Raw genomic sequence first — 56,658 nt, 5'->3', positions numbered from 1 at the left:
CGTCGTCGCGCCCGATCAGTTGCAGACGACGCAGACGCCTTACGATCCAGCGATCTCCGGCGAGATCTTCCGGCCGCTCTCGACTTTCCGCACGCCCGAGATGAACGTCCAGAAGGTGATCGCGCGCCGCGTCGCCATGGAGTTGCGCGACGGCATGGCCGTCAACATCGGCTTCGGCATCTCCGCCAACGTGCCGCGCATCCTTCTCGAGGAAGGCCAGCACGGCAAGGTCACCTGGGTGATCGAGCAAGGCGCGGTCGGCGGCGTGCCGCTGCTCGACTTCAAGTTCGGCTGCGCTTCCAACGCCGAGGCGATCATGCCCTCGCCGCACCAGTTTATCTATTTCCAGGCCGGCGGCTTCGACGCCTCGCTGCTCTCCTTCCTGCAGATCGACCGCCACGGCTCGGTCAATGTCTCAAAGCTTTCGGCAAGGCCGCATGTCACTGCGGGCGCCGGCGGCTTCGTCGACATCACGGCGCGGGCAAAGAAGATCGTCTTCTCGGGCTTCTTCAATGCTGGCGCCAAGCTGTCGCTGGCCGATGGCGCCATCCGCATCGATCAGGAAGGCAAGGTGAAAAAGGTCGTCGAAGAGGTCGAGCACATCTCCTTCTCAGGCAAGCGCGCCGTCGCGCAAGGCCAGGACATCACCTATGTCACCGAGCGCTGCGTGATGAAACTGACGCCGGCAGGTCTTATGGTGACGGAACTGGCGCCGGGCATCGACCTCGAACGCGATGTGCTGGCGCAGGCCGACATTCCGCTCGCCATCGCCAACGACCTGAAGGTCACGCCGTCGTCGCTCTATCTGGACCGGCCGATCGGCCTGTCGCTCAACAGCGGCGCTTCGCTTGGAGGCGCGCATGGCTGAGCGTCTCGTCACCTTCGAGCAGGACGGCTTGATCGGCATCGTCACGCTGCGGCGGCCGGAAAAGTTCAACGCGCTCGACATTCCGATGCTGCGCGCGCTCGAAGCAGCGCTTGACCAAGCTGAACTGGCCGAGGGCGTCCGCGTCGTGCTTGTCGCCGGCGAAGGCAAGGGCTTTTGCGCCGGCGGCGACGTCGAGGCCTGGGCCGCGATGAGCGCCGCCGATTTCCAGGTGCAATGGGTGCGCTACGGCCATCGGGTCTTCGACCGGCTGGCGCGGCTTCGGCAGCCCACCATCGCGGTGCTTTCGGGTCATGCGCTGGGCGGTGGGCTGGAACTTGCCGCCGCCTGCGACTTCCGCGTCGCCGAGACCCAGGTGAAGCTCGGCTTCCCCGAAACCTCGATCGGCGTCGTGCCCGGCTGGTCCGGCACGCAGCGCGCCGTGCGCCGCTTCGGCGCGCAGGCGGTGCGGCGCATGGCGATAGGGGGCGAAGTCCTGCTGGCGAGCGAGGCGCTCGCGCTCGGCATCGTCGACCGTGTGGTCGAGACCGGCAAGGCGCTCGACGAGGCCAGAGCCAAGGCCCAGAAGATCGCCGAACGCGGCCCGCTGGCGACCGAGGCCGCCAAGCTGATGATCGCCATCGCTGAAGGCGAGGAAGGCGCCGCCGCCACGGAAGCGCTTGCTAGCGGCTTCATTGCGCTGACCGGCGACCTCAAGGCCGGCGTCGGCGCCTTCAAGGCCAAGCGGAAGCCGGCCTTTTCGAGATCCTAGAGAAAGCACGATGAACGCACCCCTCAAGATAGCCATGCCTGCCGAGGCCTCCCAGGCGCCGAAGGCCTACAAGCTGCTGATCGACGGCATGCATGTCGATGCCCGCGACGGCCGCATGATCGAGCGCAGCAGCCCCGGCCACGGCTTTGCCGTGTCGCGCTATGCCCAGGCGGGTGCCGCGGAAGTGGAAGCCGCGATTGAGGCCGCACACAAGGCCTTCGAGACTGGTCCCTGGCAACGCATGAAGGCCTCCGAGCGGGCCGCGGTGCTGCTCAAGGCGGCCGACCTGATCGAAACCCGGCTGGAGGAGATCGCCCGGCTCGACGCGCTGGAATCCGGCAAGCCGATCGCCCAGGCGCGCGGCGAGATCGGCGGCGCCGTCGACATCTGGCGCTACGCGGCTTCGCTTGCCCGCACGCTGCATGGCGAGAGCTACGCCAATCTCGGCGACGCCATGCTGGGCGTCGTGTTGCGCGAGCCGATCGGCGTCGTCTCGATCATCACGCCGTGGAATTTCCCGTTCCTGATCGTCAGCCAAAAACTGCCCTTCGCGCTCGCCGCCGGCTGCACGGCCGTCGTGAAGCCGAGCGAGATGACCTCGGCCTCGACCTTCGTGCTTGGCGATATCCTGCTCGAGGCCGGTCTGCCGGCTGGCGTCGTCAACATCCTCGCCGGCTTGGGCGCCGATGTCGGCGCGCCGATGGTCAGCCATCCGCTGGTCGAGATGGTGTCCTTCACCGGCTCGACCCGCGTCGGCAAGATGACCATGGCCGCCGCCTCGAATTCGCTGAAGAAGGTTTCGATGGAGCTCGGCGGCAAGAACGGCCAGATCGTCTTCCCCGACGCCGATCTTGAAGCGGCGGCGGACGCCGCGGTGTTCGGCGGCTTTTTCAACGCCGGCGAATGCTGCAACGCCGGCAGCCGGCTGATCGTGCATGAGGCGGTCGCCGACGATTTCCTCGGCGCGGTCAAGGCGCTGGCCGAGAAGGTCAGGGTCGGCGATCCGCTTGACGACCGCACCAAGGTCGGCGCGATGATCTCGGCCGACCACATGGCAAAGGTAGCCGGCTATGTGGCGGCGGCTAAAACCGACGGCGGCAGCGTCTTCAGCGGCGGCGGACTGCTCGCCTCCAACGCCGGCCAGTATCTCGACCCGACCATCGTGCGCAACGTCACGGAGGACATGGCCATCGCCCGCGAGGAAGTGTTCGGGCCGGTGCTGTCCGTGCTCACTTTTGAAACGATTGAAAGGGCATTGCACATCGCCAACAACACGCCCTATGGTCTGTCTGCGGGTGTGTGGAGCGCCAGCATCGACACGTGCATGTCGGTGGCGCGCGGTGTGCGTTCGGGGACGGTTTGGGTGAACACGTTCATGGAAGGTTATCCCGAACTGCCCTTCGGCGGCTACAAGCAGTCCGGTCTCGGACGCGAACTCGGCAAACGCGCCGTCGAGGACTATACCGAGGAAAAGACGATCCAGTTTCATCGCGGCCAGCGCACCGGATGGTGGGTCGGCTGAGTTGGGAGACCCCGGCGGCCATCCGCCGGCTATGTGAATGCAACAAGGGAGGAAGTACATGTTGCGCAAACTGCTTATCGGAACGGCTCTTGCGACGAGCTTTGCGTTCTCGGCGCATGCCGCGGACGTCAAGGAAGTGCAGATGCTGCATTGGTGGACGTCGGGCGGCGAAGCGGCTGCCCTGAACGTGCTGAAGCAGGACCTGGCAAAGGAAGGCTATGCCTGGAAGGACGTGCCGGTGGCCGGCGGTGGCGGCGACGCCGCCATGACCGCGCTGAAGGCGATGGTCGCGGCCGGCAACTATCCGACCGCCTCGCAGATGCTCGGCTACACCGTGCTCGACTATGCCGCCGCCGGCGTCATGGGCGACCTGACCGAAACCGCCAAGAAGGAAGGCTGGGACAAGTCGGTTCCGGCTGCCCTGCAGAAATTCTCCGTCTATGACGGCAAGTGGGTCGCGGCTCCGGTCAACGTCCACTCCGTCAACTGGCTGTGGATCAACAAGGCGGTGATGGACAAGATCGGCGGCGCCGAGCCGAAGACCTTCGACGACTTCGTGGCATTGCTCGACAAGGCCAAGGCCGCGGGGGTCATCCCGCTCGCGCTGGGCGGCCAGAACTGGCAGGAAGCCACCATGTTCGACTCCGTCGTGCTGTCGACCGGCGGGCCCGAGTTCTACAAGAAGGCGATGAACGACCTCGACGAGGAGTCGCTCAAGTCCGACACGATGAAGAAGTCGTTCGACAACCTCGCCAAGCTCGTCACCTATGTCGATCCGAACTTCTCGGGCCGCGACTGGAACCTTGCCACCGCCATGGTCATCAAGGGCGATGCGCTGGTGCAGGTCATGGGTGACTGGGCCAAGGGCGAGTTCCACGCCGCCAACAAGACCCCGGGCACCGACTTCCTGTGCTATCGCTTCCCGGGCACCGATGGCTCGGTGATCTACAACTCCGACATGTTCGGCATGTTCAACGTTCCGGACGATCGCAAGGCCGCCCAGGTCGCTTTGGCCACCGCCACCCTGTCGAAGAGCTTCCAGTCAGCCTTCAACGTCGTCAAGGGTTCGGTTCCGGCCCGCACCGACGTGCCTGACACCGACTTCGACGCCTGCGGCAAGAAGGGCATCGCCGACCTGAAGGCTGCCAATGAAGGCGGCAAGCTGTTCGGCTCGCTGGCCCAAGGCTATGGCGCGCCTCCGGCTGTCGCCAATGCCTACAAGGACGTCGTGTCGAAGTTCGTCCACGGTCAGATCAAGACCTCGGACGAGGCCGTGACCGAGCTGGTCAAGGCGATCGACGACGCCAAGTAAGACGTTCGCAGTAACTCGAGGCTCCCCCGCTCCAAGCGGGGGAGGTCTCACCGAGGCGAGGTCCGGGATTTGCCCGGCCGGTGTGTTACGCCGGCCGATCCCCGACGAACCGGTACTGGATAAGCCGATGAGCACAGTCGCCGAAACCCAAATCAAGCTGACGCCGGAGCACGACGCCCGGCCGGGCAGCACGGTGCGCTCGCGCCTGCAGGACCTCCTGCCGAAGATCGTGCTGGCGCCGAGCTTCGCGGCGACGATCGTCTTCGTCTATGGCTTCATCCTGTGGACGATCTATCTGTCGTTCACCAACTCCAAGACCTTTCCATCCTATGCCATCACCGGCCCCCGCGCCTATCAGCGGCTGTGGCGCTGGACCTTCGAGAGCGACCCGCCGTCGAGCTGGTACACCTCGATCACCAACATGGGCATATTCGGTTTCCTCTACATCGCTATCTGCCTGGCGCTCGGCCTGTTCCTGGCCATCCTGCTCGACCAGAAGATCCGCGGCGAAGGCGTGCTGAGGCCGATCTACCTCTACCCGATGGCGCTTTCATTCATTGTCACCGGCGTCGCCTGGAAATGGTTCCTCGACCCCGGTCTCGGCCTCGAGCAGACGCTGCACCAATGGGGCTGGACGAGCTTCCATTTCGACTGGATCAAGAACAAGGATTTCGTCATCTACACCGTGGTCATCGCCGGCGTCTGGCAGGCTTCCGGATTCATCATGGCGATGTTCCTGGCCGGCCTTCGCGGCATTGACGGCGAGATCATGAAGGCGGCGCAGATCGACGGCGCCACCACCTTTCAGCTCTATCGCCGCATCGTTATCCCGCTGCTGCGGCCGGTGTTCCTGTCGGCCTTCATCGTGCTCGCGCATCTGGCCATCAAGTCCTACGACTTGGTGGTGGCGCTGACCAGCGGCGGCCCCGGCGGCTCGGCCTGGTTGCCGTCCAACTTCATGTATGAGTTCACCTTCAAGCGCAACGAGATGGCGGTCGGCTCCGCCAGCGCAGTGATCATGCTGATGACCATCACCGCGATCATCGTTCCATATCTCTATTCCGAACTCAGGGAGAAGTCGCGATGAGCGCCGTTACTTCACCCGCCCGCCAGGCCTCCGGCGGCATCCGCGCCAGGACGCTCAACCGCATCGTTATCTACGGACTGCTCGCGCTGTTCGCGCTGTTCTATCTGATGCCGCTCTTCGTCATGCTCGTCACCTCGTTCAAGACCATGGATGAGATCCAGAACGGCAACATGCTGGCGCTGCCGCATGCACCGACCTTCGCGCCATGGATAAAGGCGTGGAGCGAAGTTTGCTCGGGCCTGACCTGCGTCGGCATGAAGGGCTATTTCTGGAACTCGATCAAGATGGTGGTTCCGGCGGTTGTGATCTCGACGCTGCTTGGTGCGCTCAACGGCTATGTGCTGACCAAATGGCGCTTCCGCGGCCACACGCTGGTCTTCGCGATGATGCTGTTTGCCTGCTTCATCCCGTTCCAGTCGGTGCTCTTGCCGATGGCGACGATCCTCGGCAGCCTCGGCCGCTTCGGCGCCACCCTGCGGAACGCGACCGGCTTCTCCTTTGGTCTCGGCAACTCGACGGTCAATCTCGTCTTCGTCCACGTGGTCTATGGCCTCGGCTTCACCACGCTGTTCTTCCGCAACTATTACGAAGCTTTCCCGACCGAGTTGATCAAGGCGGCGCAGGTCGACGGCGCCTCCTTCTTCCAGATATTCCGGCGCATCATGCTGCCCAACTCACTGCCGATCATCGTTGTGACGGTGATCTACCAGTTCACCAACATCTGGAACGACTTCCTGTTCGCCTCCGCCTATGCCGGCTCCGGCGACGTGATGCCGATGACGGTGGCTCTGAACAATGTCGTCAACACCTCGACCGGTGTCGTCGAATACAACGTCAACATGGCCGCGGCGATGATCGCCGCGCTCCCCACCCTGATCGTCTATGTCGTCGCCGGCCGCTATTTCGTGCGCGGGCTGATGGCCGGCGCGGTCAAGGGCTGACCTCTTTTCGCTAAGGAACGACCATGGCTTTTCTGGAAATTGATGGGCTGAAGAAGCGCTTCGGGAATGTCGAGATCCTGAAGGGCATCGATGTCGAGCTCGAAAAGGGCGGCTTCCTCGTCCTGGTCGGTCCGTCCGGCTGCGGCAAGTCCACGCTGCTCAATACCATCGCTGGCCTGGAAACGATCACCGAGGGCGAGATTCGGGTCGACGGCCGCGCCATCAACGATCTGCATCCCTCGAAGCGCGACATCGCCATGGTCTTCCAGAGCTACGCGCTCTATCCGAACATGACTGTCGCCGGAAACATCGCCTTCGGCATGGAGATGCGCGGCGTGCCGGCGGCGGAGCGCCAGAAGGCGATCGACAAGGTGGCCAAGATCTTGCAGATCGGCCACCTGCTCAACCGCAAGCCCAGCCAGCTCTCTGGCGGCCAGCGCCAGCGCGTCGCCATGGGCCGCGCCCTGGTGCGCGACCCGAAGCTCTTCCTGTTCGACGAGCCGCTCTCCAACCTCGACGCCAAGCTGCGCGTCGACATGCGCATCGAGATCAAGCGCCTGCACGCGACGACCGGCACGACGATCGTCTATGTCACGCATGACCAGATCGAGGCGATGACGCTGGCAACCAAGATCGCCGTGATGCGCGACGGCGAGGTGCAGCAGTTCGGCACGCCGGCGGAAATCTACAACAACCCCACCAACGTCTTCGTCGCCGACTTCATGGGCTCGCCGGCGATGAACCTTATCCCGGCAAAGATCGGCGCCAATGGCAGCGGGCTCTCCGTCGTGCTCGATCGCGAGGCGCGCCAGCCGATCGCGCTGGCCCTTCCCGGCGCGCCGGCGGGCCTTGCGGCATTCAAGGACAAGCCGGTCATCTTCGGCGTCCGCCCGGAGGCGCTGACCGATCCGGAAGGCGCCGAGCGCAACGGCTCCGAGATCGCCACCGCCGATTGCCACATCGAGGTGATCGAGCCGGCCGGCTCCGACACCTTCGCCGTCACCAATCTCGGCGGCAAGGCCGTGGTGGCGCGGCTGCGCGCCGACGCCAGGATCCAGCCGGGTACCAGCACGCCGCTCGCCTTCAACCTGACCAAGGCGGTGTTCTTCGACCCGGCGACCGAGAAGCGCATTCTGTAGACTGGGCCATGGCAAATCCGGATATCGTCATCATCGGCTCCGGCATCGGCGGCGCCACGATCGCCTCCGGCTTGGCCGGCAGCGGCGCCTCCATCCTGATCCTGGAGCGCGGTGAGCCGCTGCCCGCGACGCCGCATGCGCGCTCGACGCGATCGATCTTCGTCGATGGGCACTACCGGCCGAAGGAGATGTGGCGCGAGGCCGGCGGCCCGGCCTTCAACCCCGGCAACTATTACTATGTCGGCGGCAATTCGAAATTCTTCGGCGCGGTGCTGATCCGCTATCGCAAGGAAGATTTTTCCGCCATGGAGCATTTCGGCGGCGTCTCGCCGGCCTGGCCGTTTTCCTATGACGAGTTCGAGCCCTGGTATTCGAAGGCCGAGCAGCTTTTTCGCGTGCGGGGCAGCCTCGGCGAGGACCCGACCGAACCGTTCCACTCGATCCCCTACGCCTTCAAGCCGGTGCCCGACGAGCCTGCGATCGCGCGCGCCCGCGCCGAATTGAAGGGCCTCGGTCTGCATCCGGCCTCCCTGCCGCTCGGCGTCGACATTGAAGCCTGGCTGAAGGACGGCAAGACGGGCTGGGATGCCTTCCCGAACACCGGCCAAGGCAAGGTCGATGCCCAGACCGGGCCGCTGACGGCTGCGCTCAGCGATGGCAACATCCGCCTTGAGACCAGTGCCCATGTCGACTGGCTCGAGGCCTCGCCGGACGGCAAGTCGATCCTTGCCATCCACTACACCCAGAGCGGTTCGCAGAAGACGCTGTCGCCGAAGCTGGTCATCCTCTCTGCCGGCGCGGTCAACTCCGCCGCCATCCTGCTGCGCTCGCCATCGCCGAGAAGCGGCAAGGAGGGGGGCAAGGGCCTCGCCAACAGTTCCGACCAGGTCGGCCGCAATTTCATGAACCACAATTCGAGCGCGATGCTGGCGATCGACCCGCGCCGACGCAACGATGCCGTCTACCAGAAGACGCTGATGCTCAACGACTACTATCTGTCGGACGGCAAGGGCGGCAAGCCGCTGGGCAATGTACAATTGCTCGGCAAGATCGACGGCAACATGCTGAAGGCCAATGTGAAGCTGGCGCCGAAATTCGCGCTCGACTTCATGGCCGGCCACGCCGTCGACTGGTACCTGATGTGCGAGGACCTGCCTGACCCTGAAAGCCGCATCATGGTCGAAGGCAAGGAGATCGTCATGCAGTGGCGGCGCTCCAACATGCAGTCGCTGGAAGGCCTGACCAGGGTGATGCGCGAAAACTTCCGTGCCTGCGGCTATCCGATCGTGCTGTCGCGCCCGTTCGACAAGCGTACGCCCTCGCACCAGTGCGGCACGGTGCGCATGGGCAACGATCCGGCGGCAGCGCCGCTCGATCCGTTCTGCCGCGCCTATGACCACAAGAACCTGTTCGTCGTCGACGGCGGCTTCCTGCCGACCTCGGCTGCAGTCAACCCGGCGCTGTCGATCGCGGCCCAGGCGCTGCGCGTCGCCGATCACATCCGCAAGACGGATCTCGCCGCATGACCCGCCCTGCGGCCATCGTCACCGGCGGCGCGCGCGGCATCGGGCTTGCCTGCGCCGAGGCGCTTGCCGATGCCGGCTTCGACATCCTCGTCGCCGACCTCGCCGACAAGCCTGCCGATGGGCTTGCCAAGAACATCGCCGCGCGCGGCGCGAAATTCGCCTACGTTCAATGCAACATTGCCGATCTCGCCGCCCATCCGAAACTGGTTCAGGCGGCCATGGATGTGTTCGGCCGCATCGACTGCCTGGTCAACAATGCCGGCGTCGGCGCCGTGCTGCGTGGCGATCTTCTGGAGCTGAAGCCGGAAAACTTCGATCGTGCGCTCGCCATCAATCTGCGCGGCACGGTGTTCCTCAGCCAGGCGGTCGCAAAAGCCATGCTTGCGGCGCCTGCCAAGCCAGGGAGATCGATCGTCACCGTCACCTCGGTCAGCGCGACGATGGCTTCACCTGAGCGCGCCGACTACTGCATCTCCAAGGCCGGACTGTCCATGTGGGTGAAGAACCTGGCGCTGCGGCTCGCCGCAGAAGGCATCGGCGTGTTCGAGGTGCGTCCGGGCATCATCCGCACCGACATGACCGCGGGCGTCTCCGCCAAATATGACGCGCTGATCGATGGCGGCCTTGTGCCGGCCAAACGCTGGGGCGAAGCCGGCGACATCGGCGCGGTGGTGGCCGCGCTTGCCTCCGGCAAGTTCGGCTTTGCGACCGGATCGGTCATCGATGTCGACGGCGCACTGTCCCTGCCGCGCCTGTGAGTGAGTGGAGCAATGGCTGACTACATCATTGTTGGCGCCGGCCCGGCCGGCTGCGTCCTGGCCAACCGGCTGAGCGAGGAACCGGGAAATTCGGTCCTGCTCTTGGAAGCCGGCGGCAAGGATTGGCATCCGCTGATCCACATGCCGGCGGGCTTCGCCAAGATGACCAAGGGCATCGCGTCCTGGGGCTGGTCGACCGTGCCGCAAAAGCACATGAGGGATCGCGTCTTCTGGTACACGCAGGCCAAGGTGGTCGGCGGCGGCTCCTCCATCAACGCCCAGATCTACACGCGCGGCAACGCCCGCGACTACGACGCCTGGGAGAAGGAAGAAGGGCTCACCGGCTGGGGCTATCGCGACGTGCTGCCCTATTTCAAGCGCGCCGAGAACAACCAGCGCTTCGCCAACGACTATCATGGCGACCAGGGTCCGCTCGGCGTCTCCAACCCGATCTCCCCGCTGCCGATCTGCGAGGCCTATTTCCGCGCCGGCCAGGAGATGGGCATTCCCTTCAATCCGGATTTCAACGGCGCCAGCCAGGAGGGCGTCGGCTATTACCAGCTCACCCAGAAGGACGCGCGCCGCTCGTCCGCTTCGGTCGCCTATCTGAAGCCGATCCGCGAACGGAAGAATTTGACAGTCAGGACCGACGTGCTGGTCACCCGCGTCGTCGTCGAGAAGGGTCGCGCCGTCGGCGTCGAGATCGTCGACAAGCCGGGCGGAGAGAAGACGGTGCTGCGTGCCGAGCGCGAGGTGATCGTGTCCTCCGGCGCCATCGGCTCGCCGAAGCTCTTGATGCAGTCGGGCATCGGCCCGGCCGATCATCTGAAATCGGTCGGCGTCACGCCGGTCCACGACCTTCCCGGCGTCGGCTCCAACATGCAGGACCATCTCGACCTGTTCGTCATTGCCGAATGCACCGGCGACCACACCTACGACAACTACGCCAAGCTGCACCGCACGATATGGGCGGGCCTGCAATACCTGCTCTTGAAGAAAGGCCCGGTCGCCTCCAGCCTGTTCGAGACCGGCGGCTTCTGGTACGCCGATCCGACCGCCGCTTCGCCCGACATCCAGTTCCATCTCGGTCTCGGTTCCGGCATCGAGGCCGGCGTCGAGAAGCTGAAGAACCCGGGCGTGACGCTCAACTCGGCCTTCCTTCGTCCGCGCTCGCGCGGCACGGTGCGGCTGAACAGCGCCGACCCCGCCGACCATCCGCTGATCGATCCGAACTACTGGTCCGATCCCTACGACCGCGACATGTCGATCAAGGGCCTGCGGCTGGCGCGCGAGATCATGCGGCAGAAGGCGCTTGCCCCCTACGTGCTGCGCGAGGTGCTGCCCGACCCTGCCCTGCAGAGCGACGCCAACCTCTTCGACTATGCCTGCCGCACGTCCAAGACCGACCATCATCCGGTCGGAACCTGCCGCATGGGCCATGACGACATGGCGGTGGTGACGCCGGATCTGAGGCTGCGCGGCATCGAAGGCCTGCGGGTCTGCGACGCCTCCGTGATGCCGCGCGTCCCCTCCTCCAACACCAATGCGCCGACGATCATGGTCGGCGAAAAGGGCGCCGACCTGATCCTCGGCCGCGAGCCGCTGCCGCCAGCCGTGTTCAAGGGCAACAAGGCGGCTTGAGGAACGAGCGATGATCAGGCACTGCGTCTTTGTCCGCTTCCGTGACGACGTCTCCGCCTCCGAGCGCGCTGCGATCCACGCCGATCTCGAAGCGCTGCGTTCCATTATCGACGGCATGGGCAAGGTGCATCTCAGCGCCAACGTCAGCCCCGAGCCGTTCGCGCGCGGCTTCGGCCATGGCTTCACCATCGACTTCCGCGATGCCGCCGCCCGCGATGCCTATCTGGTGCACGAAGCGCATCAGCGGGCCGGTGCCAGACTGGTCGCGGCGCTCGAAGGCGGCACCGGCGGGCTGATGGTGTTCGACCTGGAGATCAACCAAGCCTGAGCGCGACGACACCGGCGACGATGCCGAGCGCGGCGGCGCCTCGCCAGGTCGTCATCTTCTCGCCCAGCGCGACGACCGAGATCAGCATGGCGAACAGGATCGAGGTCTCGCGCAGCGACGCGACCGAGGCGATCGGCGCCTTGGTCATCGCCCACATGACGATCCAGTAGGCGGCGCCGCTGAGCACGCCGGTGAAAAGCCCGGCCTTCCAGTCGCGCGCCAGCATCGGCAGCGACTGCGGCCCGCGAAAGGCGACGCACAGCACCAGCGCCCACGCCGCATCGCAGATGAACAGCCAGGCCGCGTAACTCTGCGCGGTCGCCGCGAGCCGCGCGCCGCTGCCGTCGGAGAGCGTGTAGCTGGCGATGAAGATCGAGGTGCCGAGCGCAAAGCTGACCGCGCGCAGATTGAACCGTTCGAGATGCACGCCGCCGCGGAATGACATCACCAGCGTGCCGGCCGACAGAAGCACGATGCCGAAGATGGCGAACGGTGCCGGAACCTCTCCGAGCAGGACGATGCCGCCGAGGGCGGAAAGCAGCGGCGCGGTGCCGCGCGCCAGCGGATAGGTCTGGGCGAAATCGCCAGCCTTGTAGGCGCCGATCAGAAACATCCGGTAGCCCATATGGAAGATCACCGAGGCCAGAATGAACGGCCACACCTCCGCTTTCGGCACCTCGACGAAAGGCAGCGCCAGCAGCGCCGCAAAACCCATGCCGAGCGTCATCAGCGTGATCGACAGGAAGCGGTCGAGATGCACTTTGACCAGCGCGTTCCAGATCGCATGCATGGCGGCCGCCGAGAGCACCGCGAGGAAGACGAAAAGCGTCACTGGTTCACCTGCCGGCCAAGCCCGGCGCGATGCCCGGCGTTTCCAGATCGATATCGACCCTCAGCGGAAAATGGTCGGAAGCCACCTCGCCGATGTCGGCCGTTACCGAACGCACCCGTCCGGCCAGCACGCCGCCGACGAAGCAATGGTCGAGCCGTCGTTTCGCCGGCCTGCCGTCGACGATCTTTTCGTGCGTATGGAAGTCCGGCCCGGGCTCGCCGGCGACGGCGGCGGCATCGACGAATCCATGGATATAGACGGCGCCGCGATGGTAGGGCGCGTCGCCGACGATGCGCCGGTATTCGGCGCTTCCCGGCTCCATGTTGAAATCGCCGAGCCAGATCGCAGCCAGCGGGTTTTCCGGCTCTGCCTGGCCGTTGCTCCAGTTGCGCTCATGCTCGTCGTCGGTGCCGCTCCACGGACCGCCTTCCGAAGGCGCGCGGCGATGTTCGGCGATGAGATAGTCGATCTGCTCCAGCCGCTCCTCGACCGAGATATGCGCAAGATGCAGCGAGAACACCCGCACCGGTCCAGCCGGCGTGCGGATCATGCATTCCAGCGCTGCGTTGCGGGTGTTGAGCGGCTTGAGCGTGCGGCGCAGTGGCAGCGTATGCAGCCGCGACCAGACAATCGGCAGCTTCGACAGCAGCATGGTGCCGAATTGCCTGCGTCGGTTGACGATGCGGCCGTCGCGCAATTCGCTGGCGTCCATGTCGAAGGCCGGGCCGTAGACCCAGTGATAGTCGGGCAGCAGCCTGGACAGGATCTCCGGCTGGTCGTCCTCGTTGGTGCGCTGCCAGTGGCGCTCCACCTCCTGCAGGGCGATGATATCGGCGCCGCCGACGAGCCGCGCCGCGCGCGTCAGGTCATAACGGCCGTCGCTGCCATAGCCGTACTGGATGTTGTAGCTGATCAGCTTCATTGATTAACCGGCTGAATATATGGCCACGGCAGTAGCGCTTCGGCTGCGGCGTTGCAATGGACCGTGGCGGCGCGCGGAATAGTCCAGTTGCGCGACCGCCGGGCCCATCCTGCCTAAGTCGTAAGCGGCTGGAACCGGCCTGCCGGCGACGCGGCCAGTTCCGACCAGTCGATCTCTTCTTCCAGGCGGTGATAGGCCTCGTCGCCGATCGTCCCGTTGCGGCGCAATTCCTCCAGCGTGTCGCGCTGCCGCTTGATAGCATAGAGGCGCAGCCGGTCGTATTCGGTCGCTGCCTGCGCGTCCTCCGGGTTCTCGGCTATCAGGCGCTCGGCCTCGTATTGCTCGCGCACGACCGCCGCCGCAGCCGACGTCTTGCGGCTCAGGACGTCCAGCGCCGCCTGCATGATGGCGACGCGCGCCTGTGCCACCTCGATGTCCACCGTCGTGTCGCGTTCGAAGTTGAGCAGGCGCAGCAGCGGCTTCAGGCTCATGCCCTGCAGCACCAGTGTTCCAAGCACGACCGCGAAGGCTGCGAGCACGATCGGATCGCGGCCGGGAAAGTCGGCCGGCAAGGCAAAGGCCGCCACCAGCGTCACCAGCCCGCGCATGCCGCACCAGCCGATCAGCACGCCACCGCGGAACGACGGCGTTTCCCGCCTCCGGGCTTCGCTGCCGAAGCGCGCGAACCATCTGAGGATCGCGCCGCAGCTCAGCACCCAGACGAGACGCGAGACGATGACGACGGCGAGCACGGTTGCCGCGAAGACGAATGCCTCGGGGTGCCCCTGTCCCGCGAGCCGGCCGACGATCGTGCGCGCCTGCAGGCCCATCAGCACAAATGCCAGCACGTTGAGCACGAACACCGCCGTTTCCCAAACCGAATAGGAGCTGACGCGGTTTCTCGCCGGCATGGAGCGGGGTGCCGCGCGGGCGATCGTCATGGCATAGACGACGATGGTGATGATGGCGGAAAGCCCGATCCTGTCCGCCAGGATCCAGACGCCGAACGTGCTCGCGAACTGCACAACCGTGCCGCTTGCCGGATCCTCGATGCGGGCAAACGCGAAATGGAATACTCGGCCGAGAACATGGCCGGCGACAAGACTGCCAACCGTTGACAACAGGACCGTCGGCGCGGCGCTGCTCAACAGGAGCGGGCCGAGTGCCGCGGCTACTGCTATCCGGTAGATCAGAAGCGCGGTGGCGTCGTTGAGCAGGCTTTCGCCCTGCAGGATGGCCGTGATGCGGTGTGGCACCTTGAACTGGCCGAGCACGGCGCCCGCCGCCACCGCGTCCGGCGGGGCGACGATGGCGCCGAGCGCGATCGCCGCGGCGACCGGCAGGCCGGCCATCTTCCAGCCGACAAAAGCGACCACCACGGCGGTGAAGATGACGGCGCCGAGCGCCAGAAGCGCCAGCGGCAGCCGGTAGCGATTGAGATCGCGCAGCGAGGTGTCATAGGCGGCATCGAGAAGCACCGGCGCGATGAACAGTGCCAGCGCCAGTTCCGGATCGATCTCGATCGTCGGTGCGCCAGGCAGGAAGGCGATACCGGCGCCCGCCAGCGCCAGCAGGGAGGGATACGGAACCTCCAGCCATCGCGACACGGCCGTCAGCGCGACGGCGATCAGAAGCAGGACAAGGGTGAGCTCGAAAAGCGCCATGGTTCATCGTAGCGATGGAACCAGGCGTTTGGCACTGCAAAAAGTGAATGGTGAATGGTGAATGGTGAATGGGCATCATCATAAGAATTTGAGCACGTAAAGTGCTCTCTTCGCTGATCACCATTCACTATTCACTCTTTCCTAGTGCAGCACCAACATATCGCCCGACGAGAACGAGATATCCGCCTTCTCGCCGACGGCGGGCGGCGGCGTCGCGGAGTTGTTGAAGGTATCGAGCGAAACCGTGTTGCCGCCGATGCCGACGCGCACCCGGATGACCGAGCCGAGGAAATGCACTTCGGCGATCTCGCCCGAAAGGCTGGTGTCGTGCCCCGGTTGCCGGCCGAGCGAAATTGCTTCGGGCCTGAGCGCCAGCGACAGCGTGTCGCCGGACTTCGAGCCGTTGAGCTTGCCCTTGAGCGAGACCTCCTGCGTGTTGATCCGCACCTTGCCGGAGGCGGGGTCGGTGACCTTGCCTTCCAGCACGTTGAGCGTGCCGACGAAGTTGGCGACGAACTTCGTCGCCGGCCGGTTGTAGATCTCGAACGGCGTGCCGACCTGCTCGGCCTTGCCGCCATACATGACGGCGATGCGGTCGGAGATCGACAGCGCCTCTTCCTGGTCGTGGGTGACGAAGATGGTGGTGATGCCGAGCTTCTTCTGGATCGAGCGAATTTCCTCGCGCAGCGACACGCGCACCTTGGCGTCCAGCGCCGACAGCGGCTCGTCAAGCAGAAGCAGCTTCGGCTTCGGCGCGATCGCGCGCGCCAGCGCGATACGCTGCTGCTGGCCGCCGGAGAGCTGGTAGGGATAGCGATCGGCCATCTGCGGCAGCTTGATGATTTCGAGCATCTCCGCGACGCGGGCATCGATGGCTGCCTTCGGCATGCCAGCCACCTTCAGCCCGAACCCGATATTCTGCGCCACCGTGAGGTTGGGGAACAGCGCATAGGCCTGGAACACCATGCCGACATTGCGCTGATTGGGCTTCAGCCTGGTGATGTCCTTGCCGCTGACCACGATCTTGCCGGCCGAGGGCTCTTCGAAGCCGGCCACCATGCGCAGCACCGTCGTCTTGCCGCAGCCGGACGGGCCGAGGAAGGAGACGAATTCGCCCGGCTCGACATCGAGGTTGAAATCCTCGACCACGGTAGTGGCGCCGAAGGACTTTCGCACATGCTGGATGGAGAGGAACGGCTCGGCCATGGCTTTTCTTTCGGTCGGTCTTTTTCGCTCAATTGGGGCGGTTCGCCGATTTCGGCGCGAAGCGGGACAGGATCTGGATCAGCGACATGCAGCCCCAGGTGATGGCGAAGGCGATGATGGCAAGCGCCGCCGGCTCATAGGCGCGGTTGGCGCCGATGTTCTGCAGGTACGGACCGAAGGCCGGCCGGTTGAGCAGGCTGGCCATGGTGAACTCGCCGATGACGATGGCGAAGGTGAGGAAGGCGCCCGACAGCACCGCGATCAGAACGTTGGGCAGGATGACACGCGTGATGATCGTGCCCCAGCCGGCGCCTAGGATCTGCGCCGCTTCCGTCAGCGTTCTGACGTCGATGGTACGAAGGCCGGTGTCGACGGCGCGGTACATGTAGGGTAGGGCCAGCGTCGCATAGCCAATCACCAGCAGCGCGTTGGCGCCCGTGTTGCTTGCCAGGAATGGCAGTGGCGAATTCGACCCATACATTCTGATATAGCCGAAGACGATGACGATCGCCGGGATGACCAGCGGCAGCAGCGTGATGAATTCCACGATTGGCCTGAGCTGCGGCAGCCGCAGCCGGATCCAGTAGGCGGCCGGCACGACGACCAGCACGCCGAGGATGATGGTGAAGATCGCCGCAAGCACCGAGTACATGAAAGTCGCCTGGAAGCGTTCGTCGCCCAAAACGATCTGATAGGCATCGAAGGAATATGCGCCGCGCCGCATGCGCATGGAGAATTCCACCGTCGCGATCAGCGGGATGAAGAAGTAGACCGCACCGAGGATGAAGACGAGCCAGGCCCAGAAGCGTCCGGTCTTCATTTCAGCCACCTCTCGGAACGGGTCCGGAACCAGATGTAGAACACATTGGCGAGGCCGGTGATGACGATCATGCCGAAGGCGAGCGCATAGCCGAGATGTGCATTGTGCAGCACGTCACCGCGGATCTGCGCATAGAGCAGGATCGGCACGATGTTGAGCGACGAGCCGGTCAGGGCGTAGGCGGTGGCGATGGCGCCGAACGCATTGGCAAAGAGCAGGATCACAGTGCCGAGGAAGCTCGGCCAGATCACCGGGATGACGACCATGCGCCAGAACTGTGCCTGTGTCGCACCCAACGTCGCGGCGGCCTCGCCCCATTCCTTCTTCAGCCCGTCGATCGCCGGCACAATGATGACCACCATCAGCGGAATCTGGAAATAAACATAGGTCAGCGTCAGGCCCCAGAACGACAGGATGTTGAAGCCGTGGGCGTAGATGTTGAAGCCGAACAAGGTGTTCAGGATCATCGTGGCGAGACCGATACGACCGAGTGTGGCGAGAAAGGCGAAGGCCAGCGGCACGCCGGCAAAATTGGAGGCCACGCCGGAAAAGGTCAGCGTTGCCGATCGTATCCAATCGGGCAGGCCGCCGCGCACGATGGCAACGGCAATCGCCAAGCCCGCGAATGCACCAATCAGCGCCGAGGCAAGGCTGACCTTGATCGAGATCCAGTAGGCGGCAACGATCGATGGCTGCGCCAGCGCTGCTATGTTTTCCAGGGTGAACTCGCCGGCATCGTTCTGGAATGCGCCCAGCATCAGATAGAACGTGGGCAGGATCAGGAACATGATGGCGAAGATGAAGAACGGCGCAACGCCGAGCCATTGCGTCGGCAGCCGCAAGGCGCGGGCCTCGCTTGGCGGCGCGGTCTTTCCCGCAATTGCCTGATCGGAAAGCGAGAGATCGGTCATGCGCCGGCTACCGTCTTCGAGGAAGTCCGGGCGGCCTCACGGCCGCCCGGATGATTTAACTGGTTTACTTGACGTTGGCGCCGACGACGGCGTCCCAGTTCTTGGTGATGGCTTCCTTCGCCTTTCCCTGCTCCTCGAGCGTCGGGAACACCGCAGCCGCGTAAGATTCGGCTGGCGGCAACTTGGCCATCACGTCGGCCGGCAGCTTGCCGTTCTTGGCGAGGTCGTTGAAGCGGATCGGGTGGCAATAACCTTTCAGCCAGCCGATCTGGCCTTCGTCGGAGTAGAGATACTCGAGCCAAAGCTTGGCGGCATTCGGATGCGGCGCGAAGGCGCTGATCGCCTGCACGTAGACGCCGGCGACAACGCCCGTCTTCGGCACCACGACATCTACCGGCGGGTTGCCCTTCAGCGTGTCGCGACCGGCAAGCGCGTTGTAGTCCCAGGTGACCAGGATCGGGGTCTGGCCCTGCGCAAGCGTCGCCGGCTTGCCGATGACCGGCACGAAATTGCCGGCGCCGTTGAGCTTCTTGAAGAAGTCGAGACCGGCAGTGCCGGCTGCTTCACCGGCGGCCGCGCCGCCAGAGAGGCCGGCGGCGTAGACAGCCTGGATGGCCTGGTTCGAGAGGCGTGGGTCGCCAGCAAGCGCGACGGTGTTGGCATAATCCGACTTCAATAGGTCAGCCCAGTCGGCCGGCGCTTCCTTGACCAGGTCCTTGTTCACCAGGAAGGACAGCACGCCGTAATAGTCGCCGGTCCAGTAGCCTTCCGGATCCTTGGCGCTCTCCGGGATCGAATCCCAGGTCGACACCTTGTAAGCCTGGACGAGCCCGTCCTTCTTGGCGGACGGCCCGAAGGACAGACCGACGTCGATCACGTCGGGCGCCTGCGGGCCCTTATTGTCCTTGTTGGCCTTGATCGCTTCGACCTCGTCGCCGGAGCCGGCATCGGGGTTGAGCTCGTTGATCTTGATATCGGGATACTTCGCCTTGAAGCCGTCGATGACGGCGCCGTAGCCGCACCAGTCATGCGGCAGCGCGATGACCGTGAGTTCGCCCTCCGCCTTCGCGGCCTTGGCGAGATCGTCCAGCGAAGCCGCGGACGAAATCACCGTCGACGCGAAGAGCGCCGCGGCCGAAAGGGAAAGCACCTTCCCCGTGAATTTGAACATATGTTCTCTCCGTTGAACTGACGCCATTGGACGCCTGCGATGCGGTATCGTTTTCGTGTGACAGCCAGATGAAAGCTTTGTGAAACCGGCACCCCGCAGCACCAAAAAGTAAACTCTCTTTAACCGGCTGTAGCAATCGCTTCGCGATCCTTTTTCCGGCTAATTATTCTCCTCCTTGCCCTTTCGCTCTTTTCCCTTTCCTTTCCCCTCGTTTCCAGATCAACTTTCCGCTGCAAAAGTCACCTTACACTGACCCTGCTATGGCGTTTTCGAGCAGCGTCAGCGCCGCCTTCTTGGTGAGCTTGACCGGGTTCCCGCCGGCGGTCGGATCGACCACCGCCATGTCGGCGATCAGGCCCTTGCGCTTCTTGTCCATGTCGAGGCCCTTGATGAGGTCGGGCAGCGCGTGCGGCACCTTGAGCTCCTTGCGCAGCTTGACGATCGCCTTGGCGAAACCGTCGAAGCCACCCTTGATGCCGCAATAGGCGGCGAGCCGCCCGATGCGGTCCTCGATCGCTTCGCGGTTGAAGGCGAGCACGTAGGGCATGAACACCGCGTTGGTCATGCCGTGATGGGTGTCGTAGAGCGCGCCGATCGGATGCGACAGCGAGTGGATGGCGCCCAGCCCCTTCTGGAAGGCGGCCGCGCCCATGGCGGCAGCGCTCATCATATGGGCCCGCGCCACCAGATCCTTGCCGTTGGCGAAGGCCTTGGGCAGGTTCTCGAACACCAGGCGGATGCCCTCTACCGCGATGCCGTCGGCCATCGGGTGATAGCCCGGCGCGCAATAGGCCTCGAGGCAGTGGGCAAGCGCGTCCATGCCGGTGCCGGCGGTGATGAAGGGCGGCATGCCGACCGACAGCTCCGGATCGGCAATGACGATCGCCGGCAGAAGCTTCGGATGGAAGATGACCTTCTTGGTGTGGGTCGCCTCGTTGGTGATGACGCCGGCGCGGCCGACCTCAGAGCCGGTGCCGGCCGTTGTCGGCACCGCGATGATCGGCGCGATCGCATCCGAATTGGCCCTGGTCCACCAGTCGCCGATATCCTCGAAATCCCATACGGGCCGATTCTGCCCGGCCTGGAAGGCGATCAGCTTGCCGAGGTCGAGCGCCGAGCCGCCGCCGAAGGCGATGACGCCGTCATGCTTGCCCTTCTTGAAAACGGCGATGCCGGCGGTCAGGTTGGACTCGACCGGGTTCGGCTTCACCTCGGAAAACACGCCATAAGGCACCTTGGCGTCGTCGAGGATTTTCAGCGTCGAGGCGACGACCGGCAGTTTCGCCAACCCGGGATCGGTGACGAACAGCGGGCGTTTGATGCCGGCGGCCGCCAGCACATCCGGCAGTTCCTTGATGCGCCCGGCGCCGAAGCGGACGGTTGTCGGGTAGTTCCATTTGGAGGTGAGCTTGGACATGGATTGTCTTTCGAAAAGTCAGATTGTTTCGCGCAGGTGGTAGGATTTCGGCCGGGTCAAATTGTCGTAGCCGATGGCCGAGAGAGCCGCGCCCTTGCCGGTGTCCTTGACGCCGGTCCAGACCAGCGCCGGATCGAGATAGTCGCAGCGGTTCATGAACACGGTGCCGGTCTCGACGCGGTCGCCGATCGCCACCGCGCGCTCGGTGTCGCGCGTCCAGATCGAGGCGGTCAGACCGTAGGGGCTGTCGTTCATCAGCGCGATCGCTTCCTCGTCGTCGCGCACCTTCATGATGCCGACGATCGGCCCGAAACTTTCCTCGCGCATGACGCTCATCTGGTGGTCGACGTTGGTCAACACGTCCGGCGCCAGATAGGGCGAGCCGGGCCTGTCGTTCTCGACCTTCATGTTGATATGCGCCCTGGCGCCCTTGCGCAGCGCCTCGGCCTTCTGCTCGCGGATCAGGTCGGCGAAACGCGCCTGCGCCATCGGCCCCATCGTGGTGGCCTGCTCCAGCGGATTGCCGACGACATAGTTTTTCGTCTCGGCGACAAAACCTTCGACGAACTCGTCATAGACTTTCTCGTGAACATAGACGCGCTCGATGCCGCAGCAGCACTGGCCGGAATTGTAGAAGGCGCCGTCGACCAGGTTGGCGACCGCATGGTCCATCTTGGCGTCGGCCAAAACATATGCCGGATCCTTGCCGCCGAGCTCGAGGCCGAGCGTCATGAAGGTGCCGGCCGCGGCCTTCTCGATGGCGCGGCCGCCGGCGACCGAGCCGGTGAAGTTGACATGGTCGATCTTGCCCGAGCCGAGCAGCCTCTCGGTCTGGCCGTGGTTCATGACCAGATTCTGGAACAGGCCTTTGGGGAGACGCACCTTGTCGAAGGCCTGCTGGAAGCGCTCGCCGACGAGCAGCGTCTGCGCCGCATGCTTCAGGATCACCGCGCTGCCCGCCATCAGCGCTGGAACGATGGTGTTGACGGCTGTGAGGTAAGGATAGTTCCACGGCGCGATCACCAAGACGACGCCGAGCGGCAGCTTCTTCACGTAGCGGCGGAAACCGTCCTTCGGGTTCGAAGCCATGACCGGCTTCAGCGCCTGCTTTGCGATCTCGACCATATAGTTGACGCGTTCCTTGACGCCGCCGAACTCGCCGCCATAGCGAACGGGGCGACCCATCTGCCAGGCGATCTCGGGCACGATCTCGTCGCTCATCGCAACCAGGGCTTCCAGCATCGCCAGCATGTACTTGCCGCGCTCGACGATCGGCGTTTCGGCCCACTTTTCCTGCGCCGCCCTGGCGCGCTCGACCGCCGCGTTGATAGCCTGGTCGGTCGCGACCGGCCGCTCGGCATAGATCGACCCATCGATGGGGGATTTGAGCTTGACCGTTTCGGTCATGTCTTCCTCGCAGTTACAACAATCTAAAAAGCGCCCCTCTTCCCGTTCTTCAAGGGGAGAGGGTAAGGGGGTGAAGGGCAGCGCCGACGCTACGGGTTAGTACCGCTCGAAGCCTCTATGCAGTTCCCAGTCCGTGATGCGGCGGTCGTATTCGAACTGCTCCCAGCGGGCGGTGTGCATATAATGCTCGATCACCTCCTCGCCGAAGGCCTGCTTCAGCATCGCAGAGCTTTCCAGGGTCTCGGCAGCATCGCGCAGCGTCTTCGGGATCTCCGGCAGCTGCGACGCTTGATAGGCGTCGCCGACAAACGGCTTTTGCAGCTCCAGCTTCTCGTCGATGCCGGCGAGACCGGCCGCGATCAGCGCCGCGAAGGCGAGATAGGGGTTGAGGTCGGCGCCGCCGATGCGGCATTCCATGCGGATGCCCTTGGTGCCCTCGCCGCACAGCCGGAATCCGGCGGTGCGGTTGTCCTCGCTCCACATGATCTTGGTCGGCGCGAAGGTGCCGGCCTGGAAGCGCTTGTAGGAATTGATGTAGGGCGCCAGGAACCAGGTGAGCTCCTTGGCGTATTTGAGCTGGCCGGCCGCCCATTGCTGGCCGAGGCTCGACAATGTCCATTCGGCGTTTTTGTCGAAGAACAGCGGCGTCCCGCCGTCGGCGCTCCACAGCGAATTGTGGATGTGGCTGGAATTGCCGGCGAGCCCGTAATTGTACTTGGCCATGAAGGAGATCGCCTTGCCTTCGGAGTGGGCGATCTCCTTGGCGCCGTTCTTCAGGATGACGTGGCGGTCGGCCATCTCGAGCGCCTCGGCATAGCGCACATTGATCTCTTCCTGGCCGGGGCCCCACTCGCCCTTGGAGTTCTCGATCGGAATGCCGGCCGCCTCCATCTCGTTGCGCAGCCGGCGCATGACGCCTTCTTCCTTGGTGGTGATGCCGATCTGGTAGTCGCCGATATAGGGCGAAGCCGAGTCGAGGCCCTGCCAGTGCTTCTTGCGGGCGGAATCGTAGGTCTCGCTGAACAGGTAGAATTCGAGCTCGGAGGCGAAGTAGCCGATATAGCCGCGCTCGCTCAGCCGCTTGACCTGCTTCTTCAGGATCGCGCGCGGAGAATGCGCCAGATCCTCATGGTCGTGATGATCGAGCACGTCGCAGATGACCAGCGCCGTCTTTTCGAGCCATGGGATGCGGCGAAGCGTCGAAAGGTCGGGCTTCATGACGAAGTCGCCATAGCCCTTCGACCAGCTCGCCGCCTTGTAGCCCGGCACCGGCTCCATATCGATGTCGCAGGCCAGCAGATAGTTGCAGCCATGCGTCTCGCCATATGCGGAATCGACGAAGTACTGGGCCAGGAAACGCTTTCCCGCGAGCCTGCCCTGCATGTCGACGATGCAGGCCAGCACCGTGTCGATCTCGCCATCCGAGACCGCCTTCTTCAACTGATCGAAAGAGAGATTTCCGGCCATTCCTTTGGCGCTCCAGTGCTGGTCGATTGAAGGAGAAACTCGACCATGGCCGGCGCGATGCCGGTCATGGTCGTGAAGCGAAGTATCAGTGGCCGGTCTCGCCGACCGCCTGCTCTGCCGCCTTGATCGCCGCCTGGCGCGCCGCGATGATGTCGCCGAGCGGTGGGCCCTGGAAGCGATTGCGCTCGAAGGCGAACCAGACGATCGCCGTCAGGATGAAGAAGCCGACGGTGATGTAGAGCGCCCAGTCGTTCGGCGGCTGGATGCCGATGACGAAGATCAGGATCATCGACACCAGCGACAGGACCGAGAACAGCATGAACAGGCCGCGTCCCATGTTCCACGGGCCCATCTTGTCCCACTTCGGCGTTCCCCACGCCGCCATGCCGAGCACGATCGGCACGGTGAAGGAGAGGAACAGGAAGATAACGGTGCAGGAGACCACGATCGTGTAGGCCGAGGTGCCGGCGACCGAGACCACCGTCGAGCCCCACACGAACAGCACCGACAGGATCGACGCCGTCCAGATCGCCGCCACCGGCGTGCGATAGGTCGGGCTGACCTTGGAAAGCGCCGACGAGCCCGGCAGGCCGCCGTCGCGCGAGAAGGCGAAGATCATGCGCGAGGCCGAGGTGACGGTGGCGAGGCCGCACAGCAGCTGCGCCAGGAACACGACCAGGTAGACGAACTCCTTGAGCCCGGTGCCGACGCGCTGGTCGAAGGCCCAGAAGAACACGTTCCAACCCTGCTTGGCGGCATCGTCCATGTTTGGGATCATCAGGATGAAGGCGGCCAGGAACAGATAGCCGAACAGCGCCGACCAGATGACCGACATCACCATCGCGCGCGGCACGGAGGAAGCCGCTTTGATGGTTTCCTCCGAGGTGTGCGCCGAGGCGTCATAGCCGGTGATCGTGTAGATCGGCAGCAGGAGACCGAGCGCAAACACCCAGGCATTCGACACCGATGGCCACACACCGTTGCCCGCATCGCCGGAGTAGTTGTGGAAGGTGAAGAGACGGCTGAAGTCCCAGGTCTCGGCCGAAAGCAGGCAGACCGCCGCGATCAGGATCGAGCCGAAGAAGATCAGGTATCCCGAGAAGTCGGTGAGCTTCGCCGTCAGCTTGATGCCGAGGTGGTTGATCAACGCCTGCGCGCCGGTGATGATGATCAGGAAGATCATCTGGTTGGTCAGCGTGCCCTCGATGCCCAGCGTCGGCCCGAAAGCGCCGACGAAGAACGTCCAGGTGCCGACATTGATGGCGCCGAGCACGGTGATCAGGCCGAGCAGGTTGAGCCAGGCCGTTACCCAGCCGGTGCCGCGATTGCCGAGGATAGAGCCCCAGTGATAGAGGCCGCCGGCCGTCGGATAGGCGGAGCTGATCTGCGACATCGCGACCGCGAAGGTGAGCGACACGAAACAGCCGACCAGCCAGCCGATGCCGATGCCGATACCGCCGGCGCCAGAGGTCGCCTGCGCCAGCGAGTTGATGCCGCCGGACAGGATGCAGATGATGGAGAAGGAAACCGCGAAATTCGAGAAGCGGCTCAGGCGCCGTTCCAGTTCCTGGGCATAGCCCATGCTGTGGAGGACCTTTATGTCCTCCTGCTTATCGACGTCCGTATAGTCCGGTGTTGTCATGTTGGAAGTCCCCTATGGTTCTTAGCTGGCCGACTGTACTGACTTTCCCATTGCGCGTTGTCGGGAGCCCCTGGCCTCCTCGGGCTCCAGATTCGAAAATATGCCTGTGAGCAGATCCGCCCATTTCCGCTGCCCGATCTCGCCGGAGATTTCATCGTTGCGGATTTCGATCATCGCGCAGGCAAGGCCGCGCGAGCGCGCATGCCGTTCCAGCGTGAAATAGACGCGGTCGGCCGGCGAATAGGGTTCGTTGACGCCGACGGTGACGCCTGCAAGCCGCTGCAGTGCCGATATCAGCGGCGCCGCCAATCTGCGGTCGTCGTCGTGGATGATGCCGATATGCCAGGGCCGGCTCTTGCCTCTGTAGACCGGCGTGAAGGAGTGCACCGACACCAGCCGCGTCTCCTGGCCACGTGCCAGCCGCCGATCGATGATCTCAGCGATCGTGTCATGAAACGGACGCCACGCCAGGTCGATCCGCGCGGCGCGTTGCTTGTCGGACAGGCCTGAATTACCGGGAATGGCCGTCGTTTCGCTGACCGGCGGCACGAGATCCGGCGCGTCGAGCGGCCGGTTGCAGTCGATGACGAGGCGCGAGATGCAAGTTTCAACCAGCGTAGCGTCGAGCGCGGTGGCCATGCGGCTGGCCACGGGAAGCGCGCCAGGATCCCAGGCGATGTGCCGGGAAAGATGCTCGACGGGCAGGCCGAGCGTGCCGAATTCGGAGGGCAGGAAGTTCGAAGCGTGGTCGCAAGTCAAGACAAAGGGGCTGGTCCCGCCGGGGTTGGTTACCCTCACGGTCTCAGACGGTGCAAGGCTGGCGGGCCGTGCTTTCTCCATACTGCCGTCCCCTGGGGAGCGCTGTATCTTATGTTACGTATTTTGTCTCATTGCGTCCCGGTGGATGATTTCATACACTTTGTCTGGCTTTGTCAAACGCGAATTCGGTAAAACGGCGTCGACCGGGCCAAGGGTGGGGAAAACGATGATTTCCAGCATTGCCGAACTGATCTCGGACCGCATCGGCGCCATGCCGGCGGGCGAGCGCCGCGCCGCGCAGACGCTGATTGCCAACTATCCGCTGACCGGGCTGAAGACGGTGGCCGAGTTCTCGACGGCGGCGGGGGTTTCATCACCGACGATCCTGCGTTTCGTCGCGAGATTGGGCTTCCAGAACTATCCCGAATTCCAGTCGGCGCTGCAGGATGAGCTGGCTGCGCAATTGCAGTCTCCCGCATCGCGCACCCTCAATCCGGCGTCGCCCGGCGGCGGTGCTGTCTCGCCGATGCTGGAGGCGACGCTCGACAACATGCGCGAGACGTTCCGGCACCTGTCCGACAAGCAGCTGGCCGACATCGCCGCGACACTTGCCGAGCGCCGCGGCAAGACCTTCCTGATCGGCGGCCGCTTCACTGACCCGCTGGCGCGCTACATGGCCGCCCACCTCGCCATCATCCAGCCGGACGTCTACCACCTCGCCGGCCAGGAGAGCATCTGGCGCGACCGGCTGATCGACATGGGCAAGCGCGACGTGCTGGTGATCTTCGACATAAGGCGCTACCAGGAGAGCCTGCTCCGCTTCGCCGAGAAAGCGCATGATCGCGGCGTGCAGATCGTGCTCTTCACCGACCAGTGGCTTTCGCCGATCGCCCGCTTCGCCCGCCATGTGATCGCCGGGCGTACCGCCGTGCCTTCGGCCTGGGATTCGTCCGCCGCCCTCTTCGTCGTCGCCGAAACGCTGATCGGCGCGGTCACGCGGCAGCTCGAAGCCGCCGGCGCCAAGCGCATCCGCGACCTGGAGAGCCTGCGTTGACCGCAGGTTCGGAGAATGGCGGAGCGTTCACGGCAACCGTCCTGCCAGGCCCCCACCCCCGGCGAAAGACCATGGTCTTTCGCCGATCCTCCCTGCAAGGGGCAGGGCAAAGTCACGGCTTGATGAACACCTTCCCATTGGGCTTGGCCAGTTCCGCAGGCAACTTTACCATCGCCTCGTCCAGCGGCACCACCGCCGTCACGTCGGTCGACCAGCGCCCGTCGGAAAAGCGCTTCTGCGCTGCCAGCACGGCCGGGCCGATCCGGTCGCGAAACGCACGCATCCATTCGGCCAGCCAGAAGCCCTCGATGCGCTTGTGCTGGAAGATCAGTTGGCCGGGCTCGCGGATCACCGTAGGCTCCACATCGAGCCTTCCATAGACGATCCAGCGCGAACGTTTCGGCATGGCGCTGAAGATGGCCGAGGCCAGCGGCCCGGTCACTGCGTCCAGGAAGATGCGCGGCTGCTCGGCATTCAGCACCTCGCGCAGCGCAGCCTCGAAATCGGCCGCGTTCTCGTTGAGCACATGTGCGACGCCCAGTTCCTTCAATAGCGGCATCTGCTCGTCGCGGCGCACGGTGACGATCGGCCGAAAACCTTCCTCGTTCGCCAGGCCGATGATCAGCTTGCAAAGCTGGCTGGCGCCGGCGGTCATGATGAACGCCTTCTCGCCTTCCTGCTTGACGATGTCGAACATCGCGAGCGCGGTCAGCGGATTGACGATCATCGCAGCAGCATCTTCGTCGCGCACGGTGTCGAGCAGCGGAATGCAAGACGCCGCCTCCGCCACCGCGTATTCGGACCAAGAACCCCAGTTCGACACGCCTGTGGCGAAGGCGACGCGCTTGCCCGCAAGGCTTTTTGCGTACGGGTCGTCACCGGTCGCGACGACGATGCCGACGCCCTCGAAGCCTGCCGGCCGGCCCTTCACGCGCGGCTGGCCGTATTGCCCCTTGATGAAGACGATATCGGACGGGTTGATCGGGGCGAGGCTGACCTTGATCAGCGCCTGCGTCGGGCCGGGCGCGGGCACAGCGATAGTGCCCGGCCGAAGATAGGGCTCCATCGCTTCCAGCACGCCGGCCGAGGGTGTCTTGGTGTAGCCGTCGCCGATGAGCAGCAAGGCCTTCATTTCCGACGGAAGCGCCACGGTGGTCAGACCTTCTCCTGCGTGTATTTCCTGAGCTCGGCGCGTGCCACCTGCCGCCGGTGCACAGCATCCGGCCCATCGGCAAGCCGCAGGGTTCTCAGATGCGTCCACGAACGGGCGAGCGGCGTGTCCTGGCTGATGCCTTGCGCGCCGAACATCTGCACCGCCTCGTCCGTCACCTTGAGCGCGACGCGTGGCGCGACGACCTTGACCTGGCTGATCCAGGGCGCGGCGGCGCGCGCATCGCCCTGATCGATCATCCATGCCGCCTTCAGGCAGAGCAGCCTCGCCATCTCGATCTCCATGCGGCATTCGGCGATGATGTCGAAATTGGCGCCGAGCTTGGCCAGCGGCTGGCCGAAAGCCTCGCGCCGCACCGAGCGCTGGCACAGCATCTCCAGCGCCATCTCGGCCTGGCCGATGGCGCGCATGCAGTGATGGATGCGGCCAGGCCCCAGCCTCCCCTGCGCGATCTCGAAGCCCCTGCCCTCGCCGAGGATCAGGTTCGCCGCCGGCACCCGCACATTCTCGAACCTCAGATGCATATGGCCGTGCGGCGCGTCGTCGTCGCCATAGACCTGCATGGGCCGGAGCTTGGTGATGCCCTTGCTGTCCGCCGGCACCAGGATCATCGAATGCCGGCGATGCTGCGGCCCCTCGTCCGAGCCTGTCCTGACCATGACGATGTAGATGGCGCAGCGCGGGTCGCCGGCGCCCGAGGCCCACCATTTCTCGCCGTTCAGCACATAATCGTCGCCGCGCCGCTCGCAGCGCATCGAAATGTTGGTGGCGTCCGATGAGGCGACGTCCGGCTCGGTCATCAAATAGGCCGAACGGATCCTGCCGTCGAGCAGCGGCTCCAGCCATTGTTGCTTATGCTGTTCCGAGCCGTAGCGCTCAAGCACTTCCATGTTGCCGGTGTCGGGCGCCGAGCAGTTGAAGGTCTCGGCGCCGAGATGCGCCCTGCCCATCTCCTCCGCCAGATAGGCGTATTCGACCGTCGACAGGCCGTAGCCGCGCTTGGAATCGGTGAGCCAGAAATTCCACAGGCCGCGCTCCCGCGCCGTCCTCTTCAGCCCTTCGAGGATCTCGGTCTGTCTGGCCGTGTAGGCCCAGCGGTCGCCGTTCCTGCCGACCTCGGCGAGGAACTCCTCGCCGAGCGGCGCGATCTCGTCGCGCACCATCGCGGCCACGCGCTGATGGATCGGCCTCAGCCGCTCGGTCATGCCGAGGTTCATGTCCGCCATCGGTTCCGGCCCTTTCGCAGATGCATCTTTACCCGTGGCAAGGATGACCGTACTTCGGCTAGCCTTGTCAACGCGAGTCCTTCGGCTCCGGCCGGAACGAGGCACGTGGAGGAATGCGATGAGCTATCTCGACAAGTTGTTCTCGGTCTCCGGCAAGACAGCGCTTGTGACCGGTGCCGCAACCGGCATCGGCCGCATGATCGCGACCGGACTGGTGCGGGCCGGCGCCACCGTGATGATCGCCTCGCGCAAGGGCGAGGACTGCATCCGGGTCGCCGGCGAGCTCAACGCGCAGGGCGGCGCCGGCCGCGCCGAGGGCTTTGCCGGCGACGTGTCCAGCGAAGCAGGCATCGCCGCGCTGGTCGCGGAGGTCAAGCTGCGCACGGACCGGCTGCACATCCTGGTCAACAATGCCGGCATTTCCTGGGGCGCGCCGCTGGAGGAGTTTCCCTATCACGCCTGGGCCAAGGTGTTCGACGTCAACGTCACCGCCGTCTTCCACCTGACGCGCGAGCTCCTGCCGCTCCTCGATGCCGCCGCAAGCGACGAGGATCCTGCCCGCGTGATCAATCTGGGCTCGGTGATGGGCACACAGCCGCTGGCCGATGATGCCTACTCCTACACCGCCTCCAAGGCTGCGGTGCATCACCTGACGCGCACGCTGGCGCTCGAGTTCGCCGCCCGCCGCATCACAGTCAATGCCTTTGCGCCCGGCCCGTTCCAGAGCCGGATGACGGCCTTTGCCACCGCCACCGAGGAGCAGGCGAAACATGTCGGTAACCACGTTCCGCTCGGCCGCATCGGTGTGGCGGATGACATTGCCGGCGCAACGCTCTATTTGTGCAGCCGTGCCGGAAGCTATGTCACAGGCGCCATCCTGCCGATCGACGGTGGCGAGTCGGTGCAGCACGGGATGACATTGTTCAAGGAATAAGGCGCTCGCCATCAGGGCGGGGCTGCGGAGGACATCAGCGTGGAACCGATCAGTCTCGATACGCTTCTGGCTAGCGTCGGCAAGGAAGTCGGCGTCTCGCCCTGGCGCACGGTGACGCAGCGCATGATCGACCAGTTCGCCGACGCCACCGACGATCACCAGTTCATCCATTGCGATCCGGAGCGCGCCGCACGCGAGACGCCGTTCGGCGGCACCATCGCGCACGGCTTCCTGTCGCTGTCGCTGCTGTCGGCCATGACCTTCGAGACCATGCCGCCGATCGAGAACACCAAGATGGGCGTCAACCACGGCTTCGACACGCTGCGCTTCCTGGCGCCGGTGAAGACCGGCTCGCGCATCCGCACGCATTTCGTCCTGGCCGACGTCAAGGTCAGGCCGTCTGGCTGGGTGCAGACGGCGCATGACGTGACCATCGAGATCGAGGGATCGAAGAAGCCGGCGCTGACCGCGCGCTGGCTGACGCTCACGCTGATCGAGCGCCAGCCCGAGACCGCATGAGTGGCGACGCCAACGCGCTCGACAAGTCGGCGCTTGAGCTCGACAAGTCGGCGCTTGCGCCATACCTCGAAACGCATATTTCGGGCTTTGCCGGACTTTCCGCGATCGAGAAATTCAAGTCCGGGCAGTCGAATCCGACCTATCTCCTGACCGCCGCCAGCGGCCGCTACGTGCTGCGCGCCAAACCGCCGGGACAGCTCTTGAAATCGGCGCACCAGGTCGACCGCGAATTCCGGGTCATGCAGGCGCTTGCCGGCACGGCCGTGCCGGTGCCGCGCATGCTGCACCTGTCCGGCGAAGACTCCCCGATCGGGCGCATGTTCTATGTCATGGAGTTCCTCGACGGGCGCATCTTTTGGGATCCGTCCCTGCCGGACGCATCCGGCAATGACGAGCGGGCCGCGATCTACGACGCCATGAATGCGACGCTGGCCGCCCTGCACGACGTCGATGTGGAGGCCGTGGGCTTAAGCGATTTCGGCAAGCCCGGCAGCTATTTCGAGCGCCAGCTCGCCCGCTGGACGAGCCAGTATCGCGCCTCCGAAACGGAAGTAATCGCCGACATGGACCGGCTGATTGCCTGGCTGGAAACGCACATGCCGGCCGATGGCGGCCGCGTCTCGCTGGTGCATGGCGACTACCGGCTGGACAACATGATTTTCGCCAAGGATGAGCCGAAGGTCATTGCCGTGCTCGACTGGGAGCTTTCAACGCTCGGCCATCCCTTTGCCGACCTCGCCTATCAATGCATGCAGTGGCGGCTGCCGCATGCCTCCGGCTTTCGCGGCCTCGGCGGCGTCGACCGCGCAGCAATCGGCTTGCCCTCCGAAGAAGCCTATGTCGCCGCCTATTGCCGCCGGCGTGGTATCGGCGGCGTCGGCAACTGGACGTTCTTCCTCGCCTTCTCCTTCTTCCGGCTGGCGGCGATCTGCCAGGGCGTCTACCGCCGCGCGCTGGACGGCAACGCCTCCAATCCGGAAAAGGCAAGGACCTACGGCGAGGCGGTGAAGCTGCTCGCCGCGCTTGCAGTGGACCTGATCGACAAGAAGATTTGAATAGGGAGAGCCGGGCAATGGGCCACGCGCTTGCGCTGTCGGCATGGGCGCGATCTGAGCAATTCCAGGAAAGGTGCTTGGCGGTTGGAACAATGCGTTAGGGCGTACCTTGGGGAACCAGGCCGCTCCCTTGTCCGTTTCCGTACAGCGTATATAATTTCGTCAGGCAACCAACCACAAAGGCAGGCGGACATTGCCGCTGAGCGTTCAAAAACGCCGCGAGAAACAGAAAGCCGAGCTTCGCTCCGAACTGGTCGACGCGGCCCACAAGCTCGTCCAGGAAGAAGGCTACGAAGGGCTTACCATCCGCAAACTCGCCAAGCGGGTCGGCTACGCGCCGATGTCGGTCTATTCCTACTTCGCCGACAAACAGGACATCCTGTTCGCGCTGGCTGAAGATGCCTTCGAGACGCTTGCCCGGCGCATCGAGGAGCACCCCTCCGACGATCCCGTTGAGGCATTGCGGGCGGTGATGACCGAATATGCCGCCTTCGGGCTCGGCAATCCCAACGAATATCGCACCGTCTTCATGACCGAGAAGACCAAGCTGCCGGAAGGCCGCAGCTACGAGGAGATGGAAGAGGGCAACCCGGCGATGAAGGTGCTGATCAAAAGGGTCGAGGCCTGTGTTGCCGCCGGCAAGCTCAAGGGCGACCCGCGCGCCATCGCCACCATGCTGTGGACCGTCGGCCACGGCACGATCTCGCTGCTGATCACCTTTCCCTTCTATCCGTTCGGCGATCCCCAGGCCTATGTGAAGCGGATGTGCGACTTCACGCTGGCCTCGTTGTCGGCGCAGGACATCCCCCCGCTCACCGAAACACCCGTCAACTGCTGACGGCTGCTCCCTAGCCTAGCCGTCTCCGTGTCACCCCAATCGCTTGATTCGCTGCGGCGAATTCCTGCGTTCAAGAAAATTTGTCGTACGCGTACAAAATCCCTCTTGAATTCAGCTTCCGTTAACCGTATTTGTACGTCGCATCGTACATGTACGGACAGATTACCGGAGACGGAAGATGAAAAAGACGATTCTCGCACTCGCTGCCGTGCTCGCCTTCTCGGGTGCCGCTTTCGCCGGCGCGAACCAGCCGGCCAAGCACGCCTCCTCTGCCGCTTGCGTCCAGACCCACACCAATGTGGCGCTCGACTGCACCGCGACCGGCTCGGTCGAAAAGGCCGACGCCGTCAAGACCCAGGCCACCAAGGGCCCGCGGCTCGGCATCGACGTCAACCCGTGGTTCGTGCCTGGCCTCTAAAGCATGTCCCCGAAAGTGTGCAGCGGTTTCGGGACAAAGACATGCTTAAAATCAAAGACCTAAGCAGGTCGCGTGAATCCTTTTTCACGCGACCTGCTTCCCAGTCACTTTCCATAGGGCCTCAAACCGGGAATGGGCGGCATCTGGCCGCCCTTTTGCGTTTCGCCTGAAGTCCGATTGCCTGCCGCGACGGCGTTACTTCTTGCGCGGTTTCGTTCCAGGCACCGTCTTTGCCTTACTGGGGGCCTTATCAGACTTTGCCGGAGCGCCGGAAATGGACGTTCCGGTGATCGACACCGGATCGCTGGCCGGAAAGGTATCCTCGAGGCCCTCCTCGAGTTCTTCGTCCTCGATCTCGCGATGCCGCTCCTTCTCCAGCGAGCGGACCGCCGCTGTCTTTTTGGGCGACTTCGGCGCGGATTTGGACGGCATCGGCTTTCTCCCTCGGAGCAATTCCGAGAAAAGTGCGCAGCGGAATTGCGTCGATACAAATGCCAGGAACGTCGGCGAATCATGAAACGCCACGCCGCTCCGGTCGCAAACAACGGGGCGGATCGGTGATGGTTCCCGCAGCGCCCCTTCGGGCAATCGGGGCGCTGTATAGACCTCAGTTCGCCGCGTCGCTCGCCGCTTCCGACAGCAAAGTAAAGACATAGTCCGAGAAGGAACGCCAGCACTCGACCCGGAACGTGTCTTCCGCGGAGCGCAACAGCACGATCTCAGCCTTGCCGAGGATGGTGCGCGACGCCGTCCCGACCGGGAACGCTCCGAGCGACAGGTCTTGCGGGCAACCGGAATTGACCGTCACGGCGGCCGCCGGCCCGGTGACCGAGATCGCGACGTTGCGATGCGAGATACCGACGGCCGAATGCAGCGCCGAGACCTTGGCGCAGTCGGCCAGCGGATCGTTGCCGGCCTCGTCGATGACCAGCCATTCGTCCGGCCCGAGCCACAGCGCCGTGCGACCGCCCTTGGCGGCCGAGGTCTTCGGCTTCGTCGGCAGCGTCAAGCCGAGCGCCTTGGAGAGCGCGGCGAGCGAAGCCTGCGGCGCGCGCAGCGAGATGCGTTCGGCCGGCGGCAGCATCTCGACCTTGACGCCCGGCGCCGACAGCGCGCGGCCGGCAAGTGCGGGACGCCGCTCGACCGATGCTTCGACGACTTTTGTCTTGGCGGCAGCCTTAGCCATTGAGGTGCTCTCCCTTCTCGTCGACGAACACCATGCCGGTGACCTCCACCTCGATCGTGCCGTTCGGCATCGGCACATAGAGCGTCTGACCCATGCGGTCGCGGCCGCCGGCCACCAGCGCCAGCGCGATCGAGCGCCCGCAATTCTCCGACCAGTAGCTGGAGGTGACGTGGCCGATCATCTTCATCGGGATCGCCTGTTTCGGATCGTCGACGATCTGCGCGCCCTCTTCCAAAACCACTTTCGGGTCCTTGGTCTTGAGACCGACGAGCTGCTTGCGGCCCTTGGCGACGAGATCCGCCCGCGCCATGCCGCGAATGCCGACGAAGTCGGTCTTCTTCTTGCCGACCGCCCAGTCGAGCCCGGCATCGTTCGGCGTCACTGTGCCGTCGGTGTCCTGGCCGACGATGATGTAGCCCTTCTCGGCACGCAGCACGTGCATGGTTTCCGTGCCGTAGGCACATGTGCCGTGCTTCTGGCCCTCGGCCCACAGAGCTTCCCAGACCGCCTCGCCGTAGTCGGCCGGCACATTGACCTCGAAGCCGCGCTCGCCGGTGAACGACATGCGGAACAGCCTCGTCGGCACGCCGCAGATCTTGCCCTCGCGCACCGACATATGCGGCAGCGCCTCGTCCGACATGTCGATGCCTTCGACCAGCGGGGCGATGATATCGCGGGATTTTGGTCCCTGCACCGCGATCACCGCCCACTGCTCGGTGATCGAGGTCAGCCAGACATTGAGATGCGGGAACTCGGTCTGGAGGTAGTCCTCCATGTGATGCATGACGCGCGGCGCGCCGCCGGTCGTCGTCGTCACGTGGAAGCGGTCGGGCGCCAGCCTGCCGACGACGCCGTCGTCATAGATGAAGCCGTCCTCGCGCAGCATGATGCCGTAGCGGCAGCGGCCGGGCTCCAGCTTCTCCCACGGATTGGTGTAGAGCAGTTCCATGAACTTGGCCGCGTCCGGCCCGACCACCTCGATCTTGCCGAGCGTCGAGGCATCGAACAGGCCGGCCACTTTTCGCACCGTCACGCATTCGCGGTCGACGGCGGCGTGCATGTCCTCGCCGGCCTTGGGGAAGTACCAGGCGCGCTTCCACTGGCCGACATCCTCGAACACAGCACCTTGGGCGGCGGCCCATGGATGGATTGCGGTTCGGCGCGTCGGATCGAACAGCGCTCCGCGCGCGTGTCCGACGATCGAGCCGAAGGTCACCGGCGTGTAGGGCGCGCGGAAGGTGGTGAGGCCGACCTGCGGGATCGGCTTGCCCAGCGTCTCGGCGGCAATGGCAAGTCCGTGCATGTTCGACGTCTTGCCCTGGTCGGTGGCCATACCGTTGGTGGTGAAGCGCTTGACGTGCTCGATCGAGTGCATGCCTTCGTGCACCGCCTGGCGGATGTCCTTGGCGGTGACGTCGTTCTGGAAGTCGACGAAGGCCTTGACGGTAGTGTCCGGTCCGGCGCCCGGGGCGGCGCCCAGCATGCCGCGCGACCAGCTCTCGCTGGCATCGACCTTCGGCTTGGCGCTCTTGCCGGCCCTGCCGCCGGCGTCTTTCGCCGCCTTGGCGCCGGCCGCGTAGGCCTCGTCGATCGTTGCGGCCAGCCCGTCGGTGCCGTTGCAGGCGCCGACCGAGACGCAGTCCTGCGCATAAGTCCCCGGCACGAAACGCCGCGTCTCCTCGTTGAAGGCGACCTTGCCGCGCGACTGCGAGAACAGATGCACCGACGGCGTCCAGCCGGCCGACATCAGGATGGCATCGACCGGGATGGTGCGCTCGCCGCCGCCGTTCTTCGGCTGCACGGTCATCGACGACACCCGCAGCTTGCCGCCGGCCCGGATCACCGCCCGGCCGAAATTGATCTCGATGCCGAGCGCCCTTGCCTCGTCGATCACCGGCCCGGTCGGGTTGTCGCGCAGGTCGACGATTGCCGCGACATTGACGCCGGCCTTCTTGAGGTCGATCGCGGCCGCGTAAGCCGAGTCGTTGGCGGTGTAGACGCCGACATTCCTGCCGACCGCGACGCCATAGTGGTTGAGGTATGTTCGCGCGGCCGAGGCCAGCATGATGCCTGGACGGTCGTTGTCGGCGAATACCATATGGCGCTCGATGGCACCGGTCGCCAGCACGACGCGCCTGGCGCGGACCTGCCACAGGCGCTCGCGCGCCAGCTCTCGGCCGGGGCTCTTGAGATGGTCGCTGACTCGCTCGACGAGCCCGACGAAGTTCTGCGCGTAATACCCGAAAGCCGTCGTGCGCGGCAGCACGTGGACATTGTCCATCGCCTTGAGCTTGGCGATCGCGCCTTGCGCCCAGGCAAAGCCGTCCTCGCCCTCGATTTTAGCGCCGCTCTCGAAGCGCAGGCTGCCGCCGAATTCGGCCTGCTCGTCGGCGAGGATCACCCTGACGCCGGTTTCGGCCGCGGCAAGCGCCGCGGCGATGCCGGCGGCACCGCCGCCCAGCACCAGCACCTCGCAATGCGCGTAGCGCGCGGCATAGTGGTCGGGGTCCGGCCGGTCAGGAGAAACGCCGAGGCCGGCCGCCGCCCTGATCTTCGGCTCGTAAAGGTTCTTCCATGCCGACTTCGGCCACATGAAGGTCTTGTAGTAGAAGCCGGCCGAAAACAGCGGCGAGGCGATGTCGTTGACCGCGCCGACGTCGAAGGCGAGCGAGGGCCAGCGGTTCTGCGAATGGGCCGTGAGCCCATCATAGAGCTCCTGCACAGTCGCCCGCACATTCGGCGTCTTGCGCGCGTCGTCGCGCACGATCTGCACCAGCGCGTTCGGCTCTTCCGCGCCGGCCGACAGGAAGCCGCGCGGCCGGTGATATTTGAACGAGCGACCGACGAGATGGACGCCGTTGGCGAGCAGCGCCGAGGCGAGCGTGTCGCCGTCGATGCCGACATAGGACTTATCGTCGAAGCTGAAGGAAGCCGTCGCCTGTCTGAGACGCCCGGCGCCGGGAATGCGGAAGGCGGCGTTCATTTCGAGGCTCCAGGCAGCTTCGCAGGCTTCGGCTCGCCGGCCTTGTAGGTCATGACGAACTTGTCGGTGACGGTGTCGCGCACGGCGTTGAAGAAGCGCGCGCAGCCATGGATGTGCCGCCAGCGCTCATAGATGACGCCTTTCGGGTTCGAGCGGATGAAGAAGAATTTCTCGAAATCGTCGTCGCTCTCGCCGGCAATGTTGGTCGAGCGCGCGATATGTGCCTCGCCGGCGTTGCGGAACTCGAGTTCCGGGCGCTCTTCCTCGCAATAGGGACAGCGGATGAGAAGCATTCTGTTTGTTCCTACAATTCGCCGTTGCCGATGGCCGGTTGGTCGCAAAGCTTCTCGACAGGCATCAGTGCGCCACCGCAGCCGCCGCCGCTTCGTCGATGAGACGGCCGGTGCGGAAGCGCTCGAGGGTGAAGGGCGCGTTGATCGGGTGCGGGTCGTCTTTTGCGATGGTGTGGGCAAAGACATTGCCTGAACCCGGTGTCGCCTTGAAGCCGCCCGTGCCCCAGCCGCAATTGACATAGAGGCCCTTGACCGGCGTCTTCGCCAGGATCGGCGAGCGGTCCGGCGTGACGTCGACGATGCCGCCCCACGAGCGCAGCATCTTCATGCGCGTGAAGATCGGGAACATCTCGCAGATGGCGTCGAGCGTATGCTGCAGGATGTGCAGGCCGCCGGTCTGCGAATAAGAGACATACTGGTCGGTGCCGGCGCCGATCACCAGCTCGCCCTTGTCGGACTGCGAGATATAGGCGTGCACGGTGTTCGACATCACCACGCAAGGCACGACCGGCTTGACCGGCTCCGACACCAGCGCCTGCAGCGGATAGCTTTCGAGCGGCATGCGCACGCCGGCCATGTTCATGATGACCGAGGAATGGCCAGCGGCGACCACGCCGATCTTCTTGGCGCCGATGAAGCCGCGCGTCGTCTCGACGCCGCTGACGGCGCCATTGGCCGCGCGCTTGACGCCGGTGACCTCGCAGTTCTGGATGATATGGACGCCGCGCGCCGAGGCGCCGCGCGCATAGCCCCAGGCGACCGCATCGTGGCGCGCCGTGCCGCCGCGTCGCTGCAGCGCCGCGCCGACCACCGGATAGCGCGCCTCCCTGGCAATGTTGAGCGGCGGACAGAATTCCTTCGCTTGCTCCGGCGTCAGCCATTCATTGTCGATGCCGTTGAGGCGATTGGCGTGCACATGGCGCTTCAGCACCTGGACGTCGTGCACATTGTGGGCGAGCATCATGACGCCGCGCGCCGAATACATGACGTTGTAGTTGAGCTCCTGGCTCAGCCCATCCCATAACTTCAGCGCATGATCGTAGATGCCGGCGCTCTCGTCATAGAGATAGTTGGAGCGGATGATGGTGGTGTTGCGGCCGGTGTTGCCGCCGCCGAGCCAGCCCTTTTCCAGCACCGCGACATTGGTGATGCCGTGCTCGGTCGCCAGATAGTAGGCCGTGGCGAGGCCATGGCCACCGGCACCGACGATGATGACGTCGTATTCCTTCTTCGGCTCGGGCGAGGTCCACTGTTCTTCCCAGCCCTTGTGGCCGCGCATCGCCTCGCGGGCAATGGCGAATACCGAGTATTTCTTCACGTTATAGCCTCGCGCCAAAAATCGCGGATGTCGTCCGGGCCTCTCCCGTCACGCGAGGTGTATCACTAGCGAAACCGAGCTGCCATCCTTGCGCTGTTTGCGACGGTGCTTGCCGTTTTGCGCCGTGACGAAAAGTTGCATGCGCGCTGGTTGATGGGACTAGCTTCGACCATTATTCCTGGCGTCCAAACAATGGGAGTACCCAACAATGGGAGTACAAGGGGGTGGGTAGCGCCCTGTGGAATCTGACATTGCGCTTTTTGCTGGAACTTGCCGCTTTGCTCGGCCTCGGCATGGCCGGCTGGAGTCTCTCTAGCGGAGTATGGCGCTGGGTTGCCGCGCCGGTCGTGCCGCTCATTGCGGCGACTCTCTGGGGAACCTTCGCGGTTCTGAACGATCCAAGCCGGTCGGGGCGCGCGCCGATCCCGGTCCCCGGCGCAGTGCGGCTGGTGCTGGAACTGGCTATCCTGTTCGGCGGCGCGATCGGATTCTATGCGGCCACGTACACGACCACGGCCATCATCGTCGCTCTGTTGATCGTCGTGAGCTACGCATTTTCACTCGATCGCCTCGGTTGGCTTCTAAAACAATAGTCAGCCATGGCCCTTTGCAGGGATCGGGTGGCTCGCGGCGGCCCGACCTGCGACCAAGCATCCGATTGTCGGCAAGGCCGACGCCCAAGCAGAGGATGCAGAAAATGTTCGCACTCGCAGGCAAGGTCGCCATCGTCACCGGCGCCAGTTCCGGCATTGGCCGCGCCACAGCCAAGTTGTTCGCCGCGCACGGCGCCGGCCTTGTCGTGGCGGCGCGCCGCCAGGCTGAGCTCGACACGCTGGTCGCCGAGATCGCGGAGGCCGGCGGCACCGCTGTCGCCCTTGCCGGCGACGTCAGGGACGAAACCTACGCAAAGGCCCTCGTCGATCTGGCGGTTGAAAGGTTCGGCGGCCTCGACATCGCCTTCAACAATGTCGGAGCCGTCGGTGAGATGGGGTCGATTTCCGACCTGTCGCTGGAGGGCTGGCGCGAGACGCTTGATACCAATCTCACCAGCGCGTTTCTTGGCGCGAAATACCAGGTGCCGGCGATGATCGAGCGGGGTAGCGGTTCGCTGATCTTCACCTCCACCTTTGTCGGCCACACCGTCGGCATGCCCGGCATGACCGGCTACGCGGCGAGCAAGGCGGGCCTGATCGGATTGACGCAGGTGCTTGCCGCCGAATACGGGCCGAAAGCCATTCGCGTCAACGCGCTCCTGCCGGGCGGCACCGATACACCCGCGGCGACGTTCAAGACGCCGGAATCGCGGACATTCGTCGAAAACCTCCATGCCTTGAAGCGTGTGGCCCGGCCGGAAGAGATTGCCCGCTCGGCGCTCTACCTTGCCTCCGACGCCTCGAGCTTCACCACCGGCACCGCACTGTTTGCCGATGGCGGCGTCTCGATCAACCGGACGTGATCCGGTTGATCGCGGACGACGTGCTCAACCGCTGAAATATTGCGATGCGGGCCTTGCATTCCAGTCCGATTTGACGATTCCGTTTTCTCGTCAAAAGACGGACCGGAACGATGCTGCTGATCAAAACCTATATCGCCCAGAGCGCCATCGAAGGCGTCGGCGTTTTCGCTGCCGAGCCGATCGGGAAAGGCGCCTCTATCTGGCGGCTCGACCTCGATTTCGACCGGCTGATCCCGATGGAAAAATATGAGGCCGCGCCGCCGCATCTGAAGGAACTGCTCGACCGCTATGCCTATCCGAGCCCTGATCGTCCGGGCTTCATGGTCTATGAGGTCGACAATGGCCGCTTCATGAACCATTCCGAGCGGCCGAACACGGATTTCTCGCAATATGGCGGCGCCACCGCCATCCGGAATATCGCGGCCGCCGAGGAAATCACCTGCGACTACGGCGAGTTCTTCGAGGATTTCGCCCGCCTCCATCTGGCGATGGCTTAGGTCGAGCGCCGCCCCGATGGCGGCGCGCTTGCGATTTGCTCCTCCGCCGCTCATTCGGCAGTGGACAGGGCGGCCTGATTCTGCTATCAGCCGCCACAATTCGCGGTGCAACCCGCCGCGGAGGCATTATGGCTATGACCGTATGCCTGTTGATTTCAAACTCGAAGACAGGATTGCCCGTGCAGGTACTCGTCCGCGACAACAACGTTGATCAGGCGCTTCGCGCGCTGAAGAAGAAGATGCAGCGCGAAGGTATTTTCCGCGAAATGAAGATGCGCGGTCACTACGAGAAGCCGTCCGAGAAGCGTGCCCGCGAGAAGGCGGAAGCCGTGCGCCGCGCCCGCAAGCTGGCCCGCAAGCGCGCCCAGCGCGAGGGCCTGCTGCCGATGACCCCGCGCCCGGCTCCGGCTGGTGGTGCCGGCGCATCGCGTTCGCCGCGCTGATACGCCAATTTTTCGTCCTTTTCGAAGGATACCGAGGGTGGCGCGATGCGGAATCGCCGCCACCTTTTTGTTTATGCATTCGAGACGGTTCGGAGAGGGAACGGACCTGACGGCGCGGCGCCAGTGAGGACTGAGATGAACGCAATTACCGTGGAGCGCAGAACCGCTTTTCGCGGCTTCGCCCTGACGGCGGCCCTGCTTTCGGGCCTGACCCTTGCAGCATGCCAGACGGCCCCGACTGGCGAGTTCACCAATATCGACAAGGCGCAAGGCTCGAGCGAGAACATCTCTTCGCTGTCGGCGGTGATCCAGCGCAATCCGCAGGATCCCGAAGGCTATAATGTGCGCGGCTCGGCCTATGGCCGCGGCGGCCAATACCAGGCGGCGCTCAAGGATTTCGACACCGCCATCCAGCTCAATCCGAACTTCTACCAGGCCTATTCGAACCGCGCGCTCATCCAGCGCTTCCTCGGCAACCAGGAAGCCGCGCTCGCCGACTACAACCGCTCGATCCAGATCAACGCCAACTACGATGCCGCCTATATCGGCCGCGGCAATCTCTATCGCAAGGCGGGTCGCACCCAGGACGCCTTCAACGATTTCCAGAAGGCGATCCAGCTCGACACGACCGATGCCCGCGCTTACCACAACCGCGGCTTGATCTATCAGAGCCAGGGCCAGCACAAGTTTGCCATCGAGGATTTCTCGACCGCGATCTCGCTGGCGCCGGATGCCGCCGAGCCCTACAACGGCCGCGGCCTGTCCTATCTCGCCATGAACGACGAGGACAACGCCTTCGCCGACTTCAACATGGCCATCAAGCTCGACGGCAAGAACGCGGAGGCCTGGGCCAACCAGGCGCTGATCTACGAGCGGCGCGGCGACAAGGTAAGGGCTGCCAAGTCGTATCGCGAGGCGGTCCACCTCGACCCGAACTACCAACCGGCCAAGGACGGCCTTTCCCGCACCTCCGCCGGCGCCAGCTGATCCGCCGCCGGCGCTAGAGCAATTCCAGGAAAAGTGTGCAACGGTTTTCCGTCCGGAATTGCGTAAAAACAAAGAGATAGAGCGGTTCGGCGTTTCCGTGAAACGGTGAACCACTCTAGCCGGCGCGCCGCGCGCCGCTTTTGCTTGCTGATTCTGCTGGACCGCTTTGCCGTCCCGACACGCTAGCGATCCGTTAACCGCCAACGGCAATGCGTCACCGCTTGCCATGCTCGCGCCAAGTTTTCGGCGGAACGCTCCAGCACCTCGGCCGTTAACCGAGGCCAGTTTGCGAAAGGACCTTTCCAATGATCAAGACACTTGCCTGTGCCGCCGCGCTTTCAACAACGGTCCTCGCCTTTCCCGTCAGCGCCGGCACGCTCCGGCTCGGCACGCTCGATTGCACCATCGACGGTGGCGTCGGTTACGTCATCACCTCCAACAAGGGCGTTTCCTGCGTCTTCCGCCCCTCCCATCACGGGCCGTCCGAGATCTACACGGGCATGATGTCCAAGCTCGGCGTCGATGTCGGCAAGACGCATCAGGGCCAGCTCGTCTGGGCGGTGCTTGCCGCCACGCGCAGCCATGACGCGGGCGACCTCGCCGGCAGCTATTATGGCGTCAACGCCGAGGCAAGCGTCGTGACCGGCGGCGGCGCCAATCTTCTGGTCGGCGGACTGGACGGCGCCTTCATGCTGGAGCCGCTCAGCGTCCAGGCGCAGACCGGTGTCAATCTGGCCGTCGCGGTGGCCTCGCTGGATCTCGTCCACTCCTACAAGTGAAGCTTCGGCTTTCCAAATCCGGTTGCGCTGCGCCCGGCCCGGAACACCTGTTCCGGGCCGAGCGCTTTTGGGGAGCCGGATGCCTAATGCATGTCGCGCAAAAGTGTGCAGCGGTTTTGCGAAAACGACATGCATAAAAACAAAGACCTAAAGCGCGTCGCCTGAATCCGTTTCAGCGCGACGCGCTTTATGCGCAAATCGCAGCCCGCCCACGCCTCGAAATCCGCGAGAAAGCCTCTTGAGCTCAACTGCGCTTGAGGTTCTACAAGCCCTGCCGAACTGGATCTGGCGCCTCGTTCGCAACGCTGATGGGGTTGCGGAAAAACAAGCAGGAGATCGACGTGACGGCAGCAAGCGGCAACAAGGTGGCCAACAACAGGGTGGATTGGCGGGCGCTGTGGCCGAGCGGCGACCTGGCGCGCTTCTGCTTCGTCAGCCTGGGCATCCTGCTGCATGCCACCAATGAGACGATGGTGGCTACGGTGATGCCGGCCATGGTCGGCGAGCTGGCGGGCGTGCACCTGGTCGGCTGGTCGCTGGCGATCTACGAGCTCGGCGCCATTGTCGCCGGCGCCGCAGCCGGCCGGCTGGTCAGCTATGTCGCGCTGCGCTCCAACATGATGGTCGCCGCCCTGCTTTACGCAACTGGCGCGCTGATCTGCGCCACGGCGCCTTCCATGCCGCTATTCCTCGCCGGACGCCTAGTCGAGGGCCTTGGCGGCGGCGCGCTCGTGTCGCTGGCCTTCGTCTCGGTCGAGCGGCTGTTTGCGCGCAACATCTGGCCGCAGCTCTTCGGCATCATGTCCGCGATCTGGGGCGTCGCCGCCTTCAGCGGCCCGATGCTGGGCGCGATCATGACCGAGTTCCTGTCGTGGCGCTGGGCCTTTGGCGTCTTCACCTTCGGCGGCGCGGCGATGGCGCTGGCAAGCTTCATCGTGCTGAACACGCACGAAGCAACCAGGCCGCAGGCGGGCAGCGGCGCGGCGCCGTCTTTCCCCTATCCGGCGCTCGCCTGTCTCGCTCTCAGCGTGGTGCTGATCGCCGCCGCCGGCATCGACATCGCCCTGTTGCGCTCGTCGTTGCTGCTCCTCCTCGGCCTGATCGGCCTGGCACTGTTCTTCCGCATCGATACCCTCAGGCCGCGCTCGCGCCTGTTCCCGTCGCCTTTGTTCTCCTGGCGCTCGCCGCTCGGCTCCGGCATGACGATGGTTGCGGCATTCTCCGTGGCCACCTGCACCTTCACCATTTACGGGCCGCTGCTCTTGACCACGCTGCACGGCATTCCGATCCTGACGACCGGTTACATCATCGCCGCCGAATCCATCGCCTGGTCGATCCTGTCGATCGTCATCGCCAATGCGCCGCTGGAACGCGAAAGACTGATCATCGTCATCGGCGCGCTGATGATCGCCTCCGGCCTCGCCGGTTTCGCCTACACCATCCCCGCAGGCTCGATCCCGCTGATCCTGCCCTGCGCCCTGCTGCAGGGCGGCGGCTTCGGCGTTTGCTGGCCGTTCCTGACGCGCGTCATCGTCGCCTCGGCCCGCGAGGGCGAGCAGACGATCGCGTCGGCCGCGGTGCCGACCATGCAGCGCATCGGTTACGCGGTGGGCGCGGCCCTTGCCGGCATCGTCGCCAACGCCAGCGGCTTTTCGGAAGGCCTGAACCGCGAAGCGGCCGCCGGCGTCGCCGGCTGGCTGTTTCTGGCCTTCGTACCGCTTGGGATCCTGGGCTGCGTCGCTGCGCTGCGGATCGCGCTGCCGGTCATGCGGCCGCAGGAAGCGGCCGGTTAAACCACGATCGTTTTCAGCCGCTCGGCAATCATCGCGGCAAGCCGTGCCGCCACCTCATCCTTGCCCATTTCCGGCCATTCCTCGACGCCGGTCCTGGAGACGATGCGCACCTTGTTGCGGTCGCCGCCCATCACCCCCGACGGGCCGATGCCGCTCTCATGCGAGACGTCGTTGGCGACGATGAGATCGGCGCCTTTCTTCCTGAGCTTGGCTTCGGCGTTGCCGACGAGATCCTGCGTTTCGGCGGCAAAGCCGACGACGAGGCCCGGCCGCCGGCTGTGGTGTCCGACGCCGGCCAGGATATCGGGATTCTCGACCATCTTGAGCGAAGGCGGCCCCTCGCCCGCCACCTTCTTGATCTTCTCGCCGGCAGCGTTCGCCGTGCGCCAGTCGGCGACGGCGGCGACGAACACCGCCGCGTCCGCCGGCAAAAGGCCCTCGACCGCTTCCTTCATCTGAGTCGCGGTCTCGACATGGGTAGTCTTGACGCCGGCGGGGTCGGCGATGTTGACCGGACCGGAAACCAGCCGGACGTCGGCGCCGAGCTTCGCAAGTGCGGCCGCGATCGCGTGGCCCTGCTTGCCGGAGGAGCGGTTGGCGATGTAGCGCACCGGATCTATCGGCTCATGCGTCGGCCCCGAGGTGACGATGATCCTGCGGCCTGCGAGCGGCTTCGGCTTTTGGTCGAGCATGGCCTCGATCGCGGCCACGATTTCCAGCGGCTCGGCCATGCGGCCCTCGCCCGCCTCGTTGCTCTCAGCCATCTCGCCCCTGGCAGGGCCGACAAAGGCGATGCCATCCTTCTGCAGGGTCGCCCGGTTGCGGCGCGTCGCCGGATGCGACCACATTTTCGGGTTCATCGCCGGCGCCATCAGCACCTTCTTGTCGGTGGCCAAAAGCACCGTCGAGGCGAGGTCGTTGGCATGGCCGTTGGCAAGCTTCGCCATCAGGTCGGCCGTCGCCGGCGCCACGACCAGCAGGTCGGCCTCGCGCGACAGCCTTATATGGCCGACATCGTGCTCGTCATTGCGGTCGAACAGCTCGGTGAAGACATGGTCGGCCGAAAGCGCGCCGACCGAAAGCGTGGTGACGAACTCCTGCGCGGCTGATGTCATGACGACCCTGACCGCGACGCCCCGTTCGCGCAGGCGCCGGATCAGGTCGAGCGCCTTGTAGGCAGCGATGCCGCCGCCGATGATGAGCAGGATGCGTTTGCCGGAGAGGGTGTTGTGCGTTTCCGCGGGTTGGCTGCCCGGAGATTGGCTTCGTCGTGGCAGCTCAACATCAAAACCGCCATGCGGCTCGACTAAGCCGCGGATCGCCGCATAAAGGGTCTCGCCCTCGGGCGCGGTGTCCGCTCCCGCGGACAGAACGCTTTTGGCGAGGGCGTCGCGCGCCTCTTCTTCCATCGACACGCCGCGCGCCGCGGCACGTTCGCGCAATCTCTGCTTCACGTCGTCAGCCAGATTGCGGACAGTAATGGTGCCCATGATTCCGCTCCTCGCCGTCAATAGCACGGTGGTGCATGCAATGCTAGCAATTTTGATGCTAGCATTGCAAGCAATCAGAGCAGCTTCCAGGCAATGTAGAGCAGCGTCAGCGCGATCACCCAAAGCGCGACGCGGCCGGAGCGGGTGTGGCGCGCTTCGGCCTTGCCGATGGCGTGCGCGGTCGCCTCATCGAAGCGCAGCCCATGTTCTGCCATCAGGTCGATTTCGCGCGATAGCCGCTCGGTGCGGGTCGCGATGTCCGGCGCCTGCCTCGCCAGCGCCACCAGCGCTTTGCCTGCGTCGCGCGCATCGGTCAGCATGCCGCGCGGACCGAGATTGCTGGCGATCCAGTCGCTCACCACAGGCTCGGAGGTCTTCCACATGTTGAAAGCCGGATCGAGCGTGCGGGCGACGCCTTCGACCACGACCATGGTTTTCTGCAGCAGGATCAGTTCCGGCCGCGTCGCCATGTCGAAAAGCTCGGTGACCTCAAACAGCAGCGTCAGCAGCTTGGCCATCGAGATGGTCTCGGCCGACTGGCCGTGGATGGGCTCGCCTATGGCGCGGATCGCCTGCGCGAAGGCCGAGACATTGTGCTGGCGCGGCACGTAGCCGGCCTCGAAATGCACCTCGGCGACGCGATGATAGTCGCGCACGATGAAGCCGTAGAGGATCTCGGCCAGGAAGCGACGCTCCTTCCTGCCGAGCCGCCCGGCAATGCCGAGATCGACGGCGACGATGGTGCCGTCCGGCTCGACGAACAGGTTCCCCGGATGCATGTCGGCATGGAAGAAGCCGTCGCGCAGCGTGTGGCGCAGGAACGCCTGGACGAGGTTCGCGGCAATCGCCTTGAGATCGTGGCCGGCCGAGGCAAGACCGACAAGATCGTTCATCTTGGTGCCGTCGATCCACTCCATGGTGATCACGTCGCGGCCGGTTCGTTCCCAGTCGACCGCCGGCACGCGAAACCCGGGATCGTCTTTCGTGTTTTCAGCGAGCTCGGAAAACGCGGCAGCCTCGAGCCGCATGTCCATTTCCACCTTGGTGGTCTGCGCCAGCGTTTGGGTCACCTCGATCGGCCGCAGGCGGCGCGACGAGGGAATGTACTTCTCCTGCAGGCGGGCCGCGAGGAAATAGCTCTCGAGATCCTGGAAGAAGCGATGGCGCACGCCGGGTCGGATGACCTTCACCGCCACCCGTGAAGCCTTCCCTTCACGAACGACTTCGGCGCCGTGCACCTGGGCGATCGAAGCGGCCGCGACCGGCTCGCCGAAGCTTGCGTAGAGATCGCCGATGCTGCGCCCGAGCGATGCCTCGATTGCCGCGATCGCTTCCGTTTTCGGGAAGGTGTGCATCTTGTCCTGCAGCAGCGCAAGGTCGACCGCCATGTCGTTGCCGACGACGTCGGGCCGCGTGGCGAGGAACTGGCCGAGCTTGACGTAGGATGGCCCCAGCCGCACCACCGCCTGCGCCAGCCGGTCGCCGCGCCGATGGCTCCTGGCGCGGCGGCGGGTCAGCAGCTTGGCAAGCCGCCAGCCGAGCTTCGGCATGCCGGAAAGCTCTTCGCCGGGCAGCGCCGCGACGACGCCCTCGCGGACCAACACCCAGCCGGCCCTGGCGAGCCGGAAAGCGGCGCCAATGCTGGTCATCGGACGCTGCTCATCGCCTGGCCTGCCTCAATGCTTCCGGCCTCAAAGCTTCCAGCCCGAATGAATGGCGGCGATGCCGCCCGAATAGTTGCGGAAGGTGGCGCGATCGAAGCCCGCCCGAGCGATCATGGAAGCAAAATTCACCTGGTTGGGGAATTTGCGGATCGATTCCACCAGGTAGGAATAGGGCTCGCCGTCGCCGGTCACCGCCTTGCCGATTTTGGGGATGGCGTTGAACGACCAGGCTTCGTAGACCTTGTCGAGCAGCGGCATGTCGACCTCGGAAAACTCCAGGCAAAGGAACCGCCCGCCGCGCTTCAGCACGCGAAAAGCTTCGCTCAGCGCCACATCGATGCGTGGCACGTTGCGGATGCCGAAGGCGATCGTATAGGCGTCGAACGTGCCGTCCTCGAACGGCAGCGCTTCGGCATTGGCCTCGACGAAATCCGTGTTTTGCGAGAGGCTTTTCTTCTCGGCCCTGTCGCGGCCGACTTCGAGCATCGACCCATTGATGTCGAGGACTGTCGCATGCGCCTGGCGCTGGCTTGCCTCGATGATGCGGAAGGCGATGTCGCCCGTGCCACCGGCTACGTCGAGCACCTTCCAGCCCGGCCGCTTCGGTGGATTGAGCCACGCGACCATCGCGTCCTTCCACAGCCGGTGCAACCCGCCCGACATCAGGTCGTTCATGAGGTCGTAGCGATCGGCCACCTTATGGAAGACGTCGTTGACGAGGGATTGCTTGTCGCCTGCGCCTACCCTCCTGAACCCATAGGAGGTTTCCATGCCGCCCGCGGCCGTGGTTCTCTCAACTGACATTATTTTGATCCGCCATAAAACCGGCGGGACCATAGCCGATCGATGGGGCCGACGCTATTGTCGAAGGCGCGGTTTTCGGCCGCGCCTTCGACATGGGTTCGGGCAGGGTCTTGCATGATTTTCCGCCCGGAAACCGGGCGAGAACAAAATACTGGACGGGATGGCCGCATGATTTTGAAAGCCGAATTGCACTGCCACATCGAAGGGGCAGCGGCACCCGACCTTGTTGTCAGCCAGGCCCGCAAATACGGCAAGGATCCTTCGCCCTATATCCAGAACGGCTCCTTCGTCTGGCACGATTTCAGCTCTTTCCTCGCGGCCTACGACTTCGCCTCCGACCTGTTTCGCACCGAGGAGGACTACGCCCGTCTGACCGATCATTACCTGACCAGCCTCGCCCGCGACGGCGCCATCTATTCCGAGGTCTTCACCTCGCCGGATCATGCCAAGAAGGCCGGCCTGTCGCCCAAGGCCTACACGGATGCGCTGGGCGAAGGCATGGCTCGCGCCAAGGCCAGGACCGGCATCGAAGGACGCATGATCGTCACCGGCGTGCGCCATATCGGCGTCGAGGCGATCGAGCAGGCTGCGCGCTTCGCGGCCCGCTGCGGCCACCCGCTGGTCACCGGCTTCGGCGTTGCCGGCGACGAGCGCATCGGCGATTTCGAGGATTATGTGCGCGCCTTCGAGATCGCGCGCGAGGCCGGACTCGGCATCACCATCCATGCCGGCGAGTTGATGGGCTGGGAAAGTGTGGCTGCGGCGCTCGATCACATCCGCCCCGCCCGCATCGGCCATGGCGTGCGCGCCATCGAAAACCCCGACCTCGTTCGTCGCATCGCCGCCGAGGGCGTGGTGCTGGAATGCTGCCCCGGCTCCAACATCGCGCTCAAGGTGTTCGACAGTTTCGCCGACCATCCCTTCCCGGCGTTGCGCGCGGCCGGCTGCAAGGTGACGCTCAATTCCGACGACCCACCCTATTTCTGGACCTCGCTGAAGCGCGAATACGACATCGCCGCCGAGCACTTCGCGATGGACGACAAGGCGCTTACCGCCGTCACCAGAACGGCCATCGATGCGGCCTTCGTCGACCGGAAGACCAAAGCAATGCTGTTGAGCCGGCTCGACGTCAAAGGCCGGTGAATGGTGAATGGTGAATGGATGGTTCGCCGGCGTTTCGGCCTGTCAACTGCGATCATCGACCTGTCCGGACTCGCAAACCTGCTCACTATTCACTATTCACTATTCACCATTCACGGGAGCAGACCATGCAGGGCGTCACCGTCGTCGACCACCCCCTTGTCCAGCACAAGCTGACCATCATGCGCAAGAAGGAGACCTCGACGGCCGGCTTCCGGCGGCTGCTGCGGGAGATCTCGCTGCTTCTTGGCTACGAGGTCACCCGCAACCTCGAACTGACCACCACCACCATCGAGACCCCGATCGAGGAGATGGAGGCGCCGACGCTGGAGGGCAAGAAGCTGGTTTTCGCCTCCGTGCTGCGCGCCGGCAACGGCCTGCTCGAAGGCCTGCTCGACCTGGTGCCGGCGGCGCGCGTCGCCCATATCGGCCTCTACCGCGACCACGAGACGCTGGAGGCGATCGAATATTTCTTCAAGGCGCCAAGCGACCTTGCCGACCGTCTAGTGATCGTCGTCGACCCGATGCTGGCGACAGCCAATTCCGCGATTGCGGCAATCGACAAGCTGAAGGGGCGCGGCGCCACCAACATCCGCTTCCTCTGCCTGCTCGCGGCGCCCGAAGGCATCGATCGCTTCACCAAGGCGCACCCGGATGTGCCGATCTTCACCGCTTCGATCGACCGTCAGTTGAATGAGAAGGGTTACATCATGCCTGGCCTCGGCGACGCCGGCGACCGCATGTACGGGACCAAGTGAGCGCTTTTTCTTAACCGCTCGTTTACGAAACACCTCGGTCCCGGCGCGCGTTAAAGCTGAAAACACCATGTCGGCGTAAGGATTGAGCCCTACGAAGGGGCTGTCCATGCTGCGCAAGCTTCTCCTCCTTGGCGTCTTTGTCGGAAGCTCGGCATCGATCCCGATCGTCTATCAGTCGAACCCGCAGATGGTCGAAACCCTGCTGAGATCGGCGGGCGCCTCCAAGCCGGCGGCGCCGGAGGCACAACCCGACGTCAATCTCGCCTCCGTCCCAGCCAGGCCGGCGGCGCCGATGCCGCTCGGCCGCCAGGTGGTGGTCAACGCCGATGAGCGCGGTCATTTCACCTCCGCCTTCAAGCTCAACGGCCGCCAGATCGACGGCATGATCGACACCGGCGCGACACTGGTCGCCATCAACACCTCGACCGCGCGCCGGATCGGCATCTCGCTCAATGCCTCGGATTTCAATCAACAGGTGAACACGGCGAACGGCGCCATCAAGGCCGCGGTGGTGACCGTCGACCACCTGCAGATCGGCAAGATCTCCGTCGACAATGTCCAGGCCGTCGTTCTCGACGATCGGGCGCTGCAGACCAACCTGATCGGCATGAGCTTCCTGCAGCGCCTGCAGAAATATCAGGTTCAGAACGGCGCGCTGCTGCTCGTGCAGTAGTATCTGTTTTCACGTAATTCAGGATGGAAAACCGCGGCCCGCTTTCCCGGATTGCGTACCTTAAAGGGGCAGTATCCGCCTGAGCACCGTCTTCTCGGCGGATGGCTTCGAGGCGCCGATCGTATAGGCGGAGCGCACCGCTGCGGCGGCAGCCTCGGCGTCCGCCTCGGTCCGCGCGTGGACCAGCGCCAGCGCCTCGCCCGCCCGCACCTCCGCGCCGATTGGCAACAGCCTGGTGAGACCGACGGAATGATCTATTCTGTCATCCGGACGAGTGCGCCCGCCGCCTAGCGCGACGACGGCGAGCCCGATGTCGCGCGTCGCGATGCCGGTGACGAAGCCGTTCTCGGTCGCCCTCACCGCCAATTCCACAGCCGCCTTGGGGAGATATTTTTCCGGGTTCTCGACGAAATCGGCGGGCCCGCCGAGCGCCGTCACCATGCGCGCGAAGATCGCCGCCGCGCGGCCGCCGGCCAGCGTCTCGGCGGCGCGCCTGATTCCGTCCTGATTGGACGAGACGATCCCTGACGATTGCAGCATTTCGGCGGCGAGCGCCAGCGTCACGTCCTCCAGCCGGCGGTCGCGGAACCGGCCGGTGAGGAAGTCGACGGCGTTGCGCACTTCCACCGCGTTGCCGGTGGCGGACGCCAGCGGCTCGTTCATGCCGGTCACCAGCGCCGAGGCCTTCAGGCCCGCGCCATTGGCGACCTCGACCAGGCTGTTCGCCAGGGCGACCGCATCGCGCGACTTCTCCATGAAGGCGCCATTGCCGACCTTGACGTCGAGCACCAGCGAGCCCAGCCCCGCTGCAAGCTTCTTCGACAGGATCGATGCCGTGATCAGCGGCACCGATTCCACTGTGCCGGTCACGTCGCGGATCGCGTAGAGCCGGCGATCGGCCGGCGCCAGATCGGCGGTCTGGCCGATGATGGCGCAGCCGGTCTCGAGCACGGTCTTGCGGAAGCGCGCCACGTCCGGCTGGCTGGTGTAGCCTGGAATGGCGTCCATCTTGTCGAGCGTGCCGCCGGTATGGCCGAGGCCGCGGCCGGAGATCATCGGCACATAGGCGCCGCAGGCGGCGACGATCGGCGCCAGCATCAGCGAGACATTGTCGCCGACACCACCCGTCGAATGCTTGTCGGTGACCGGGCCCGGCAGATCGGACCAGTCGAGCACATCGCCGGAATCGCGCATGGCGAGCGTCAGCGCCACCGCTTCCTCGCGGTTCATGCCTTTGAGGAACACCGCCATGGCAAAGGCGCCGATCTGTCCCTCCGAGAGCGTGCCGGCCGTTATCCCTTCAATGAAGGCCGCGATCTCGGGCGCCGAGAGCTTGTGGCCGTCGCGCTTGCGGCGGATGATTTCCTGGGGGAGCATCAGCTTTCCGGCAAGCCTTCCTCGAAGACGCGCCGCAGGATCGTCGCCAGCCGCGCGCCGCCGACCGGCGCCATGTCCTTGGTTTCCTGGTGCGAGAGTTCCGCCCCGGTCATGCCCGCCGCCAGGTTGGTGATGACCGAGCAGGCCGCGACCTTGAGGCCGAGGAAGCGGGCAAGGATCACTTCCGGCACGGTCGACATGCCGACCGCATTGGCGCCCATGACGCGCGCCATGCGGATTTCGGCCGGCGTCTCGAAGCACGGTCCCGAGAACCACATGTAGACGCCCTGGTGGAGCGCGGTGCCGGTTGCTTTCGCCGCCTTCTCGATCGCCCTGCGCAAGCTGGCGTCATAGGCCTCGGTGAGGCCGACGAAGCGGCGGTCGCTCGGCTCGCCGATCAGCGGGTTGGAGCCGGAGAAATTGATGTGGTCGGTGATCATCATCACCGAGCCCGGTCCCATCTCGGGATCGACCGAGCCGGCGGCGTTGGTGAGGATGAGATGCGAGATGCCGATGCCGGCAAGCACCTCCAGCGCCGGGCGCATCGCGGCGGCGTTGCCGTGCTCGTAGTAATGCGCGCGGCCCGAAAGCATCAGCACCTGCGTGCCGGCGAAATGCCCGGCAACCACCTCGCCGGCGTGGCCGGAAACACCGCTGCGCGGGAAGCTCGGCAGCTCCGTATAGGAGATGCGCCTTGCGTCCTCGACCTGGTCGACAAGCACGCCAAGGCCGGAGCCCAGCACAAGCGCCGCGGTCGGGGCCAGCCCGTCCAGTTTCTCGACCAGGCGATCCAGTGCTTCCTTCATTTCAGCCCGCTCTTCATTTCAGTATGTCGCCCCTGAAGCCGTAAGGCAGCATGTCGCCCATGGTGACCGTCTCGACCACGCCGCCATTGTCGCAGAGATAGAGCTTGGTCTCCGGCCGGCAGAACTCCGCCAGCCGCTGCCGGCAGCCGCCGCAGGGCGAGCATTTGGCCATGCGCTCGGCAATCACGGCGATCTCGGTGATCTTGCCGCCGCCGCCCATGATGTAGTGGCCGAGCGCGGTGGTCTCGGCGCACCAGCCTTCGGGATAGGACGCCACCTCGATGTTGGCGCCGCTGAAGATGCGCCCGTCCTCGGTGCGCAACGCGGCACCGACGGGAAACTTGGAATAAGGCGCATAGGCCTTGGCCATCGCCGTCTTCGCCGCTTCGAACAGATCATGCGACATTCAGTTCTCTTCTCCCACGGTCTTGTTCAAAAGCCGGTTGCCGTCGAGGCCGAGCCGTTTCGGTCGTCCCGACGTCAGCGTTCCTTGACGTAAGGCACGCCGCCGGCGCGCGGCGGGATTGCCTTGCCGATGAAGCCGGCGAGCAGGACGACGGTGAGGATATAGGGCAGGGCCTGCATGAACTGCACCGGCACCTTGCCGATGAAGGGCAGCGGCGATCCTTGCAGCCGGATTGCCGCCGCGTCGAGGAAGCCGAACAAAAGGCAGGCGAACATGGCGTTGACCGGCTTCCATTTGGCGAAGATCAGCGCGGCAAGCGCGATATAGCCCTTGCCCGCGGTCATGTCCTTCACGAAGCCGCCGTTCTGCACCATCGACAGATAGGCGCCGGCGACGCCGGTAAGCACGCCGGTGCAGATCAGCGCCCGGTAGCGCAGCCAGGCGACCGAGATGCCGGCGGTGTCGACGGCGGCCGGATTTTCGCCGACCGCGCGCATGCGCAAGCCGAAGCGGGTGCGGAACAGCACCCACCAGGTGAACGGCACCATCGCGAAGGCGAAGTAGACCAGGATCGAATGACCGGAGATCAGCTCGGCGTAGATCGGCCCGAGGATCGGCACGCTGCGGACGGCTTCGGCGCCGGGCCAGACGATCGCCTCGAAGCGCTCGCCCGGCTGCAGCGCTGGCGTGCGGCCGCCTTGGCTGAACCAGGCCTGGCCGAGAATGATAGTCGAGCCGGCGGCGACGAAGTTGATGGCGACACCGGAGACGATCTGGTTGCCGCGATGCGTAATCGAGGCGAAGCCGTGCGCCATGGCGAAGGCGACCGAGATCAGGACGGCCATGCCGAGGCCTATAAGTGCCGAGTGAAAGACGGAAGCGGCGGCCGCGCCGGCGAAGGCGCCGACCAGCATCTTGCCTTCGAGACCGATGTCGAAGATGCCGGCCCGCTCTGAATAGAGACCGGCGAGACAGGCAAGCAGCAGCGGCACCGAGAGGCGGATGGTGGAGTCCAGAACCTGGACGATTGCGTTGAAACTGTCCATCTCAGGCCCCCTTCCCCTTGACCGCTTCCAGGCCGACCGCTTTCGGGCTGAATGAGGCGAACAGCGCCTGGATATAGGGCCTGAACATATGCTCCAGCGCGCCGGCGAAGAGGATGACCAACCCTTGAATGATGACGATCATGTCGCGGCTGATTGCCGGCATCTCGAAGGCGAGCTCGGCGCCGCCCTGGTAGAGCATGCCGAACAGGATGGCCGCTAGTACGATGCCTACCGGATGCAGCCTGCCCATCAGCGCGACCGCGATGCCGACATAGCCGGCGCCCGAGACGAAATCGATCGCCACATTGTGCTGGTCGCCCATCACCGGGTTGAGCGCCATCATGCCGGCCAGCGCGCCCGAGAGCATCATCGCGGTGATGATGATGCGGGTTTCCGAAATGCCGGCATAGCGCGCCGCTTTCGGGCTGTGGCCATAAGTGCGCATCTCGTAGCCGAGCTTGGTGCGCCAGATCAGCAACCAGACGAGAAAGGCCATCACCAGCGCCAGCAGGAAACAGATGTTGAGCGGTGCCGAGCGGATCTTGGCGCCGAACAATTCGATGATCCAGTTGAGCTTCGGCAATTCCGCGCCGGCGAGGAAATTGCGCGTCTGCGGCGCCTGCGATCCAGCCGGCTTCAGCGCACCGACCAGCAGATAGACCATCACCGAGGCGGCGATGAAGTTGAACATGATGGTGGTGATGACGATGTGCGAGCCGCGCTTGGCCTGCAGATAGGCGGGGATGAAACCCCAGAGAGCGCCGAACACCGCTGCGGCGACGATCGCCATTGGAAAGATCACCCACCAGGGCAGCACGCTGTCGAAGCTCAGGCAGACGAGCGCGATGCCGAGGCCGCCGATATAGGCCTGGCCCTCGGTGCCGATGTTGAACAGGCTGCAATGCGCCGCCACCGCCACCGACAGCCCGGTGAAGATGAAGGTGGTGGCGTAGAACAAGGTGAAGGCGATGCCCGTGCCCTTGCCGAAAGCGCCTTCGACCAGGATGACGGCGGCGCGGAACGGATTTTCGCCGACCAGCATGACGACGAAGCCGGCGACGATGAAGGCCACCGAGAGATTGATGAGCGGGATGAGGCCATAATCGGCCCAGGCCGGCAGCTTGGCGTAAGGCGTGCTCATTGCGCGGCCTCCTGGTGCTCGACACCGGCCATCAGGAGGCCAAGCTCGCCTTCGGTCGCCTCCGGGCCGCGCTCGCCGACGATCCGGCCGGCAAACATCACCAGGATGCGGTCGGAGAGCGAGCGGATCTCGTCAAGCTCCACCGACACCAGCAGCACCGCCTTGCCCTGGTCGCGCATGGCGATCAGCCGCTTGTGGATGAATTCGATGGCGCCGACATCGACGCCGCGCGTCGGCTGGCCGACGATCAGCACGCCCGGATCCTGCTCCATCTCCCTGGCCAGCACGATCTTC

At 64.6% G+C, this 56,658-nt stretch carries 55 protein-coding genes (2 of these 55 cut by a window edge); 27 read left to right on the top strand and 28 right to left on the bottom strand.

Annotated features, from left to right (window positions below):
* From EH240_RS00905 to EH240_RS00855, 11 genes are all read left to right on the top strand, one after another.
* On the top strand, window positions 1-868 hold the 3' portion of the coding sequence (locus EH240_RS00905) for an acyl CoA:acetate/3-ketoacid CoA transferase (protein WP_124995534.1). It extends 734 nt beyond the left edge of the window; only the last 868 of its 1,602 coding nucleotides appear in the window; its start codon lies off the left edge, out of view; its stop codon occupies window positions 866-868.
* Complete coding sequence (locus EH240_RS00900; protein WP_124995533.1) at window positions 861-1,637, top strand: enoyl-CoA hydratase/isomerase family protein; 777 nt, start codon at window positions 861-863, stop codon at window positions 1,635-1,637. Before EH240_RS00905 ends, EH240_RS00900 begins: the two co-directional genes overlap by 8 nt.
* Before the next feature lie 10 nt (window positions 1,638-1,647).
* Window positions 1,648-3,159 (top strand): aldehyde dehydrogenase family protein, encoded by a 1,512-nt coding sequence (locus EH240_RS00895; RefSeq protein WP_124995532.1) that lies wholly within the window; start codon window positions 1,648-1,650, stop codon window positions 3,157-3,159.
* 58 nt (window positions 3,160-3,217) lie between these two features.
* Window positions 3,218-4,471 (top strand): ABC transporter substrate-binding protein, encoded by a 1,254-nt coding sequence (locus EH240_RS00890; RefSeq protein ID WP_124995531.1) that lies wholly within the window; start codon window positions 3,218-3,220, stop codon window positions 4,469-4,471.
* A 127-nt stretch (window positions 4,472-4,598) separates the two neighbouring features.
* Window positions 4,599-5,558: a carbohydrate ABC transporter permease gene (locus EH240_RS00885; protein ID WP_124995530.1), complete on the top strand. Its 960-nt coding sequence runs from the start codon at window positions 4,599-4,601 to the stop codon at window positions 5,556-5,558.
* Entirely contained in the window at window positions 5,555-6,499 is a 945-nt protein-coding gene (locus EH240_RS00880; RefSeq protein ID WP_124995529.1) for a carbohydrate ABC transporter permease, read from the top strand. The genes EH240_RS00885 and EH240_RS00880 overlap by 4 nt, the downstream gene beginning before the upstream one ends.
* A 23-nt stretch (window positions 6,500-6,522) precedes the next feature.
* On the top strand, window positions 6,523-7,638 hold the full coding sequence (locus tag EH240_RS00875; RefSeq protein ID WP_124995528.1) for an ABC transporter ATP-binding protein: 1,116 nt from the start codon (window positions 6,523-6,525) through the stop codon (window positions 7,636-7,638).
* Window positions 7,639-7,646: 8 nt separating this feature from the next.
* Complete coding sequence (locus tag EH240_RS00870; RefSeq protein ID WP_124995527.1) at window positions 7,647-9,164, top strand: GMC oxidoreductase; 1,518 nt, start codon at window positions 7,647-7,649, stop codon at window positions 9,162-9,164.
* Complete coding sequence (locus tag EH240_RS00865) at window positions 9,161-9,922, top strand: 3-ketoacyl-ACP reductase (RefSeq protein ID WP_124995526.1); 762 nt, start codon at window positions 9,161-9,163, stop codon at window positions 9,920-9,922. Before EH240_RS00870 ends, EH240_RS00865 begins: the two co-directional genes overlap by 4 nt.
* A 12-nt stretch (window positions 9,923-9,934) precedes the next feature.
* Window positions 9,935-11,563, top strand: coding sequence for a GMC family oxidoreductase (locus EH240_RS00860; protein ID WP_124995525.1), 1,629 nt, complete (start codon window positions 9,935-9,937; stop codon window positions 11,561-11,563).
* Between the two features lie 10 nt (window positions 11,564-11,573).
* On the top strand, window positions 11,574-11,891 hold the full coding sequence (locus tag EH240_RS00855) for a Dabb family protein (RefSeq protein ID WP_124995524.1): 318 nt from the start codon (window positions 11,574-11,576) through the stop codon (window positions 11,889-11,891).
* Here the strand turns inward: EH240_RS00855 and EH240_RS00850 are convergent.
* From EH240_RS00850 to EH240_RS00795, 12 genes are all read right to left on the bottom strand, one after another.
* Complete coding sequence (locus tag EH240_RS00850; protein WP_124995523.1) at window positions 11,878-12,723, bottom strand: EamA family transporter; 846 nt, start codon at window positions 12,721-12,723, stop codon at window positions 11,878-11,880. The genes EH240_RS00855 and EH240_RS00850 overlap by 14 nt on opposite strands.
* A gap of 4 nt (window positions 12,724-12,727) precedes the next feature.
* Window positions 12,728-13,645, bottom strand: a complete 918-nt coding sequence (locus EH240_RS00845; protein WP_124995522.1) for an endonuclease/exonuclease/phosphatase family protein — start codon at window positions 13,643-13,645, stop codon at window positions 12,728-12,730.
* Between the two features lie 113 nt (window positions 13,646-13,758).
* Window positions 13,759-15,309, bottom strand: a complete 1,551-nt coding sequence (locus EH240_RS00840) for a cation:proton antiporter (protein WP_124995521.1) — start codon at window positions 15,307-15,309, stop codon at window positions 13,759-13,761.
* A gap of 141 nt (window positions 15,310-15,450) precedes the next feature.
* Window positions 15,451-16,515, bottom strand: a complete 1,065-nt coding sequence (locus tag EH240_RS00835; RefSeq protein ID WP_124995520.1) for an ABC transporter ATP-binding protein — start codon at window positions 16,513-16,515, stop codon at window positions 15,451-15,453.
* Window positions 16,516-16,543: 28 nt separating this feature from the next.
* Window positions 16,544-17,335 carry an ABC transporter permease gene (locus EH240_RS00830; protein ID WP_124995519.1) on the bottom strand — a complete coding sequence of 264 codons (792 nt, stop codon included), beginning with the start codon at window positions 17,333-17,335 and terminating at the stop codon, window positions 16,544-16,546.
* Window positions 17,332-18,246 carry an ABC transporter permease gene (locus EH240_RS00825; protein ID WP_124995518.1) on the bottom strand — a complete coding sequence of 305 codons (915 nt, stop codon included), beginning with the start codon at window positions 18,244-18,246 and terminating at the stop codon, window positions 17,332-17,334. The genes EH240_RS00830 and EH240_RS00825 overlap by 4 nt, the downstream gene beginning before the upstream one ends.
* Window positions 18,247-18,310: 64 nt before the next feature.
* Complete coding sequence (locus EH240_RS00820) at window positions 18,311-19,417, bottom strand: ABC transporter substrate-binding protein (RefSeq protein ID WP_124995517.1); 1,107 nt, start codon at window positions 19,415-19,417, stop codon at window positions 18,311-18,313.
* A gap of 244 nt (window positions 19,418-19,661) precedes the next feature.
* Complete coding sequence (locus tag EH240_RS00815; protein ID WP_124995516.1) at window positions 19,662-20,834, bottom strand: iron-containing alcohol dehydrogenase; 1,173 nt, start codon at window positions 20,832-20,834, stop codon at window positions 19,662-19,664.
* Window positions 20,835-20,852: 18 nt separating this feature from the next.
* Window positions 20,853-22,241, bottom strand: a complete 1,389-nt coding sequence (locus tag EH240_RS00810; protein WP_124995515.1) for an aldehyde dehydrogenase family protein — start codon at window positions 22,239-22,241, stop codon at window positions 20,853-20,855.
* Window positions 22,242-22,337: 96 nt separating this feature from the next.
* Entirely contained in the window at window positions 22,338-23,708 is a 1,371-nt protein-coding gene (locus EH240_RS00805) for a glutamine synthetase family protein (protein ID WP_124995514.1), read from the bottom strand.
* Window positions 23,709-23,793: 85 nt separating this feature from the next.
* Window positions 23,794-25,350, bottom strand: coding sequence for an amino acid permease (locus tag EH240_RS00800; RefSeq protein WP_124995513.1), 1,557 nt, complete (start codon window positions 25,348-25,350; stop codon window positions 23,794-23,796).
* 21 nt (window positions 25,351-25,371) lie between these two features.
* The gene (locus EH240_RS00795; protein ID WP_124995512.1) at window positions 25,372-26,190 is read right to left on the bottom strand and encodes an N-formylglutamate amidohydrolase; all 819 of its coding nucleotides are present in this window, start codon (window positions 26,188-26,190) and stop codon (window positions 25,372-25,374) included.
* 145 nt (window positions 26,191-26,335) lie between these two features.
* Here EH240_RS00795 and EH240_RS00790 point away from each other — a divergent pair, with 145 nt between their 5' ends.
* The gene (locus EH240_RS00790) at window positions 26,336-27,163 is read left to right on the top strand and encodes a MurR/RpiR family transcriptional regulator (protein ID WP_124995511.1); all 828 of its coding nucleotides are present in this window, start codon (window positions 26,336-26,338) and stop codon (window positions 27,161-27,163) included.
* A 112-nt stretch (window positions 27,164-27,275) separates the two neighbouring features.
* On the opposite strand, the gene EH240_RS00785 is transcribed toward EH240_RS00790, so the two are convergent.
* On the bottom strand, window positions 27,276-28,313 hold the full coding sequence (locus EH240_RS00785; protein WP_124995510.1) for a zinc-binding dehydrogenase: 1,038 nt from the start codon (window positions 28,311-28,313) through the stop codon (window positions 27,276-27,278).
* Window positions 28,314-28,318: 5 nt separating this feature from the next.
* Entirely contained in the window at window positions 28,319-29,560 is a 1,242-nt protein-coding gene (locus EH240_RS00780; RefSeq protein WP_124995509.1) for an acyl-CoA dehydrogenase family protein, read from the bottom strand.
* Window positions 29,561-29,678: 118 nt separating this feature from the next.
* Here EH240_RS00780 and EH240_RS00775 point away from each other — a divergent pair, with 118 nt between their 5' ends.
* The 5 genes from EH240_RS00775 (at window position 29,679) to EH240_RS00755 (ending at window position 33,324) form a co-directional block, all read left to right on the top strand.
* Window positions 29,679-30,494, top strand: a complete 816-nt coding sequence (locus EH240_RS00775) for an SDR family oxidoreductase (RefSeq protein ID WP_124995508.1) — start codon at window positions 29,679-29,681, stop codon at window positions 30,492-30,494.
* A gap of 33 nt (window positions 30,495-30,527) precedes the next feature.
* A complete protein-coding gene (locus tag EH240_RS00770) occupies window positions 30,528-31,013 on the top strand; it encodes a MaoC family dehydratase (protein ID WP_277816115.1) in 486 nt (161 codons plus the stop codon).
* Complete coding sequence (locus tag EH240_RS00765; protein WP_124995507.1) at window positions 31,010-32,068, top strand: phosphotransferase family protein; 1,059 nt, start codon at window positions 31,010-31,012, stop codon at window positions 32,066-32,068. The genes EH240_RS00770 and EH240_RS00765 overlap by 4 nt, the downstream gene beginning before the upstream one ends.
* A 193-nt stretch (window positions 32,069-32,261) precedes the next feature.
* Entirely contained in the window at window positions 32,262-32,906 is a 645-nt protein-coding gene (locus tag EH240_RS00760) for a TetR/AcrR family transcriptional regulator (protein WP_124995506.1), read from the top strand.
* A gap of 178 nt (window positions 32,907-33,084) precedes the next feature.
* Window positions 33,085-33,324: a DUF680 domain-containing protein gene (locus EH240_RS00755; RefSeq protein WP_124995505.1), complete on the top strand. Its 240-nt coding sequence runs from the start codon at window positions 33,085-33,087 to the stop codon at window positions 33,322-33,324.
* Window positions 33,325-33,519: 195 nt separating this feature from the next.
* Here the strand turns inward: EH240_RS00755 and EH240_RS00750 are convergent, their stop codons facing one another.
* The 5 genes from EH240_RS00750 to EH240_RS00730 form a co-directional block, all read right to left on the bottom strand.
* Entirely contained in the window at window positions 33,520-33,756 is a 237-nt protein-coding gene (locus EH240_RS00750; RefSeq protein WP_124995504.1) for a hypothetical protein, read from the bottom strand.
* A gap of 175 nt (window positions 33,757-33,931) precedes the next feature.
* Window positions 33,932-34,510, bottom strand: coding sequence for a sarcosine oxidase subunit gamma (locus EH240_RS00745; RefSeq protein ID WP_124995503.1), 579 nt, complete (start codon window positions 34,508-34,510; stop codon window positions 33,932-33,934).
* On the bottom strand, window positions 34,503-37,493 hold the full coding sequence (locus tag EH240_RS00740; protein ID WP_124995502.1) for a sarcosine oxidase subunit alpha: 2,991 nt from the start codon (window positions 37,491-37,493) through the stop codon (window positions 34,503-34,505). Before EH240_RS00740 ends, EH240_RS00745 begins: the two co-directional genes overlap by 8 nt.
* Window positions 37,490-37,786 (bottom strand): sarcosine oxidase subunit delta, encoded by a 297-nt coding sequence (locus EH240_RS00735; RefSeq protein ID WP_124995501.1) that lies wholly within the window; start codon window positions 37,784-37,786, stop codon window positions 37,490-37,492. Before EH240_RS00735 ends, EH240_RS00740 begins: the two co-directional genes overlap by 4 nt.
* Before the next feature lie 64 nt (window positions 37,787-37,850).
* Window positions 37,851-39,104 (bottom strand): sarcosine oxidase subunit beta, encoded by a 1,254-nt coding sequence (locus EH240_RS00730; protein ID WP_124995500.1) that lies wholly within the window; start codon window positions 39,102-39,104, stop codon window positions 37,851-37,853.
* Between the two features lie 224 nt (window positions 39,105-39,328).
* On the opposite strand from EH240_RS00730, the gene EH240_RS00725 reads away from it, so the two are divergent.
* The 7 genes from EH240_RS00725 (at window position 39,329) to EH240_RS00695 (ending at window position 45,059) form a co-directional block, all read left to right on the top strand.
* Window positions 39,329-39,697, top strand: coding sequence for a YrdB family protein (locus EH240_RS00725; RefSeq protein ID WP_124995499.1), 369 nt, complete (start codon window positions 39,329-39,331; stop codon window positions 39,695-39,697).
* A 104-nt stretch (window positions 39,698-39,801) separates the two neighbouring features.
* A complete protein-coding gene (locus EH240_RS00720) occupies window positions 39,802-40,560 on the top strand; it encodes an SDR family oxidoreductase (protein WP_124995498.1) in 759 nt (252 codons plus the stop codon).
* Between the two features lie 110 nt (window positions 40,561-40,670).
* Entirely contained in the window at window positions 40,671-41,057 is a 387-nt protein-coding gene (locus tag EH240_RS00715) for an SET domain-containing protein (RefSeq protein WP_124995497.1), read from the top strand.
* Window positions 41,058-41,236: 179 nt separating this feature from the next.
* Complete coding sequence (gene rpsU / locus EH240_RS00710; protein ID WP_124995678.1) at window positions 41,237-41,500, top strand: 30S ribosomal protein S21; 264 nt, start codon at window positions 41,237-41,239, stop codon at window positions 41,498-41,500.
* Window positions 41,501-41,635: 135 nt separating this feature from the next.
* Window positions 41,636-42,487, top strand: coding sequence for a tetratricopeptide repeat protein (locus EH240_RS00705; protein WP_124995496.1), 852 nt, complete (start codon window positions 41,636-41,638; stop codon window positions 42,485-42,487).
* 305 nt (window positions 42,488-42,792) lie between these two features.
* On the top strand, window positions 42,793-43,266 hold the full coding sequence (locus EH240_RS00700; protein WP_124995495.1) for a DUF992 domain-containing protein: 474 nt from the start codon (window positions 42,793-42,795) through the stop codon (window positions 43,264-43,266).
* Window positions 43,267-43,607: 341 nt separating this feature from the next.
* Window positions 43,608-45,059, top strand: coding sequence for an MFS transporter (locus tag EH240_RS00695; RefSeq protein ID WP_245435798.1), 1,452 nt, complete (start codon window positions 43,608-43,610; stop codon window positions 45,057-45,059).
* On the opposite strand, the gene coaBC is transcribed toward EH240_RS00695, so the two are convergent.
* From coaBC to ubiE, 3 genes are all read right to left on the bottom strand, one after another.
* Window positions 45,056-46,549 (bottom strand): bifunctional phosphopantothenoylcysteine decarboxylase/phosphopantothenate--cysteine ligase CoaBC, encoded by a 1,494-nt coding sequence (gene coaBC, locus EH240_RS00690; RefSeq protein ID WP_206075212.1) that lies wholly within the window; start codon window positions 46,547-46,549, stop codon window positions 45,056-45,058. The two genes, EH240_RS00695 and coaBC, sit on opposite strands and share 4 nt — an antisense overlap.
* 74 nt (window positions 46,550-46,623) lie before the next feature.
* On the bottom strand, window positions 46,624-48,198 hold the full coding sequence (gene ubiB / locus EH240_RS00685; protein WP_124995493.1) for a 2-polyprenylphenol 6-hydroxylase: 1,575 nt from the start codon (window positions 48,196-48,198) through the stop codon (window positions 46,624-46,626).
* 42 nt (window positions 48,199-48,240) lie between these two features.
* Window positions 48,241-49,017, bottom strand: coding sequence for a bifunctional demethylmenaquinone methyltransferase/2-methoxy-6-polyprenyl-1,4-benzoquinol methylase UbiE (ubiE, locus tag EH240_RS00680; RefSeq protein ID WP_124995492.1), 777 nt, complete (start codon window positions 49,015-49,017; stop codon window positions 48,241-48,243).
* A 168-nt stretch (window positions 49,018-49,185) separates the two neighbouring features.
* Here ubiE and EH240_RS00675 point away from each other — a divergent pair, with 168 nt between their 5' ends.
* The 3 genes from EH240_RS00675 to EH240_RS00665 all read left to right on the top strand — a co-directional run bounded on the left by EH240_RS00675 (window position 49,186) and on the right by EH240_RS00665 (window position 51,588).
* Window positions 49,186-50,160 (top strand): adenosine deaminase, encoded by a 975-nt coding sequence (locus EH240_RS00675; RefSeq protein WP_124995491.1) that lies wholly within the window; start codon window positions 49,186-49,188, stop codon window positions 50,158-50,160.
* Window positions 50,161-50,285: 125 nt separating this feature from the next.
* On the top strand, window positions 50,286-50,915 hold the full coding sequence (gene upp, locus EH240_RS00670) for a uracil phosphoribosyltransferase (RefSeq protein WP_124995490.1): 630 nt from the start codon (window positions 50,286-50,288) through the stop codon (window positions 50,913-50,915).
* 106 nt (window positions 50,916-51,021) lie between these two features.
* A complete protein-coding gene (locus tag EH240_RS00665) occupies window positions 51,022-51,588 on the top strand; it encodes a TIGR02281 family clan AA aspartic protease (RefSeq protein ID WP_124995489.1) in 567 nt (188 codons plus the stop codon).
* A gap of 60 nt (window positions 51,589-51,648) precedes the next feature.
* Here the strand turns inward: EH240_RS00665 and deoA are convergent, their stop codons facing one another.
* From deoA to EH240_RS00635, 6 genes are all read right to left on the bottom strand, one after another.
* Window positions 51,649-52,965 (bottom strand): thymidine phosphorylase, encoded by a 1,317-nt coding sequence (gene deoA, locus EH240_RS00660; RefSeq protein WP_124995488.1) that lies wholly within the window; start codon window positions 52,963-52,965, stop codon window positions 51,649-51,651.
* Window positions 52,965-53,771 carry a purine-nucleoside phosphorylase gene (locus tag EH240_RS00655; protein ID WP_124995487.1) on the bottom strand — a complete coding sequence of 269 codons (807 nt, stop codon included), beginning with the start codon at window positions 53,769-53,771 and terminating at the stop codon, window positions 52,965-52,967. Before EH240_RS00655 ends, deoA begins: the two co-directional genes overlap by 1 nt.
* Before the next feature lie 13 nt (window positions 53,772-53,784).
* Window positions 53,785-54,177 carry a cytidine deaminase gene (gene cdd / locus EH240_RS00650; RefSeq protein WP_124995486.1) on the bottom strand — a complete coding sequence of 131 codons (393 nt, stop codon included), beginning with the start codon at window positions 54,175-54,177 and terminating at the stop codon, window positions 53,785-53,787.
* Between the two features lie 74 nt (window positions 54,178-54,251).
* On the bottom strand, window positions 54,252-55,223 hold the full coding sequence (locus tag EH240_RS00645; RefSeq protein WP_124995485.1) for an ABC transporter permease: 972 nt from the start codon (window positions 55,221-55,223) through the stop codon (window positions 54,252-54,254).
* Window position 55,224: 1 nt separating this feature from the next.
* Window positions 55,225-56,364: an ABC transporter permease gene (locus EH240_RS00640; RefSeq protein ID WP_124995484.1), complete on the bottom strand. Its 1,140-nt coding sequence runs from the start codon at window positions 56,362-56,364 to the stop codon at window positions 55,225-55,227.
* Window positions 56,361-56,658 carry the 3' portion of an ABC transporter ATP-binding protein gene (locus EH240_RS00635; protein ID WP_124995483.1) on the bottom strand. Its footprint extends 1,235 nt past the window's final position, so 298 of the gene's 1,533 nt are visible here — the last part of the coding sequence; the start codon falls outside the window, past its right edge; its stop codon occupies window positions 56,361-56,363. Before EH240_RS00635 ends, EH240_RS00640 begins: the two co-directional genes overlap by 4 nt.

This window comes from Mesorhizobium tamadayense, assembly GCF_003863365.1.
GTDB classification, from domain to species: domain Bacteria; phylum Pseudomonadota; class Alphaproteobacteria; order Rhizobiales; family Rhizobiaceae; genus Mesorhizobium; species Mesorhizobium tamadayense.
This window is presented reverse-complemented; position numbering and strand designations above follow the sequence as displayed.

Excerpts from the sequence above, each read along its gene's own strand:
- EH240_RS00780 (WP_124995509.1), bottom strand. The coding sequence starts at position 29,560 with ATGGCGGACATGAACCTCGGCATGACCGAGCGGCTGAGGCCGATCCAT.
- EH240_RS00775 (WP_124995508.1), top strand. The coding sequence starts at position 29,679 with ATGAGCTATCTCGACAAGTTGTTCTCGGTCTCCGGCAAGACAGCGCTT.
- EH240_RS00875 (WP_124995528.1), top strand. The coding sequence starts at position 6,523 with ATGGCTTTTCTGGAAATTGATGGGCTGAAGAAGCGCTTCGGGAATGTC.
- EH240_RS00885 (WP_124995530.1), top strand. The coding sequence starts at position 4,599 with ATGAGCACAGTCGCCGAAACCCAAATCAAGCTGACGCCGGAGCACGAC.
- EH240_RS00855 (WP_124995524.1), top strand. The coding sequence starts at position 11,574 with ATGATCAGGCACTGCGTCTTTGTCCGCTTCCGTGACGACGTCTCCGCC.
- EH240_RS00805 (WP_124995514.1), bottom strand. The coding sequence starts at position 23,708 with ATGGCCGGAAATCTCTCTTTCGATCAGTTGAAGAAGGCGGTCTCGGAT.
- EH240_RS00830 (WP_124995519.1), bottom strand. The coding sequence starts at position 17,335 with ATGAAGACCGGACGCTTCTGGGCCTGGCTCGTCTTCATCCTCGGTGCG.
- EH240_RS00645 (WP_124995485.1), bottom strand. The coding sequence starts at position 55,223 with ATGGACAGTTTCAACGCAATCGTCCAGGTTCTGGACTCCACCATCCGC.
- EH240_RS00640 (WP_124995484.1), bottom strand. The coding sequence starts at position 56,364 with ATGAGCACGCCTTACGCCAAGCTGCCGGCCTGGGCCGATTATGGCCTC.
- EH240_RS00870 (WP_124995527.1), top strand. The coding sequence starts at position 7,647 with ATGGCAAATCCGGATATCGTCATCATCGGCTCCGGCATCGGCGGCGCC.
- EH240_RS00820 (WP_124995517.1), bottom strand. The coding sequence starts at position 19,417 with ATGTTCAAATTCACGGGGAAGGTGCTTTCCCTTTCGGCCGCGGCGCTC.
- ubiE (WP_124995492.1), bottom strand. The coding sequence starts at position 49,017 with ATGTCAGTTGAGAGAACCACGGCCGCGGGCGGCATGGAAACCTCCTAT.
- EH240_RS00845 (WP_124995522.1), bottom strand. The coding sequence starts at position 13,645 with ATGAAGCTGATCAGCTACAACATCCAGTACGGCTATGGCAGCGACGGC.
- EH240_RS00795 (WP_124995512.1), bottom strand. The coding sequence starts at position 26,190 with ATGGAGAAAGCACGGCCCGCCAGCCTTGCACCGTCTGAGACCGTGAGG.
- EH240_RS00880 (WP_124995529.1), top strand. The coding sequence starts at position 5,555 with ATGAGCGCCGTTACTTCACCCGCCCGCCAGGCCTCCGGCGGCATCCGC.
- EH240_RS00765 (WP_124995507.1), top strand. The coding sequence starts at position 31,010 with ATGAGTGGCGACGCCAACGCGCTCGACAAGTCGGCGCTTGAGCTCGAC.
- EH240_RS00810 (WP_124995515.1), bottom strand. The coding sequence starts at position 22,241 with ATGACCGAAACGGTCAAGCTCAAATCCCCCATCGATGGGTCGATCTAT.
- EH240_RS00740 (WP_124995502.1), bottom strand. The coding sequence starts at position 37,493 with ATGAACGCCGCCTTCCGCATTCCCGGCGCCGGGCGTCTCAGACAGGCG.
- EH240_RS00895 (WP_124995532.1), top strand. The coding sequence starts at position 1,648 with ATGAACGCACCCCTCAAGATAGCCATGCCTGCCGAGGCCTCCCAGGCG.
- cdd (WP_124995486.1), bottom strand. The coding sequence starts at position 54,177 with ATGTCGCATGATCTGTTCGAAGCGGCGAAGACGGCGATGGCCAAGGCC.
- EH240_RS00715 (WP_124995497.1), top strand. The coding sequence starts at position 40,671 with ATGCTGCTGATCAAAACCTATATCGCCCAGAGCGCCATCGAAGGCGTC.
- EH240_RS00790 (WP_124995511.1), top strand. The coding sequence starts at position 26,336 with ATGATTTCCAGCATTGCCGAACTGATCTCGGACCGCATCGGCGCCATG.
- EH240_RS00700 (WP_124995495.1), top strand. The coding sequence starts at position 42,793 with ATGATCAAGACACTTGCCTGTGCCGCCGCGCTTTCAACAACGGTCCTC.
- EH240_RS00835 (WP_124995520.1), bottom strand. The coding sequence starts at position 16,515 with ATGGCCGAGCCGTTCCTCTCCATCCAGCATGTGCGAAAGTCCTTCGGC.
- ubiB (WP_124995493.1), bottom strand. The coding sequence starts at position 48,198 with ATGACCAGCATTGGCGCCGCTTTCCGGCTCGCCAGGGCCGGCTGGGTG.
- EH240_RS00705 (WP_124995496.1), top strand. The coding sequence starts at position 41,636 with ATGAACGCAATTACCGTGGAGCGCAGAACCGCTTTTCGCGGCTTCGCC.
- upp (WP_124995490.1), top strand. The coding sequence starts at position 50,286 with ATGCAGGGCGTCACCGTCGTCGACCACCCCCTTGTCCAGCACAAGCTG.
- EH240_RS00665 (WP_124995489.1), top strand. The coding sequence starts at position 51,022 with ATGCTGCGCAAGCTTCTCCTCCTTGGCGTCTTTGTCGGAAGCTCGGCA.
- EH240_RS00755 (WP_124995505.1), top strand. The coding sequence starts at position 33,085 with ATGAAAAAGACGATTCTCGCACTCGCTGCCGTGCTCGCCTTCTCGGGT.
- EH240_RS00860 (WP_124995525.1), top strand. The coding sequence starts at position 9,935 with ATGGCTGACTACATCATTGTTGGCGCCGGCCCGGCCGGCTGCGTCCTG.
- EH240_RS00865 (WP_124995526.1), top strand. The coding sequence starts at position 9,161 with ATGACCCGCCCTGCGGCCATCGTCACCGGCGGCGCGCGCGGCATCGGG.
- EH240_RS00675 (WP_124995491.1), top strand. The coding sequence starts at position 49,186 with ATGATTTTGAAAGCCGAATTGCACTGCCACATCGAAGGGGCAGCGGCA.
- EH240_RS00800 (WP_124995513.1), bottom strand. The coding sequence starts at position 25,350 with ATGACAACACCGGACTATACGGACGTCGATAAGCAGGAGGACATAAAG.
- EH240_RS00720 (WP_124995498.1), top strand. The coding sequence starts at position 39,802 with ATGTTCGCACTCGCAGGCAAGGTCGCCATCGTCACCGGCGCCAGTTCC.
- EH240_RS00840 (WP_124995521.1), bottom strand. The coding sequence starts at position 15,309 with ATGGCGCTTTTCGAGCTCACCCTTGTCCTGCTTCTGATCGCCGTCGCG.
- coaBC (WP_206075212.1), bottom strand. The coding sequence starts at position 46,549 with ATGGGCACCATTACTGTCCGCAATCTGGCTGACGACGTGAAGCAGAGA.
- EH240_RS00735 (WP_124995501.1), bottom strand. The coding sequence starts at position 37,786 with ATGCTTCTCATCCGCTGTCCCTATTGCGAGGAAGAGCGCCCGGAACTC.
- EH240_RS00890 (WP_124995531.1), top strand. The coding sequence starts at position 3,218 with ATGTTGCGCAAACTGCTTATCGGAACGGCTCTTGCGACGAGCTTTGCG.
- EH240_RS00655 (WP_124995487.1), bottom strand. The coding sequence starts at position 53,771 with ATGAAGGAAGCACTGGATCGCCTGGTCGAGAAACTGGACGGGCTGGCC.
- EH240_RS00815 (WP_124995516.1), bottom strand. The coding sequence starts at position 20,834 with ATGTCCAAGCTCACCTCCAAATGGAACTACCCGACAACCGTCCGCTTC.
- deoA (WP_124995488.1), bottom strand. The coding sequence starts at position 52,965 with ATGCTCCCCCAGGAAATCATCCGCCGCAAGCGCGACGGCCACAAGCTC.
- EH240_RS00750 (WP_124995504.1), bottom strand. The coding sequence starts at position 33,756 with ATGCCGTCCAAATCCGCGCCGAAGTCGCCCAAAAAGACAGCGGCGGTC.
- EH240_RS00745 (WP_124995503.1), bottom strand. The coding sequence starts at position 34,510 with ATGGCTAAGGCTGCCGCCAAGACAAAAGTCGTCGAAGCATCGGTCGAG.
- EH240_RS00825 (WP_124995518.1), bottom strand. The coding sequence starts at position 18,246 with ATGACCGATCTCTCGCTTTCCGATCAGGCAATTGCGGGAAAGACCGCG.
- EH240_RS00900 (WP_124995533.1), top strand. The coding sequence starts at position 861 with ATGGCTGAGCGTCTCGTCACCTTCGAGCAGGACGGCTTGATCGGCATC.